Raw genomic sequence first — 43,320 nt, forward strand, 5'->3', positions numbered from 1 at the left:
CAATCGTCTCGAGCGAATTGTGGGGCGCGAGTCACCGTTCGTATCGAACGTTTCACGTGAAACGTTGTGGGTTCGCGCTCATCGCAAGCAACCCGTGGGGGCACTGGGGTTGCATCGCGCCCGCGCCCGATCGCACCCGGTGCAGCCGCGCCGCCGTCCCTCAGGCGTTGGCTGTGTGGCATGTTGCCTACTGGGTGGGGCGCCGGCAGAGCGCGAAGTTCGCGGATGCAGATACCGGCTGCCCGTGTGCGTCGCACGTCTGTGGCTTCCGCGGGATGACGCTGCACGTTGGCCACTTCTCCCCCACGCGGGAACGGTGTCTTCGTTGTGCATGACGCGTTGCACAGGGGCGCCCGGAAGATCGGTGGCCAGGTGCCGCTGCGCGGTGGCACGCGGACGGGTGCCGCACCCGCCCACGTGTTTCAGGGCTCTGCGCGATGCGAGAGGCGCCTCTGCGCGGGCGTGCTCCGGTGTGCTGTGGCCCGAGCGCCCGAGGAGGCTCGACACGGGCCGTGGCTGAGAACACGACTGGAGCGTAGATTCGCGTTTTGACTCGCGTCTGCGTCTTCACCGCGCGCTCGTACGGCTTGAGTGGATACTCTCATTTGTTTCACGTGAAACGCAGCCTTGAAGTCGCGGGTACATGACGGGGCGAGACCTGGCCGTCGCTGGGGATCCGACACTGGCCCCCGCTTGAATTGCGCGCGACGCCTCCGTGGGCGGGCGAGCCCCGGCTCTCAGGAGGCACAGATCTCGAACGCTCGCGGCAACTGCGTCCCGACCGCATCACCGATGAGTTCGCCCGCCACGGAGGTTGCTGCGGGAGTACATGATTGGTATCTGAGAGCGAGCGACGTGAGCAGATGTTTCACGTGAAACGAGCGTGGGTCCGGCGACGAGCGGGATGCGTGGGAGAGCTGCCCGCAGAGTCGGAGTCAGATTTCGGATTCGGTGCTGTGGAAAATTGACACAGTGTGCACTGTCGCTTTCCACCGTGCCGGGCGCGAGACCACCGATCGCCGGAGAGGGCCGTCGGAAGGTCTTCGCGCGACGTTTCACGTGAAACGTCGCCGCGGTGACGCGTGGCCGCTGTGCGCGGATGGGAGAGTTCGACCCCAAGACTGCCTTTGGTTGGTCAACGGAGGGGTTGAGGCGCTGGTGCGTGGAAGGCGGCATTGCGAGGAGTGGCGGGTCGTTCAGGAATGGCGTCGACGCAGCCGAGGAACTGTGTGTGGAGGCGTCACCGGTGCTGGGCGGCGCTGAACCCCGCGCTTGTTCGTCGCCTGGCCAGTTCAAGACCGAGGGGTGGGTGGAGCAGAGATCGGAGTTCTGCGGTCGGCCTACTCCCCGACCTCGAGTGAATGTAGCGAGGCGCGTCGATGGCGGGGGAAAGACAAACGAGGTACCGGAGCGGCAGCACGGGTAGCCCACCGGGTAGACGTCAATTGAGAGTGGGGCTGAGGTCCACTGAACGTCTGGCCCACTGGGAGGGCCACGCCAGTGAGGTCGGTTGCTGGGTGTCGTGCATTGTTGGACGGATCGCATGATCACCGGGTGGGCACTTCGACACGCTCAGTGATCGGCGGGTTCGGCGGGCGGGTGGGCCCGGGATGCGTAGCGGTTGGAGTACTTCGACAAGCCCAGTGGTCGGGGTGGCCTGGTTTCGTGGCGGAGTGCTTCGGCAGACATGGTGGGTGAGCGGGGCACCACGACAGGGGCGGTACGTCGGGTCCTTCGGCAAGGACGGTGACCGGGGGTGGATTTGTTGATGTGCGCTTCGGTGGGGCCGTGGGTTCTCGGGGTGCCGCGGTAGGGGCGGTGGGTGGGGCACTTCGACAAGCTCTGCGACCGAGGCTCGGCGTGAGTGGCGGGTCGGAAGGTGTGTGGGCGTGGGGCGCCTCGGTGGGTTGAACGAGTGAGATCGTTCGGTAGGGCGGAGCGCTGTGAAGTGGGGCGTGCCGACGCGCCGGGCAGGGCAGGGCTGGGCGGGGGGTAGGGCTGGGCGGGGTAGAGACGCGGGAGGCCGAGATGGGGCGTACGAGGTCGTCACCACGTCGATTCTCGATGCGCGCCGAGATGAAGCGCCTGGGGCAGGCACACCGACATCGTTCCAGGGAGAGCTCGGTGGAAGCTGCGGACTTGGACGATCCAGGGCGCTCCCCCACCAGGCGGAGTTCGGAAGGGGTATCGGGCGATGCGCTGCCGGCGAGTGCAGCGCATCGACGAGCGCTGGTGCTGGCGCCACGGCTAATAGGGCGATTCGAGCGCGGAGACGCCGTGACGGCGTCGCGCTCTGTCCCGCATTGCCGGAAGCGCTCGATCTGGACGGCGCACCTCGGGCGACTGGACTGCTCCGGGAGTCGCTCTGGTCCCACGCGAAAGCTCGGGTACATCGTGGTCCGAACGAGGTCGAAGTGACCGTGCAGAGCCGCCCCCTCTCGGCGTCGTCAAGAGCGCTTGAGAGGGGTGTGGAGTGCGATGTGGACAAGTGTCGGGTTGCTTGTGGATAACCCTGTGTAGAACATGTGGGGAGACAGCATTCATCCACAGGCTGTCGCCGCACGAAGGTGCACGAACAGATGGCCGCGTATGGAGCTCAGGCCGATGGTCGCCTGGCGATCATGGGTGTTCCTGAGTGCCTCAGCGCTCAGGTTCGAGATTGTGAGTCGTCTTACATCCCTGTCATTCCGCGAAAAATGGGGGACATTGTGTACTTTCGCTCACAGCTTCGCGCGTCGCGCGAATCGAGCGTCATCCCGGGCGCGTCGCACTGCTCGCCGGAACCCGCAGGGCGTTCTGGTCCGGAACTGAACTATCCACAGAGATGTGCACACGAACGCCTCCTGTGGATAACACTGTGGAAACTCGCTCGAATATCTGCTGAAAAGATCCCTCACGCCAGCCTCCTGGGAGGCTCCGGCGAGGTACTTGAGACACCTCGTTCTTCACTCGATCGCGGCGGCTGGGCTGTCTCGAACCGGCTCCTCGGAGAGTGTGGGTGGGAGCCCTTGCAGACGTCGCGGAGACAGAGACCGTCTGATCGATCAAGGCTGAGCTCGCACTCGGAGTGCCGCCGAAAGGCTCGCCGACTCGTACGACGCCGGCGCGCTCAACGCGCCGGACCATCGACCCAGTCAGATGACCGCAGGGCTCTCCGGCGACATCGCTCCATGGGCTCGGAGGTCGACCTCGCGCAGTCACAGGGAGCGTTGCGCGACGCGTGCTGAAGACGCATCGGTGCGGGAGCGATGGGGGCGAAGAGTGCCCTGGACCAGCGGGTGCACGGCGTCGATATATGCAAGCTGGCGATGAGTGATCGGGAGTACTGACGAAGAATGCTGCGGCTCAGGCGTTCCAAGAAACGGGAACCCAGAAACGCCGGCTCCGATACGGGCAGGAGCTCCAGGACTGACATCACTCGATCGCCATGCACGACGACGTCACGGCCGTGCGGGGAGATGCCATCCGGCAGGTGTGAATCGGCTCCGGATGAGGCTCCGCCACAGGCTGGAACTCGCAGAAATCCGCGCAGAGTCGGGGATCTCCCGCATCGTGATCAGGGGACGCGCTGGTACGGTGGAAAGATACGTTTCGATCGAGAAGGTTTCACGTGAAACAACCTGAACCAACGCACTCCGCCGCTCTGACGCGCGACTCAGTTGGTGGCGGATTCGATGCGTCTACCCCGCTCGCTCGCGAGCTCCACGATCTGACGGAAAGGCGGAAGGCACTGGCTCACACGACGCTTCCGCTCCCCCGACGCACCCGCGTCTTCACGGTGTCGAACCAGAAGGGCGGGGTCGGCAAGACGACGACCACCGTCAACATCGCGGCGGCACTGGCTCAGTCAGGCGCCCGCGTGCTGGTCATCGACCTCGACCCGCAGGGCAATGCGTCCACCGCCCTCGGTGTCGCGCACCACGCCGAGGTGCCCAGTGTGTACGACGTGCTGATCGACGACTTCCTGCTCGCGGACGTCGTGCAGCAGAGCCCCGAGTTCCCCACGCTGTTCTGCGCTCCTTCGACCATCCATTTGGCCGGCGCCGAGATCGAGCTCGTGTCACAGGTTGCGCGCGAGCACCGGTTGCGCACCGCTCTCGAACAGTTCATCGCGGATTCGCCGGAGCCGTTCCACTACGTGCTCATCGATTGCCCTCCCTCACTGGGCCTGTTGACCATCAATGCCTTCGTAGCCGCCCAAGAGGTATTGATCCCCATCCAGTGCGAGTACTACGCGCTGGAAGGCCTCAGCCAGCTCCTGAGCAGCATCCAGCTCATCCAGCGACACCTCAACCCCACGCTCGCCGTCAGCACGATCCTGTTGACGATGTACGACGGACGCACGAACCTCGCTCAGCAGGTCGCACAGGACGTCAGGGACCACTTCACCGACCAGGTCCTCGACTCGGTCATCCCCCGCGCCGTCCGCATCTCGGAGGCCCCCAGCTTCGGCCAGAGCGTGATCACCTACGATCCGACGTCTCTTGGAGCCGTGTCCTACTTCGAGGCCGCTGCAGAGATCGCGAAGCGCTGGCACGATGCAGAGACGTCCGGCTCACCGGACACCGAGAACCAGGAGTAGACGACAGATGGCAACCAAACGAACCGGACTCGGTCGGGGCATCGGCGCACTCATCCCCAACACGCAGGAAGGTCAGGCTGCACGTCCGGTCGACGTCTTCTTCCCCGACAGCCAGGCGAGCGCGCGTCAGGAAGCTCAGGCGGCGAAAGCCGCCGAGGAGGCACAGTCCGCGGCGGACGCGTCCGAACAGCTCGTCGCCGTGCCTGGTGCGCGTCTGGCGCACCTCGATCCCCATTCGATCGTGCCGAACGCCAGCCAGCCTCGCACCGTGTTCGACGAAGAACACCTCGCAGAGCTCGTGGTCAGCATTCGCGAGGTCGGCGTCCTGCAGCCCATCGTTGTCCGTCCTATCCCCGGCGAGACCGGCCGCTATGAACTCATCATGGGTGAGCGCCGCCTCCGCGCCTCGAAAGAGGTCGGCCTGGAGAGTATCCCGGCGATCATCAAGGACACCGCCGATGAAGCGATGCTCCGCGACGCGCTCCTCGAGAACCTCCACCGCTCCCAGCTCAACCCGCTGGAAGAAGCGTCCGCGTACCAACAGCTCCTGGCGGACTTCGGCATCACGCAGGACGAACTCGCGACCCGCATCGGCCGCTCGCGCCCACAGATCAGCAACACCATCCGCCTGCTGAAGCTCCCGGCCAACGTGCAGAAGCGCGTCGCGGCCGGCGTCCTGAGCGCGGGTCACGCTCGGGCGATCCTGTCCCTGACCGACGTCGACGCGCAGCAGCGCCTGGCCGACAAGATCGTCAACGAATATCTCTCCGTGCGCTCGGCTGAAGCAGCAGCGGGCAAGGTCGCTCCGGCCAAGAAGACCAAGCCTGCCGCTGGGTCGCGCCGCGGCCACCTCGATGAGATCGCAGAACGACTCGGCGATCGACTCAACACGCGCGTCAAGGTCACGCTCGGTGCAACAAAAGGCCAGGTCGTGGTGGAATTCGCCACCATCGCCGACCTCAATCGCATTCTCGGCGAGATCGGCGAACCCGGGTTCGGTCAGTAATCGATTCTGCCTGGCTGCATGAGGGGTGTTTCACGTGAAACGTCCGGGGTGCGGATGGTCGGCCGGATTGTAATTCGACTCTGATCTGGGATTGTTGAGTAGAGCGTCGATGTTTGTGCGCTTCGACAAGCTCAGCGACCGGGGTCTGTGAGCGAAGGGCACTTCGACAAGCTCAGTGACCGGGACTGCGAGAGTGGCCGCGGCAGGCACTTCAACAGGCTCAGTGACCGGGATCTGTGAGCGAAGGGCACTTCGACAAGCTCAGTGACCGGGACTGCGAGAGTGGCCGCGGCAGGTACTTCGAGAGGCTCAGCGACCGGGATCGGCAGACGCTTCGACAGGCTCAGCGACCGGCGGGACGAGCTCGACGACCAGCGGGCGCGCGACGCTCGATGGTCGGCGGGCGCTCAGCGGTCGGCGATCGCGGCTTCGACGAGCTCGCTGTAGACCTCTGAGAGTCCCAGCCCGGCGGCGGTGATGGCCAAGGGTACGAGCGACGTCTCCGTGAGGCCGGGGAGCACGTTCGCTTCGAGGAACCACGGGGTGCCCGCCTCGTCGACGATGAGGTCGATGCGCGACAGGTGGCGCAGTCCAAGCAGCTCGTGCACGGCGATCGCGATCTCCGCAGCCCGCTCCGCCACCTCGGCGCTGATGCGGGCCGGAGCGTAGAAGGTGGTCTCCCCCGCGTTGTACCGAGCCTCGAAGCTGTAGACGCCGGAGCGCGGGACGATCTCGACGGCGGGCAGGGCGCGGGGGCCGTCGCCGGTGTCGATGATCGAGATCGCGAGCTCCGTGCCGGTCACCTTGCGTTCGATGAATGCGACGTCGCTGTACGTGTACGCCTGCACCATTGCTCGCGGCAGTTCAGACGCCTCCGTGATGATCGTGACGCCCTGAGCCGACCCGCCCTTGGCGGGCTTCACGACCGCCGGCGTGCCGATGTCCTGCAGGACCTCCGTGAGGACGCTGCCGGCGCCGAGCTCGCGGAACGTCTCCGTGGGCAGGGTGATCCAGTCGGGCGTGTCGATGCCGGCTCGCCGGACGAGCACCTTGGCGGTGGGCTTGTACCAGGCGAGTCCGGCGCCCTCCGAGTGCGACCCGACGTAGGCGACGCCCTTCGTGCGCAGGAGCGCCTGCAGGGCGCCGTCCTCGCCGCTCGCGCCGTGGAGGGCGGGCCAGACGACGTCGACCGGGTGTTCCGTGAGTGAAGCGAGGAGCGTTGCATCGGGGTCGCGCTCCGTGACACGGTGTCCCGCGGCTTCGAGCTCTTCGGCGACGCGGAGACCCGAGCGCAACGAGACATCGCGCTCGTGTGAGATGCCGCCGGCCAACACGAGGACGTCTCGCTGAATCTTCTCATTCATGATCAGGCCTTTTCTCTCCATGGTGCCGTCGTGCCGTGCGGTGTTCTGCGTGGTGCGAAGTGATGTCGTCGTGTGAGGTGAGGTGCGTTGCCGAGCGATCCGGATGGATCATCCGCAGGCCGTTCAGGACATGTTGGGCGGCGGCGCGTTGTACTTGCTGGGGCCGTCGACGACATCGAGGCTCCCGGTGCCCGCGAAGGTGTTGAGGAGGTCGAGTTCGCCGTTGATGACGGTCGCCAAGCGCCGGATGCCGAGCTTGATCGCCTCCGGGGTCGGATAACAGAACGACAGTCGGATGTTCCGACGGCCGTCCCCGTTCGCGTAGAAGGCCGTACCGGGCGTGTAGGCGACCAGCTCCTTGACCGCGCGAGGCAGCATCGCCTTCGAGTCGAGCTGTTCCGGAAGTGTCAACCAGACGTAGAACCCGCCGTTCGGGTTCGTCCAGCTGAGCGACGGCAGGTACTCCTCCAACGCTGAGAGCATCGCGACCTTGCGTTCCCGATACACCCCGCGGAACGTGTTGATCTGTGCGCGCCAGTCGGCCTGCTCGAGGTACTGCGAGACGACCATCTGACTGAACGATGACGGACTGAGCACGGCCGCTTCGTTGGCGAGGATGAGCTTCTCGCGGATCGCGTGCGGGGCGAGCGCCCAACCGACCCGGAAACCGGGGGCGAGGGTCTTGGAGAAGGTGCCGAGGTACACGACGCCGTCCTGATCGACCGAACGCATCGCCTGCGGCGGCGGCCCGTCGAAGTAGAGGAGGCCGTACGGGTTGTCCTCCAGGACGAGGATGTTGTTCTGCTGGCAGATCTCGATGATCTCCAGTCGACGTTCCCAACTGAGGGTGACGCCGGCCGGATTGTGGAAGCTCGGGATCGTGTAGAGGAACTTGATGGTCTTGCCGGCCGCGCGGAGGCTCGCGATGTGCTCGCGGAGCGCCTCCGGGATGAGGCCGTGCTCGTCCATCGGGACGTGGTCGACTTCCGCCTGGTAGCTCTTGAAGATCACCATGGCGGTGACGTAGCTGGGGCCCTCGGAGATGACGACGTCGCCAGGGTCGAGGAAGAGCTTGCTGAAGAGTTCGAGGGCGTGCTGGCTGCCCGTGGTGACGACGACATCGCCCGCGCTGCCTTTGATGCCCTCGAGCGCCATCACGTCGAGGATCTGCTCGCGTAGGCGAGGGACGCCCTGGCCGGAACCGTACTGGAGCGCGGCGGCGCCCTGTTCGCGGATGACGCGATCAGTCGCATCGCGCACGAGCTCCTGCGGGAGGGCGGACACGAACGGCATCCCGCCGGCGAGTGAAACCACCTCGGGGCGGCTCGCCACGGCGAACAGCGCTCGGACCTCGCTGGCCGCGAGGCCGGCCGTGCGGGCGGCGTATGCGCCGTACCACGGGTCGAGACTGTTACCGCTGGTCGTGGGGATGCCCTGTTGTGACACGTTCCATCCGATCTGTGTGACTGCTCAATGCTAATGCGAAAGCTGGGGAGTTCTGGTGCGGGGAGCCCGATGATGGGCCAGGGGGTGGTGATTGGACCGAACCACGTGGCGTGAGGAGAGCGGCCTGAGGAGCCCTTCGACAGGCTCAGGGACCGGAGCTCAGGCGAGCTCAGGGACCGGGAGCGCTAGGGACCGGAGCTCAGGGAGCGGGCACCCGGGTACGAGAAAACCCGCCCGGCTCCAAGAGCCGGACGGGTTCGAAGTGCTCGAGGTGTCGGCTACGCCAGGTAGGCGGCCAGGTCGGCCTCGAGGGCAGGCTTCGGCTTCGCGCCGATGACGGTCTTGACGACCTCGCCGCCCTTGAACACCTTCATCGCGGGGATGGAGGTGATCTGGTACTGCATCGCGAGGTTCGGGTTGTCGTCGACGTTCAGCTTGAGAACGGTGATCTTGTCGCTGTTCTCCCTACCGATCGTGTCGAGGATGGGGCCGACGGCGCGACACGGGCCGCACCATTCAGCCCAGAAGTCGACGAGGACGGGCTTGTCGCTCTTGAGGACGAGTTCTTCGAACGTTGCCTCGGTGACAGCTGCTGACATTGGGTTTCTCCTTCGTGGTGCCCTGGTGGATGCTCCAGGGCGGTCGGTCAAGCGGTGGTGGTGGCGAGGGCGGGATCAGCCGCCCCGGCTTCCCCCGCGGCCTGCTCCAGGTCTGCGAGGAAGTGTTCGGCGTCGAGCGCCGCGACGGTCCCGCTGCCGGCGGCCGTGATGGCTTGACGGTAGGTGGGGTCGATGACGTCGCCTGCGGCGAAGACACCCGGGAGGTTGGTCTTCGACGAGCGACCCTTGACGGCGATGGTGCCCTCGGGAGCGAGGTCCAGCTGGCCGTGCACGAGGTGCGTGCGGGGGTCGTTGCCGATGGCGATGAAGAGGCCGCCGAGCGGGAGGTGCGACTCCGTGCCGTCGACCGTGGAACGCAACTGCACGCCATCGACCGCGTCGTCACCGGTGATGCCCGTGACTTCGCTGTTCCACACGAACTCGATCTTCTCGTTGGAGAACGCGCGCTCCTGCATGATCTTCGAGGCGCGCAGCGTGTCCTTGCGGTGGATGATGTAGACCTTCGACGCGAATCGCGTGAGGAACGTCGCCTCCTCCATCGCGCTGTCCCCGCCGCCGACGACTGCGATGGTCTTGTCCTTGAAGAAGAAGCCGTCGCACGTGGCGCACCAGGAGACGCCGTGGCCGGAGAGGCGCTCTTCGTCGTGGATGCCGAGCTTGCGGTACGCGGAACCCGTCGCGAAGATGACCGACTGGGCTTCGTGGACGTCGCCGCCGCCGAGCGTGACCTTCTTCACGTCGCCGGAGAGTTCGAGGGAGGTGACGTCGTCGTAGACGACCTCGGTGCCGAAGCGCTCCGCCTGCTCCTGGAACTTCATCATGAGTTCGGGGCCCTGGATGCCCTCGGGGAAACCGGGGTAGTTCTCGACCTCGGTCGTGTTCATGAGTTCGCCGCCGGCCTCGACCGACGATGCGATGAGCAACGGGGAGAGGTTGGCACGCGCGGCGTAGATGGCCGCCGTGTAACCGGCCGGCCCTGATCCGATGATGATGACCTGACGCACGCTGCTCCTTGGGGTGTTCGGTGAAGCCCGGGCCCAGGTTCCGCGGTGTTCTGCGGTTCCAGGACTGCCGTCACGCGGGTGCGTGACTGAAGCTTCCGGACGGTGTAACACATCCTAACCGCAGGCTATTCCGCGGCTCTGTGCGGGTGTACAGGGTGTTCGGAGCCGCGGCCCGAGCGGGTTGGTCAGCGGCCGAGACGGCTCAAGATAGGTGCAAGCGCGGGCTTCACTTCAGGGGAACGGAATGCCACGAGAAGCAACAAGTACACGATGGCCATCACCGCGCCGACGAGGCACATCGTGACGATCGCTCCCACGATGCTGGCAGTGGGGAATGCGCCTTCAGCGATGCCGCCGAGGAGCTGGAGGACGAGCAGTCCGAGGGCAGCTGCGGGGATCGCGGCGCCTGCGAACCGAAGCAGGCTCGGAATGACGTTGTGGAGATCGAGCCCTCCGAGTCGGTTCCGCAGCAGCCAGGCAGCCACCGCCATCTGAGCGATGCAGGCGACAGTGATCGCCGAGGCGATTCCAACAGCGATGAACTGGTCGGGGAGCACCAGTCGGACGACCAGTGCGAGCAGGACGAACAGCAAGGTCTGGAAGAGGGTGAAGAAGAACGGGGTCTTCGTATCGCCCAGTGCGTAGAACGCTCGCTGCACGATGAACAGGATGCAGAAGGGGACGAGGCCGATCACGAAGGCGATGATGATGGCGCCCATCGGGATCGCCTGCTCGAGGCCGTCCGCGAACACGCTCGCGAACGGCACCGCCACGACCATGATGACGGCGGCGGCGAGCACGATCAGGAGACTGACGACGCGAATGGCGGCCGAAACGTCGGAACGCAGGCTGAAGAGGTCCGGGGAACCGGTGTGCGTGCCCTGTGCATGTTCGCTCATCCGGGTGAAGAAGGCCGTCGCGATCGAGACGGTGATGATCGAGTGCGGGAGCATGAAGATCAGCCAGGCGTACTGCAGGATCGCGACGGAGGGAGCGTCATCAGACGACGCCGAGGACGCGATCTGCGTCTCGACGATCCCGCCGATGGTGGTTAGCAGCAGCATGCCGAAGGTCCAGCTCGCGACCTTCCCGGTCGCACGGAGTCCGACCCCCCTCCACTGGAAATCAGGACGGAAGCGCAGGCCGGCGCGTCGCCAGAAGAGCATCAGGAAAAGGGCTTGCGCGACGACGCCGAGGGTCGCCGACCCGGCGAGCACTGCAGTCATCGACGGCGTCCAGTCCTTGAACGCCGGGGTCTCGGTGCCGAACATGACGAGGAACACGGCGAGACCGGCGATCGCGATCACGTTGTTGAGCACTGGCGCCCACGTGAACGGACCGAACATCTTGCGTGCGTTCAGCACCTCACCGAGGACGGTGTACAGACCGTAGAAGAGGATCTGCGGCATGCACCAGTAGGCGAATGCCGTAGCGAGCGCGAACTGGTCGGGAGGAAGCGTGGCGGCGAAGAGCGTCACGAAAGCCGGCGAGAGGAGCGTGGCGATGACCGTGATGCCGCCGATGAACACAATGGCGATTGTCACGAGCTTGTTGATGTACGCGTTGCCCCGATCCGCGTGGATGCTCGCGCGGACGATCTGCGGCACGAGCACAGCGCTCAGGACGCCGCCGCCGATGATGACGTAGATCGTGTTCGGCAGCTGATTGGCGATCGCGAACGCGTTCCCGACGATGAGGACGCCGATGATGTTCGCCACCATCGCGGCTTTGACGAAGCCGAGGATCCTCGAGACCAGGGTCCCCGATGCCAGGAGCGCACTCGCCCTGCCGATGCCGTCAGCCATCCGTCTCCTTCGGTTCGGGGGACGACTCTACCTGGCCGGGCTCGGAGGCGTTCTCGGGGTCGTGGTCGGTGGGCACTTCGACAGGCTCAGTGACCGGGGTGGACGGCTCAGTGACCGGCACTTCGACAGGCTCAGTGACCGGGGTGGACGGCTCAGTGACCGGCGCTTCGACAGGCTCAGCGACCGGGGCGGCGGCCGCGGCGGCACGGGCCCGACGTGTGAGGACCATGCGCACGATGCCGGCGATGAACAGGAGACCGACGAAGGCGGCGAGCACGACCGCGCCGATGCCCTCCCAGTCGGCTCGCACATTGACGCCGACGAACGCTTCGTTGCCGATCTCCTGGCCCGTGGGGCTGTAGAGCTGCAGGCGCAGCGTGACGTCTCCGTTGCCGATCTGCGCCTGGACGGGCAGGAGGACGGTCGCGCGCGCGTTCGCCGCAATGTCCTGCGTCACCGATCCGGCCACGCTCAACCGCCCGTTGCTCGGCGCGGCCTGCATGACGACGGTCACGGGGTACGGGAGGTCGTTGCGCACCGCGAACGGCAGCGACACCTCTCCCCCGACCATGTTGATCCGGCTGCTGTCGGTCACCCGCACGGCGTTGAGGATGTCGATCGTGCGTTTGCGCTGATCGGCGACGGCGGAGGACCAGGCGGCGTCATCGGTCAGCCAGCCGGCCGAGAGGGTGGAGAGGAGCGTCGCGCGCTCCTCGCCCGTGAGGAGGTCCGGCTGGTCGAGGACGGTGGCGAACAGGCCGACGCGCTGCTCGTCCTCGAGGAGCAGCTTGGTGTCCTCGGCGCGTTCGCTCGTGCCGTCGCGGCCGTTCAGGGAGACCGCGGCAGGCGGTGAGGCGATGGCGGCCTCGAGCGTCGACGGCATCGCTGCGGGCAGGGCGCGGAGGGCGTCGACCGTGTCGGCGAGCCGAGGCAGGACGCCGTCCACACCCCGGGGCAGGACGGCGAGCACGGTCCGCCCGGCGACGCCCTCGGAAGCGATCGAGGAGACCCGCGCGTTGAGTTCGGAGATCGCCCCGTCGAAGGCGACGGCCGTGGTTGCCGATGCGGCGGCGGCGAGGTTGGTCGCGAGGCCCGTGTCCGCGAGGAGCACCCGGCTCGCGCCGACCGTCGCAGACGCACTCGGCGTCGTGTTGGTCGCAGGCACGTTCGAGGAGCCAAGGATCGTCACGGACCCGCCCGACGCGGCGAACACGCCGAGGTCCGCCTCCGTCGTCGATCCGCCCGCCCAGACGATGCCGGGGATCGTGTAGGTCCATGCGAGGAGTTCCTCGAGCGTGGGGACGGTCGGCTCGGCCGGTTCGGTCGTCGTGGGGCTCGGAGACGGCGTCGGCGTCGGTGAGCTGGTCTCCTCGACCTGAGCGGTGGCCGCGGACGCGGGATCGGCAGCGGGATCAGCAGTCGGCCCCGTGGCCGTCGAGCCGGGATCGGCGGTCGGCTCCGGCGTGGCGTGGCGCGAGCTGGTCTTGCCCACCTGCGGAGAGACGTCTGACGGCGTTTCGGACGGCGTCGGCTCCTCCGTGGGCTCCGGCGGTTCCACCGGGAAGTCCGCGACGTTGAGGGCGAAGTCGAACGAGGTCGGCTTGAGGAGCTCCGTCAGCCCGGCCTGCGCCTGGACGGACGGTTCCGCATCGCCGTACTGCAGCGCGAAGGTCTCGTTGGAAGCGGCGGCGAGGCGTTCCAGCCACGTCTGCGCCGATGCCGGGACACGGGTGCCGAGGGCGTGGATCGATGCGATGATCCGCGGATCGATACCGATCGCGATGGGCTCCCCGACGAGGGCGTTGAGCTGCGTCGTGAGGTCGCCCGTCTCGCTCGTGAGCTTCGTCAGCTCGTCGGAGTCGAGCAGACCGCCGTAGCTGAGCGGCACGGTGAGGGGCGCGACGACGGCGATGTTCGTGTTCGCCGGGCGGCCGTCGCTCGTCCAGACCAGCGCGTTCCTGCCGCCGGCGGAGACGTCTCCGGCGATGAAGGTCGCGGCGAGGCCGTAGGTGCCGGCCGGGTCTGCGGCGTCGAGCCCGAGATCGGTCGCGGTGAGGTCGATACCGCTCGCGATGTAGCGCTGGCCGGCGATGAGCGGCGGCACGTCGACGTTCCGGACCGCCGCCGCGCCGACGGGGATCTGCGGGGCGGAAGCGGCGTCCGGCGCGAGCCAGTCGTCCAGCTCGCCCGCCGAGGTGAGGGACTGTCCCGAGACCGCGAGCGTCGCGACACCGGCGGCAAGGTCCTCATCGGTGCCGTTGACGATCGTGACGGTCACCGAGGTCGGCGCGGTCTGCTGGACGAGACCGCCGCCGGAAGGACTGACATCGATCGCGATGGTCCCGTCGCCGTGCACCGCCGTGTGCGCGGAGGACGAGAGCGATGAGGCCGATGACAGCGATGCGGACGACAGGACGGCGGGCGCAGCGGATGCTGCCGCCGGGGAGGCGAAACCGAGCGCCGTCGCGAGGAGGGCACTGATGAGCGCTGTGCGTCGTCGTGTCATAGGAAAGAGGACGGACGGGTGCCGTGGAGACCCGCTCGTGCCGTCACGATTCTACGGCGCTGGGCATGCGGAGCCTGGGAACGGCTCAGCGCAGCCGGGACGCGGTCGACGGACGAACGGCTCAGCGCAGCTCAGTCCGCGGTCGGAGCGACGGTCCCCGACATCGACCACACGGCGCGTGTGAGCTCCGGATGCATCACGGCGATCTCGCGGAGCACCTCGTACTCGAGGGCGTCGGCGTTGCGGCGGTGCTCAGAGGCGTCGTCGAGCGAAGAGCGGCCGGCGAGGCGCGCCATCGCGTGCTGGGCGGCCAGGCCGCGGCCGTGGAGGACGTCGTCGCGCAGCATCGCCACCACGAGTTCGTCGACGCTCGGCATGTCCGGCAGGAAGTCCCAGGGGTCCTCGCCGTCGCGTGCGCGGGCCTCGATGACGGTGTCGAGTTCGAGTCTGGCGTCGCGGCGCAGCTTGGGGAGGTCGTGCGAGGTGATGTCCACGCGTCTCCTTCCCGTTCCTGCGGCGTCTGGTCGTGGTGCCGCGGCCGCAGTGTCACCTGTGCCGTCGGCCCCCGGAACGACGAGACATCCGCCGTTCCGCCATCAAGGGTACGCCCGCCTCCTGCGAACACCTGTCGGCACTCCTCCGATTCGGCGTGCTCCGAGAGGCGACGGCCTCATGCGGTCGTACGATGGGGCATGGCCGGATCAACGATGACGGAGGCCGCACTCGCGCGGTTCGAAGCGCAATTGCGCCGTGAACGAGACGAACTGCACGCGCAGCTGAGCCAGTTCGAACACTCCCTCTCCGAAGTTCGTGAGAGTCGCAGCGACGGCGTCTCCGACGACGAACACGACCCGGAGGGCCCGACGATGTCGACCGAGTGGTCGCGACTCTCCGGACTCGAACGGGAGGCGCACGAGCGGCTCGGCGCCATCGATCACGCGCTGTCACGGATCACGGGCGGCGGGTACGGTGTGTGCGTGGACTGCGGCGGGCCCATCGGCGCCGCACGGTTGCAGGCGAGGCCGGACACCGAGCGGTGCATCGATTGCGCACGGCTCGCGGAGGCACGCAGGTAGCAACGGGCCAGGCGCGGCGAAGTAGTACCTGGGTACTACGTCGTCTCGTCCCTCTGGCCGATGCACTTCTCCGGCGATATCAGCAACGCTGCTGATGTGTGTGCCCGTGCGGCGCGAATACCGTGGACCGGGGCCGAACAGCCCGACCACTTCGCACCACGAGAGGCGCGCGCACCGTATGTCATTCCTCACCAGGCTGAGCCTTGCCAATCGGATGATCGTGGGGCTGGTGACGGTCGCGATCCTCATCTTCGGCCTCTTCGCCGCCGGATCCCTCAAGCAGGAGCTCCTGCCGTCCGTGCAGCAGCCGGGCGCCGTCGTCGCCGTCGTCTACCCGGGCGCATCGCCCGCCTCCGTCGAACGCGAGGTCACGAAACCGGTCGAACAGGCCGTCAAGAGCGTCAAGGGCGTGACGAAGACCACGTCGAGCTCCGTCAACGGCAGCGCGAGCATCCAGGTGTCGTGGGACTTCGGTCAGGACGGCGAGAAGATCGTCTCCGACCTGCGCGGCGCCGTCGGCGGACTGAAGAGCACGCTGCCCGCCGACGTCCAGAGCGAGGTGTACGCGGGCAACTCGGACGACTTCCCCGTCCTCCAGCTCGCCGTGGCCTCCGAGCAGGACCCGGGCGAATTCGCCAAGCGCGTCGAAACCGTCGTCCTCCCCGCGCTCCGCGGCATCGACGGCGTCCGCCAGGTGAACCTCGCAGGTCAGCGCGAGACGCAGCTCGTCATCACGATGCGCCAGGCGGACCTCGTCGCGAAGAAGACCACGGCCGAAGAAGTCGGTGCGGCCATCAAGGCCAGCGGCGTCGTCGTCGCGGCCGGAACGAGCACCGACGGCGGCAAGTCGCTCGCCATCGAGGTCGGCGACTCGATCGACACGGTCGAAGCCCTGCAGACGCTCCCCATCCAGCACCAGGACGGTCCGTTCCCGCTCTCCGCGGTGGCCGACGTCGAACTCGTCCCCACCCCCATGACTTCGATCGCGCGCGCCGACGGCCTTGCATCGCTCAGCCTCTCCGTGCTCAAGAACCCTGACGCGAACGCCGTCCAGGTGGCCCACGCCGTCCACGACGCGCTCCCCGGCCTCGAGAAGGAACTCGGCTCCGGCGCCGCCTTCACGACCGTCTTCGACCAGTCCCCCATGGTCGAGCAGTCCATCCACGACCTCTCCGTCGAGGGCGGTCTGGGCCTCCTATTCGCCGTCATCGTCATCCTCGTGTTCCTGATGTCGCTGCGCGCCACGATCATCACGGCCGTCTCCATCCCGCTGTCGCTCCTCATCGCGCTCATCGGACTGCAGCTCGGCGACTATTCGCTCAACATCTTCACGCTCGCCGCACTGACGGTCGCCGTCGGGCGGGTGGTCGACGACTCCATCGTCGTCATCGAGAACATCAAACGACGGCATACGGGTGTGGCGATGACACCCGCGTCGATCGTCGACTCCGTGAAGGAGGTGGCGGGCGCCGTGACGGCTTCGACCATCACCACGGTCGCGGTCTTCCTGCCCGTCGCGTTCGTCGGTGGCACCGTCGGCGAGCTGTTCCGGCCCTTCGCCGTGACCGTGTCGATCGCGCTCCTCGCGTCGCTCGTCGTGTCGCTCACGATCGTCCCCGTGCTCGCCTACTGGTTCCGCAGCCGCAAGCCCATCGAGGCGCCCGCCGCAGCGGTGGCCGAGGGCGATGCGGATACTGAGGCCGTCGTGGCCGCCGATGCTGAGACCGTTCCGGTCCACGTCGGTGCACCAGTGCCCGCAGGCGCTCATGCCGCGGTCGCTGCAGCCGGCACCGCAGTAGCAGCCGGACCGAACGGTTCGACGAACGACCCCGCGAACGCGGCCACCGTCCCCACGACCGTTGTGAAGGACGAGGACCCCGACCGCTCCGAGGCCTACTCGAAGCTGCAGCGCGGCTACCTGCCCGTCCTGCGCTCCTCCCTCCGCCACCCCGCGATCACGCTCGTCATCGCTGCGGTCATCTTCATCGGCACGATCGCCTCGGTCGGCTTCCTGAAGATGGACTACCTCGGCAGCTTCGGCACCGACAAGAGCATCCAGATCAGCCAGGAGCTGCCCGTCGGCACGAGCCTCGACGTCACGAGTGACGCTGCGGCCCAGGTCGAGCAGGTCCTCGCGAAGACGGCCGGCGTCACCAACTACCTGACGACCGTCGGCGGCGACAAGAGCAATACGGCGAGCATCACCGTCACCGTCGGTGAGAGCAGCTCGAAGGACGGAGTGACGGCGTCCCTCAAGAAGGCCGTCGACGGGCTCGAGAACGTCGGCAAGGTCACGGTCGGCGGTGTCGACGTCGGCGGATTCGGCGGCGGCGGCGTCGAGGTCAAGGTGCAGGGCGAGGACGCCAAGTCCATCGCGGCAGGCGCCGACCAGATCCAGAAGATGCTCCAGGGCGTGAAGGGTCTGAGCGATGTCACGAGTGACCTGAGCGACGAGCAGGCCGTCCTCAAGGTGGACGTCGACCGCGACGCCGCAGCACGCTACGGCTTCACGCAGGCGCAGATCGGTTCCGCCATCTCCGACGCGCTCCGCGGCTCGCCGGTCGGCACGATCGTCCTCGAGGGCTCGAGCCGCGACATCGTCGTGCGCACCCAGCGCGTCGGCTCCACCCCCGCCGACCTCGCTGGGCTCCCGCTCCCCGTCAGCCCGCTCCAGCAGGCCGCAGCGCAGAAGGCCGCGAGCGACCAGCTGACCGCCGACCAGGAAGCGGCGACCGACCGCGCGAAGGACCAGGCCAACTCGGAGGCGCGGAAGCAGCAGAGCGATCTGCAGGACACGCGATCGAAGGCCCGCGACCAGATCGCCCAGCTGCAGACCTCGCTCGACGCGCTCACGAACGCTCCGATCGAGATCCCGCCCGTCGTTCCGAGCACGCCGGAGGAGATCGCTCTCCAGAAGGCGTACGAGGAGCGGGGTGCCCAGATCGCGAGCCTCACCGAGGCGATCGGCCAGATGAAGAGCTCGATCACCGGCATCGATGAGCAGCTCAAGGCGATGGACAAGGCCAAGGAGGACGCGGCGGCGCAGCAGAGCGAGGCCGACAAGTTCACCGAAGCGCAGAAGAACCTGGCGAACATCACAGCCGCGCCCATTCGGGTGCAGGACGTCGCCAAGGTCGCGGAGGTGCTGGCGCCCGCCGCCATCACTCGCGTCGACGGCGTCCGCACCGTGACGGTCTCCGGCCAGCCGCAGGGCGACGACCTGAGCGCCGTCACCCTCGACGTCCGCAAGGGCCTCGACGGACTCGACCTCCCCTCCGGAGTCACCGCGCAGATCGGTGGCGTCTCCCAGGACCAGGAGGAGTCGTTCGCGCAGCTCGGACTCGCGATGCTCATCGCCATCGCGCTCGTCTACATCGTGATGGTCGCGACCTTCCGCAGCCTCCTGCAGCCGCTCATCCTGCTCGTCTCGGTCCCGTTCGCGGCGACCGGCGCCATCGCAGCGCTCCTCGTCACGGGGACGCCGCTCGGCATCCCGGCGATGATCGGCCTGCTGATGCTCATCGGCATCGTGGTGACGAATGCGATCGTGCTCATCGACCTCGTGAACTCGTATCGAGCGAGAGGCGACAGTCTGGATGACGCGGTCGTCCACGGCTCCAGGCTGCGGCTGCGCCCGATCATCATGACGGCATGCGCGACGATCTTCGCCCTCGTGCCGATGTCGATCGGCCTCACGGGCGGCGGCGTGTTCATCTCGCAGTCCCTCGCGATCGTCGTGATCGGCGGCCTCGTCTCCTCGACGCTGCTGACCCTCATCCTCGTCCCCGTCCTCTACATGCTGTTCGAACGCAGCCGTGAGCGTCGCGGGACCCGCAAGGAGCGCAAGGCCGAAGCGCGTGCAGAACGCGATCGTGCCGCTGCGCAGAACCGCGAAGAGATCGAGTCGCTCGACACGATCCTCGCGGACGAGCGGTAGAGCCAGGCCGGGCGGCCAGCACCGCCCGGCTGCAAGACTCGTCGGCCCTCGGGCCTGTCGGAAGTGGAGGCATTCGATAGGTGCGGGGGCCGGCGTTCATCTCGGGACGGGTCGATTCCCGCTGATCGGCTTCGGGAGCGCAGCGTTCCGGCGGGCGACCGCTGCCGCTGATGGGAGGATTGACGCGTGGACCTGCACTCGATCGAACGCCTCCGGACCGACCTCACGAACGCCGGCTACACGGTCGAACGCGTGCGCGGCCTGTGGGGCGAGACCGCGGACGCCGCACTGCACCGGGGCAACCGGGTGCCCGCCGTCCGTGAGCTGGACTCGCGCCGGGCCGTGCTCGGCGCAGAACCGATCGCCACGCTCGCGACCCTCTTCATCCTCGGTCTCCCCGTCGCCGCCGATGACGTCGCGGACGCCCTCCCGTCGGTCGGCCTCGATGGCGCCATCGCGCTCGGCCTCATCGCGACGCCCGACGACGGTCCGGCCCTCCCGCTCCTCGACCTGCGCCCATACGCCTGGGTCGACGCGCTCGGCAGCGGCGCCTGGTGGATCGCCTCCGACCTCGGCGAACTCGCCCTCGGCCACGAACTGGGCGAGCAGCACGTGCTCGGCGTCGGCGGCGCATCGATGACGTTGAGCGGCATCATCCTTCCCGAGCGGATCGGGACGGCCCTCGACCTCGGCACCGGGTGCGGCATCCAGGCGCTGCATCTCGCGCGCATCGCGGACCGGGTCGTCGCGACCGACATCTCCGCCCGCGCCCTCGAACTCGCGGCCCTCAACGCGACGCTCAACGGTGTGGACACGATCGAGTTCCGCCTCGGCAGCCTCTTCGAACCGGTCGCAGGCGAACGCTTCGATCGCATCGTCTCGAACCCTCCCTTCGTCATCACGCCCCGCATCGACGGCGTGCCCAACTACGAATACCGCGACGGCGGCCTCGTGGGCGACGCGCTCGTCGAGTCGGTCCTCACCGATGCGCCGCAGCACCTCACCGAGGGTGGCATCGCCCAGTTCCTCGGCAACTGGGAGTACCGCGACGGCGAAGCAGGACTCGAGCGCGTGGAGCGGTGGATCCGTTCCGCCCGCGATCAGGCGCCCGTGGAGGCGTGGGTCATCGAACGCGACCAGCAGGACCCGGCGGAGTACGCGGAGACGTGGATTCGCGATGGCGGCACGCGGCAGGGCACGGAGCAGTTCGAGCGACTGTGCGCGGCGTGGCTCGACGACTTCGCGGCGCGAGACGTGACCGGCGTCGGGTTCGGATACGTGCTGCTGCGGTCGGCTGCCGACAGCGGGACGACCGAACCGCTGCTGCGCTTCGAACGGCAGCACAGCCAGGCCGGATCGAACGCCGCCGGTCTCGGCGCGCACCTCGCGACGTGCCTCGTGGCTCGCGACTGGGAAGCGGCACTCGCCGATGCCGAGTTCGCGGCCGAACGCCTGACCCTCGCCGGCGATGTGACCGAGGAGCGCCACTACTGGCCAGGCGACGAGCACCCGACGGCGATGCTGCTGCGCCAGGGCGGCGGGCTCGGCCGGACCGTGCAGCTCGACACGGCACTCGCCGGCTTCGTCGGCGCCTGCGACGGTGACCTCTCGACGATCGCGATCGTCGGCGCCATCGCCCAGCTCATGGAGGTCGACGAGGGCGAACTCCTCGCCGAGCTCCTCCCCCAGGTCCGTCGCCTCGTCGACGACGCGATCCTCCTCCCCGCGCCCTGACGGCCGCGCCCTGCTCAGCCGCCTCAGACGAGCGGCGCGGGCACCTCAGGGAACACGGACGGACACCCCGAGACGCCTGCCGGATATAGGGCAGGTGCCCGAGGTAGGCCGGCCACCTCAGCGAGCACGATGGATGACATCGAGGGGCCGGACCGGCTCCCGCATCTGAGGAGCAGACCATGTACATCTCGCCCGGGCTGGTATCGCCCGCATCGGTCGCCTACCAGGAGCGGCAGCAGCTGCGCGACCTGGAACGACGTCGGGTCGTGAGGGAATCGATCGCCGCACGGACGGCGGAGGACGTCGATCCGCGCATCGTCTGGCGGACAGGGCTCGTGGAGCGCATCATGCTCCGCGTGCGCTCCGCACGAGCCTCCGCCGTAGCCACGAAGACCGAGCAGCAGCGGGCCGGAACCTCCGGAGGGGCACCGCGCACCGCCGGCGCCCCCGGTTCGGCACGGCTCGCAGCGCACCGGTGAGCCTGGCTGGAACGGCAGGTTTCCCGACCGGAGAAGGCCTGGGCGATGTCGTCGGTGCGTGGCACCATGAAGGCATGTCCTTCCCCGCGACGAGCCCCACGATGATCGGCCGCGAAGCCGATCTCGCGGCCATCCGCGAGGTGTTCACGGCCGTTGAAGCCGGTGAGCCCCGCGGGCTCGTCGTGAGCGGCGAGGCGGGCATCGGCAAGACGCGTCTCGTCGATGAATTCATCCGATCTGTGCGCGGTTCGGCACTCGTCATCGCGGGTCAGAGCGTGGACCTGGGGCAGGTCGCGGCGCCGTACGCACCCATCACGAACGTCCTCCGCGACCTCGTCGCGCGCGTGGGCGCCGAGGCGGTGCTCGACGCCGCCGGACCCGGCCGGGAATCGCTCGCAGCGCTCCTGCCCTCGCTCGGCGAGTCGTCGGGAGAGATCCGCGAGGGCGGCGTCGGACGGCTGCACGAGACCATCACGGTCCTCCTGGAGACGTTGGCGAAGGACCGGCCCATCGTTCTCGTCGTCGAGGACCTGCACTGGGCGGACGGCGCCACGCTCCGGCTCCTGTCCTTCCTCGTGCGCGTCCTGCAGTGCGACCGCGTCATGATCCTCCTCACCTACCGCAGCGACGACGTCCCGCGCGGTCACCCCGTCCGCGGCTTCCTCACCGAACTCGATCGCACCAGGCGGGTGGCACGCCACGAGGTCGGTCGACTCACGCGCGCGCAGGTCCAGCGGCAGGCGGCCATGATCCTCGGAGCGACGCCATCGGAGGCGTCGCTCGAGAGCGTGTACACGCGCAGCGAAGGCGTGCCGTTCTTCGTGGAGGAACTCCTCGGCATCGACGAGAGCTGCAGCGGGGCCGAACTGCCAGACACCCTGCGCGAGCTGCTCCTCGCCCGCTACGAGCGGCTCGAACCGCAGACGCAGCAAGTGCTCCGGCTCATCTCGGCCGGCGGCGTCTGCGTCGAGCACGAGCTGATCGAACGCGTCTTCCCCGCCGATGCCGACGCGCTCGAACTCGCGGTCCGCGAAGCGGTCTCCGCGGGGGTGCTCGTCATCGACGATCGCGCCTACGCCTTCCGCCACGCGCTCGTCCGCGAGGCGATCCACGCGGACCTGCTGCCCGGTGAACGATCACGGTTCCACACGGCGTTCGCGCAGGCCATCGAATCCGCTCCTGCCGACGCACCCGTCGCGGCCGAGATCGCACACCATTGGATGGCCGCCGGCAACATCGCGAAGGCCTTCCCCGCCACGCTCACCGCCATGTCGGAAGCGCACACGGCGTTCGCGTACAGCACGGAGGCGCAACTGGGCGAGCGCCTGCTGGACCTCTGGGACCAGGTGCCGGAGGCCCGTGAGCTCGTGGGCGTCCCGCGGTCCGAGCTCATGCGGCGGGTGGCATCCGCTCTCCGCAACTCGGGCGACAGCGATCGCGCCATCTCGCTCGTCGACCTCGCGCTGGCAGAGGCGGACGACCGCTCCGACCTCACGCAGGCCAAACTGCTCCGGGACAAGTCCTCGTACCTCAGCAACGTCGGTCGTTCCGGGACGGTCGAGCTCCTCGAACAAGCCCTCGAACTCGTTCCCAGCGGGACCCCTGGCGATCTGCGTGCCGCGCTCCTCAACGCGCTCGGCGCGAGGCACATGATCGAGGGCAGCATCGATCAAGCGATCGCCTTCACCGATGAGGCGGCCGCGGAGGCGCTCCTTGCGGGCTCGCCCCGCCACGCGTCGATCGCAGCGAACCTCGGCGGGATCAGCCGGATGCACCGAGGAGAGATCGAGTACGGCAAGGCGATGCTCAACGCGGCCCAGAACATGGCGGAAGGCGACGCCAACGCCCTCCTCAGGCACGGCGTGAACGCGTCCGACATGGCCAACCTCCTCGGCAGCTACGAGGAATCCCTCGAACTCGCGCTCGACGGTGTCGCCCTCGCGAAGTCCCTCGGAGTCGAGCGCAGCTCCGGGGTCATCCTGTCCTCCAACGCCGTCGATCCCCTCATCGCACTCGGCCGCTGGGACGAAGCGGACGAGACCCTCGACCGCGTGCTCTCGCTCGAACCGCCGCTCGCCTTCTCCGTCTATCTCAGGCAGTCGAAGGTCCTCTCCACTCTGTGGCGGGGCGACCCCGAGGGCGCGTTGCGGCTCTACCGCGCGTGGAAGCCCGCCATGCAACGGCTCGCGCAGAACGAGGTGCAGACGAAGTTCGGCGTGGCGCACGCGGCGGCCGAAGTGGCGCTCGGGGTGGACGATCTCGATGAGGCGTGGACTGCCATCGGGGTGCTCGCCGAATCGGGGCATCAGCTCATGGCGTCCTATGACCTGTCCGTGCTGGGCATCGCCGCCCGGGTGCTCGCTCGTGTGCGGTCACGGCTGCTCGACGGTGCGGTCGTCGGCGATTCGCCGGACTCGCCGTTGGCGGGCGTCACACTCGAGGACCTCGAGGAGCACGAGACGTCCTTGCGAGAGATGCTCCAGTCCGAAGCGGCCTGGCCGACGGCGCCCGTGTGGACGGCGATGTTCCAGGCCGAGCTCGGCGGTTCCCGCAGAACGGGAGATGGCCCCGCGCTCTGGGAGCTGGCGGTGCAGGCGGCTCAGCTCTCGGTCGCTCCGGCACTCCTCCGGCCGTACAGCCGCTTCCGACTGGGCGAAGCACAGCTCGCTTGCGGCGACCGAGCTGCTGCGCAGGAAACGCTCGACGTCGCCATCGGTGAGGCGGAAGCGCTTGGCGCCGGCCTCGTGACCCAGTGGGCCCGGGCGGTCGCCGCGCGCGGCGGGCTCGGGACGGACGGCCGCGTGCGCGTCCGGAACCACGATGCCGCCGAGCTGACCGCGCGTGAGCGGCAGGTCCTCGATCTCGTGAGCGCCGGGCTCAGCAACCGCCAGATCGGCGAACGCCTCTTCATCAGCACCAAGACGGCGAGCGTGCACGTCTCCGCCATCCTGCGGAAGCTGGGCGCCACGAGTCGGACCGAGGCGGCGGTGCTGGCCGGTGCAGGCGGTCAGCGGGTCGCTGCGGTGAGCTCGGCGGCTGCGGTCGGCTCGGCGAGCTGAGCCGCCGGGGTTGCGCGCGCCCTGTGGACACAGCCTGAGTTCTCCACAGGATGGGACGATCTCGTTTCGGAGCGTCCGGACCGGCCAGCATCGAATGATGACAGCACACAACGCAGCAGCGCGGAACATCCCACCCATCCACACCGACGACGACATCCTCGAGCGGTTCTCGGACCTCATCGGACCGGCCAGCACGGAGCAAGTCTGGTTCTCGTTCCTCGACGAGGACGCCGTCCAGCTTCCCGTCCTCCTCCCCATTCCGGATCTCCCGGTACATATGCCGAAAATGGAATCCGATCAGTTCGCTCGGGCGATGACGCGAATCGCCATCAATGCTGGCGCGGACACCGTGATCATCGTGAGCGAGCGACGCGGCGATTCCTCGCTCTCGTCGGCCGAACGGTCGAAGCTCGGCACGTTGCGTTCGGCGATGGAACGACACGACGTGACCACCCGCGCCGTGCTCGTGAGTCACGACGCAGGGGTCCGTCTCATCGATACCGCGGAGCTGGAGTGAGTCGAGGCAGAGACAGGCCCGGACCGAGCGAGGCATCCTCGCCCTGAATCTGCCGTGCGTCAGGGCCTCCTGCCAGTTCGCCACGGTAGTCTCGTGAGCTGGATACCCGTCCGCAGTCACGAAAGCGATCAGTCACGATGCCGGAGAGCCCTCTCTCAGCCACCCCGTACGAGGTGCTGGGTGTGAGCGTGACGGCGAGTCAGGACGAACTGCGGCGGGCCTACCGCAAGCTCATGCGCGAGACGCACCCCGACCTGGGTGGCAACGCCCGGCAGTTCAACGCCGTGCAGCTCGCGTGGGAACGCGTCGGGACCGAAGCTGATCGCGCAGCGTACGACCGCGGACGCAATGCGCCCTCCGGTTCGGCGAGCAGTACAGACGAGCCGAGTATGTGGACGGCCTCATCGGGTGCTTCCGGTTCCTCGACGCAACGATCCGATTCGCGCCCCCGCGCCCGCACGTACGGGCATCCCGGCGGCGACTCCCGCGAGGTCTACCTGCGGCTCATCCGCGAATGGGTGGGCCGCGGGGCGGAGCTCGACGACCCGTACGATCCGGCCCTCGTCAGGTCTGCTCCCCGCGAGATCCGTCATGAACTCGCGAACGCTCTCGCTGAGGAGGAGACCGCTCGCACCGTCTCGACCCTCGGCATCGGCTACACGGTCTGGCATGATGTCCTCGCACCCGGTCACAACAAGGTCGACCACGTCGTCCTCGGCCCGACCGGTCTGTTCGCGATCAAGTCGGAGGACTGGGGTGGTCCCGTCCGGGTGCACCGCGGCGAGATCGTCGGCGAAACCCTGGCCACCGGCGAAGAACCCGTCAAATCACTCGTGCGGAGCGCCCGGACTGTGGCGAAGGCGGCACGCGTCAAGTTCACGGCGTACGTCATCGTGGTTCCGGACGACGCCTTGGAGGACTCGCTCGAAATCATCGGTCGCCGTCATCCCGTGACGGTCCTCGTGTCACGCTCACGGCTCGCGGATCTTCTGCGTTCCGGCCTGCCCGGCATCGATCGGATGGGCGGCAACGAACTCTTCGACACCCGCACGAAGCTGCAGACGACGATCCGCTTCGTCTAGACGCGTCAGTGCGATGCGCTCGCGCGAGCCAGATGCTGTGCCGCGACCGAGGGCTCGAGGCGGCCCGCGCTCTCGGCGTGGACCCGCGCTCTCGGCGTGGACTCGCGCTCGCGGCGTGGACCCGCGCTCGCGACCGCCCGCGTCGAGATCAGGTCCTCCGACTGCCGGACGTCGCGACGTCGCTCCGCTCGAAGTCGTCGCAGGTGACCGTTGGGGGCGGACCCGGAATGGGGGTTGAGCAACAGGACGCGGAGACGCCACAGTTGGTCGACGCGTGTTGGATTGCGAGCGCGGGCGACGAGGGGGACGCATGGCGAACACGGCAGCGGGCTGGTACCAGGATCCGTACGATCACACGCGCGTGCGCTGGTGGGACGGCCGCACGTGGACCGCGGCGACGAGCGCCATGCCGCCGATGCCTCAGACGATGCAGCCTGCGTCGTGGGCGTCCGCAGGATTCGCGAGTGCATCGCCATCGACACCGCCATCGACACCGCCACCCTCAACGTCCACACCGCCAACGTCCACACCGCCGAAGCGTCCGCTGACGCGGAGCGCGAAGACGACCATCTGGATCGTCGCAGTCGTTCTGTTCCTGATCGTCGTGCGCGGTGGTCTGGGCGGTCTGCTGATCATGGCGGGGATCGCGGCACTCGTCATCGGTGCGATCGCCGTCGCCAACGGCAAGCTCGACCGGCTGCGCATCCGGACCCGTGGCACGGCCGGAGTCGTTCTCGCGGCTGGCATGGCTCTGACGCTCGTGGGCGGCATCGCCGTCGGCGCAACAGCCGCGCCTGCTCCGCAACGACCGGTCAGCCTGGTCGCGGAGGCGGACACCTCAGGCGGTGGCGGGACAGGTCCGAGTGCCACTCCGACCCCACGCGCGAGTAGTGCGAGCACTGCGACGGTCGAGGTCGTGACCGAAGTCACCGCCATACCGTTCACCCGCACGACCGTCGAGGACCCGGCGATCGACGTCGGTACGACGGTGGTGTCCACCGCTGGTGTCGACGGGAAGCAGTCGACGAGCTATCGCGTGATGAAGCGAGACGGCGTCGAGACGGCGCGGGTCGTCGCGTCGAAAACGGTCATCCAGCAGCCGGTCGCCGAAGTCACCTCAGTCGGCACACGCCAGCCCCCACCTCCCCCGGAGCCGGTCGCCGAGCCGCAGCCCGCCCCCGTCGCGGGCGGTGGTGGCGCGGGCTGCGACCCGAACTACGACTGGGTGTGCGTGCCGATCGCCTCAGATGTCGACTGCGCGGGCGGCAGCGGCAATGGACCCGCGTATGTTCAGGGCCCGGTGCACGTCATCGGGCGGGACATCTACGACCTCGATCGGGACGGCGACGGCATCGGCTGCGACTGAAGGTCGGTCGTCTCGCCCGGCCCACGTTCGTCCCTCTCGTCCCTCCGCGTCCCACCTTCGTCTGAGGGCGCCTGAACGACGGAATGCCGGCCCCGAGGACGGGACCGGCATTCCGGATGGAGCTGCGAGCGGCGACTACGCCGTCTTGCGGCGTCCGACGATCAGGCCGTAGATGAGCAGCACGATGATCGAGCCACCGATCGCGAGCGCCCAGGTCGCGAGGGAGAAGAACTCCTGCAGGTTCACGCCGAACAGTGCGCCGCCGATCCAGCCGCCGAGGAGCGCGCCGACGACGCCGAGGAGCAGCGTGACGAACCAGCCGCCGCCCTGCTTGCCGGGAAGGATCGCCTTGGCGATGGCACCGGCGATGAGGCCGAGAAGAAGAAAACCGAGAAAGCTCATGTGGGACTCCAAATGGTGAGAGCCGCGATCGTGTCGCGGCGATGTGATGATCGAAAGGGTCGTGACATGCGGATGCCCCCGCGTCTCGGCGGGGGCAACACGCGATTCGACTAGTCCTTGAAAGCGTCCTTGACGTTTTCGCCGGCCTTCTTGACGTCGGCCTTCGCCTGCTGCGCCTTACCCTCGGCGACCTTGCTGTCGTCGCCGGTGGCCTTGCCGAATGCTTCCTTCGCCTTGCCGCCGAGGTCTTCGGCAGCGTTCTGGATCTTGTCCGATGCACTCATGTCGTGCCTCCTTCGTGTCCGGGATGTCCGGTCTACTGATGAGACGGAACGCGAGAGCGATTCGTCACGATGTGTTCCGAAATTCTTTTCCGGAGCCATCGGAAACGACGGTACTCGCCGCAGTGCCGCGGGTCACTTCGAGGGGTGGGGGTTGACATCCGGCCGATCAGGGCGATATTCGTATGGGGCGTGCCCGGGTGTGATGAGGGGTGCTGTCCCCGATGCCGGAACCTTCGGACAGGGCCAAGCTGAGTGCTGTTGGTGTACCGCCCGAAACACCGGGCGCGATCGCGAACCGCCCCATCACCCGACGAAGCACGGAACTCGCATCCCAGTTGCGGGCGTCCGGGCTTCGGATGCGGCGGCCACCCGCCGTGATCGCGCCCGAGTGTGCGGGCCTGTGAAGCGATTCGCCTGAGGGCGACTGAACGACTCGGTTCAGGGCAAGCGGTATGCGTCGCCGTCAGCGATGATGGGGCCCTGCGAGACGGCGGCCGTCAGTGCGAGCTCGAGCCAGCGGCGAGGCGATTCTCCGAGCCGGCCGTAGCCGAGGACATCGGCCGTCTCCCGGACGAGCGCGTCACGATCGCGGGGGCCGGACTGCAGGACGAGGCGCATCGCGTTCCCGATCTCGGCGGGGCTGATCTCGGTGACCTCACGGTCCTCACGGGACGCCGTTCGCCGCACCTCCGACCACGTCTCGGGTGTGACGCCAGACGGCCAGACGAAGCCGTCGACGACCGGGAAAGCGGCTGTGACCAGGGTCGTCAAGTCCTGACGACGGGTGTCGCCGATGCGGCTGTACCCGAGCCGTCGCGCAACCGTCGACACGAGACGGAGGAGCGGGATCGGGCCCTCCGTGGCGAGGACGGCCGTCGCGATGCGGGCCACGAGCGGGGCCGCAGAGGCCGGGTCGTCGAGCGTCGACTGCGCCGCCACGATGCCGTCATCGGCGACGATGAAGTCGGTCACGACGATGGTGGGTGCGGGTCCGGGTGCAGTTGCGGAGTCCGGCGTCGGCATCGGAGTCGGCGTGCGGTCCGTGGTCGACGGCTCGGCAGCATCCGACGGAACCGATTTCACATCGCTCGTCGCTGCGATCGATTTCTCAGCGACGAGCGGCGCGGCGGGCTCCACGGGAGCCGCTGGCGGAGTCGCCTCGACGGCCGTTGCTGTGGCCGGAACAGCCTCAGGATTCGCCTCGACGGCGGGCCCAGTCGCAACGGCCGGCCGTTTCCGCTGCAGCCATCGAGGCAGCCACCAGTGCCGTTTCGTGGTGCTGGGCATGCGACTCCTCAGTGTGCGTGGGACTCACACAGACTAGTCGTCTCCCGCTCCGATCAGCGGGCGGCGGAACGCGCGGCGAGGGCCTTCGCCTCGCGGCGGCGGTCGCGTTCGAGGTCGGCCGCAGCGGCCTCCTCCGGCGTCGGCGCCGTTCCGCCCAGGTGCCGCGGCTGCCACCACTTGCCGGTCCCATCGACCGGGTAGGAGGTCTGCAGCTCGTCGACCATCGTCTGCATCCGCGCCCGCAGCTCGAGCGTCTTCTCGGCGATGTCATCGTTCGCGGTGACCGTCATCGGCTCGCCGAATGCGAAGTGCACGGGGACGCCGAACCGCTCGCGGAAACCGACCTTGTGATTCTTCGTCATGAGCCGCTGGCCGCCCCACACGGCGACGGGGATGATCGGCACGTTGGCTTCCGACGCGAGGCGGACGGCGCCGGACTTGAGGTCACGGACGGTGAACGATGCGCTCACGCCGGCCTCGGGGAAGACGCCGATCAGTTCACCGCTGCGGAGAGCGGCGATGGCGTTCGCGTACGCGGCGGCTCCAGCTTTCATGTCGACCGAGATGTGGTGCATGCCTCGCAACAGCCAGCCGACGACGGGCTTGTCGAACGCCCCCTTCTTCGCCATGAAGCGGATGCGTCGCTTGTTGTGAAGGACGGTCGCCCACTCGACGAGGGCGAACTCCAGATAGCCGAAGTGCGTCATCGCGATGACCGCTCCACCCGTGTCCGGGATGTGCTCCAGGCCGGTCGCGTGGCGTTTGAGTCTCCACGCCCCGAACAGCGCACGTCCTGCGCCGACGGCCGTGCTGTAGATGGGTTCGATGGGGCGTCGCTTCATCACCCAACAGTAGGTGGGTTGCCTGTGCATCGACCGGGTGGTGGTGTTCACAACTCAGGAGCGTTCCGGCGTGTCGCGGCCGGCGCGCCGAGGCGCCGGCCGGACACGCCGAGGGCCTCCTGAGTTGTGAACAGAGCCCGCACGCCAGCGACGGGAGCGCGTCACCCGTTGTCGTCGCCCGTCGCATCTGTTCGCGCCTCGCCGACGACGAACGGCAGCCCGAGGACGCCAGACACGTCGGCCGGGTCCTCGCCGTGTTCACGGGTATATGCCCGATGGCGCATACGTTCGTCGTCCATGCGCTGCGAGAGCGCGCCGTACCGCGCTTCGAGACCGGGAACGCGATGGATGACATCCATCACGAGCCGGAACCGGTCGAGGTCATTGAGCATGAGCATGTCGAACGGGGTTGTCGTCGTACCGCGCTCCTTGAAACCGCGCACATGCAGGTTCGCGTGGCCGGCTCTGCGATACGTGAGCTGGTGGATGAGCGACGGGTAGCCGTGGAATGCGAACACCACCGGCTTGTCGCGCGTGAAGACGCCGTCGAACGCTTCGTGGGTGAGTCCGTGCGGGTGCTCGGTGCTGTCCTGCAGGCGCATGAGGTCGACGACGTTCACGAAACGCACCCGGAGGTCCGGAAGTTCGCGCTTCAGGATCTGGGCTGCCGCCATCGCCTCGATCGTCGGGATGTCGCCGGCGCAGGCGAGGACGACGTCCGGCTCCTCTCCTGCGACCTCGGTGCCGGCCCAGTCCCAGATCCCGAGCCCGCGGGCGCCATGCTCGCGTGCTTCCTCCAAGCTCAGGAGCGACGGTCCGGGCTGCTTCCCCGCCACGATGACGTTCACGTAGTCGCGCGTCCGCAGGCAGTGCTCGGCGGTGACGAGGAGGGTGTTCGCGTCCGGCGGCAGGTACACGCGGACAACACTCGACTGTTTGTTGACGACATGGTTCAGGAATCCGGGGTCCTGATGCGAGAAGCCGTTGTGATCCTGCCGCCACACGTGCGACGACAGGAGGTACGTGAACGATGCGATGGGCCTGCGCCAATCCACCTCCGCCGCCGATTCCAACCACTTCGCGTACTGGTTGAACATCGAATCGACGATGTGGATGAAGGCTTCGTAGGAGGTGAAGAGGCCGTGTCGGCCGGTCAGCAGGTAGCCCTCGAGGAGACCCTGCGCGAGGTTCTCGTTGAGGATTTCGATGACGCGGCCCTCGTGCGCGAGGTGCTCGTCGGTGGGGAGGACTTCGCCCTGCCAGGCCTTCGCGGTCACTTCGTAGACGTCGTCGAGGCGATTCGATGCGACCTCGTCCGGGCCGAACAGCCGGAAGCTCTCCGGGTTCGCGGCCATCACATCGCGCAACCACCCGCCGAGGAGCCGCGTCGGTTCCGCGATGGTTCCCCGCTGCAGCTCGACGTCGACGGCGTGAGGCGCCAGGCCCGGAAGTCGCAGGGCTCGCAGCAGCAGGCCGCCGTTCGCGTTCGGGTTGTCGCTCATCCGCCGAATGCCCGAGGGACGGTTCGCCGCGAGGAATTCGGCGGGTGCACCATCGGCGTCGAACAGCTCGCCGGGCCGATAGGACTCGAGCCACCCCTGCAGCTGTTCGAGGTGCTCGGGGTTGTCGCGGACGCCGGAAAGCGGCACCTGGTGGGCACGCCAGGTGTTCTCGACCGGAAGCCCGTCGACCTCCCGCGGACCGGTCCACCCCTTCGGCGTGCGGAGGATGAGCATGGGCCAGGCGGGGCGATCGAGGTTGCCCTCGTCGCGCGCCTGGCACTGCAGGAAGTCGAGGTCGTCGAGCGCGGTGTCGAGTGCTTCGGCGAACCGAGCGTGCACGAGCATCGGATCCTCGCCGTCGTACCCGCCCGCGACGATGCGCGGCGAGTAGCCGTAGCCGCGGAAGAGTTCGAGCAACTCCTCCTCGGGGATGCGGGCGAGGAGGGTCGGGTTGGCGATCTTGTACCCGTTGAGGTTCAGGATCGGCAGCACCGCGCCATCGGTCGCCGGATTCAGGAACTTGTTCAGGTGCCAGCTCGATGCGAGGGTGCCGGTCTCCGCTTCGCCGTCTCCGATGACGCACGCGACGAGGAGATCCGGGTTGTCGAGCGCGGCCCCGTACGCGTGCACGAGGGAGTAGCCGAGCTCTCCGCCCTCGTTGATGCTGCCTGGCGTCTCCGGCGCAGCGTGCGAGGGGATGCCGCCCGGGAACGAGAACTGGCGGAAGAGGCGCTGCATGCCGTCGCGGTCCGGGGTGATGTCGGAGAACAGCTCGGAGTAGGTGCCGTCGAGCCAGGCGTTGGCGACGACCCCCGGACCGCCGTGACCGGGGCCGGCGATGTAGATGGTGTCGAGGTCGCGCTCGATGATCGCGCGGTTGAGGTGCGCCCAGACGAGGTTGAGCGCGGGTGTGGTTCCCCAGTGGCCGAGTAGCCGCGGCTTGATGTCCGCAGGCGTCAGGCGGTGTTCGAGGAGCGGATCGTCGAGCAGGTAAATCTGACCGACAGAGAGGTAGTTGGCCGCCCGCCACCAGGCATCGACCACGGTGAGATCCGGTGGAGAACTCGATGCTGCGGCCGTGTCTGCGATGCGGCCTGGGGTCTGGTCTGCGGTTCGGTCTGCGGTTCGGTTGGTCGCGGTTGGAAGGGCACGTGCGTCTGCGTCTGCCATGGCGTCAGCCTACGGAGCGTTGACCGCTCTGGCCAGGGCCTTGCGCTCCTGTCGAGGTGTCGGGCAGGAGAAGGTTCGGTGGCTGTCGTGCGTGGCTGTGCTGCGTGGCCTTGCGGGAACGGACAGGTCGAGCGTCACCCGGCTCCGGCGCTAGAGTCGCAGGATGAGCGGCACGGGTAGGACGAGCACAGCGGGGTCGACCGCGGACGCAGGCGGCCCGATGGGCACGTCGGCAACGGGCGGTCCGGCAACGGGCGGTCCGGCCACGAGCACCCCGGCCGTGGGGAAGCCGCGCGGCAGCTACGCGAAGACAGCCGCCCGCCGACAGGACATCCTCGAGGCCGGCATCGACGTCTTCGCCGAGCACGGTTTCCGCAGCGGCTCGATCCGCGAGATCGCCGCGCGGGTCGGCATGAGCCAGGCGGGGCTGCTGCACCACTTCGCGAACAAGAACGAGCTCCTCGCCGCCGTCCTCGCCTTCCGCGATGAACGGGACCGCGTGAACGCCGGCGTGGAACTCGACGCCGGCATCGAGACGATCCGCGGACTCGTGCGTCTGGTGGAGTACAACGCCCGCGTACCCGGTCTCGTCGAGCTCCACTGCGTGCTGTCGGCCGAGGCGACATCGGTGGAACATCCCGCCCACGAGCATTTCGTGCAGCGCTACGAGTGGATGTTCAGCGGCATCTCGAACGCGTTCCGTGCGATGCGCGATGCCGGACAGCTCGCTGACGGCGTGGACCCCGACGGCAGCGCTCGTGCCGTCATCGCACTCATGGACGGCCTGCAGCTGCAGTGGTTGCTGCGTCGGGACGCGCTCGACATGGCCGCGGAGACGCGACGCTACCTGCGCCCGCTCCTCACCGTGGAGTTGTAGGGAAGTAGGAGGCGCGGGCCCGGATGTCCCGGTTCCGCACTCACGGTCCGCACAGGCGTCACCCGTTGCCGAGCGCCTGCCGGTCGCGGAGGGCGACGAGCAGTCCGGCCGCGGTGCGCGCATCGTTCGTCGACACCGCGAACAGGTTGCCGTTCGTCCGCGTCACGACGAGGCCCTCGCCACCGCGAACGATGACCGCGCTCCGACCCGGCATGAACCGGTAGCCCCAGCCGCCCCACTGCATCGGCACGAGCTGATCCGCCTCCACGGACTCGATCTCGTCGAGCGGAATGTGCTTGACACGCAGGCCGAGCGTGCCCGAGAGCACCCGCAGCCCACGACGGTCGACCGTGACCCGGACCCGGACGAACGCGAGTGCGAGCAGCGCGATGAGCAAGGTGAACGCGATGCCGGCGATCGCGCCGAACCCGTCCTGGGAGAGGAACAGTGGGACGAGCAGGACGCAGACGACCGCGACGAGGAGCAACAGCATCACCATGAACACTGCGCCGTTCGTCGCTCGGCTCCAAGCGCCGGTCTCGTCCGCTCCGAGGTGGAGGGGCGTCGCGGCTTCACGTGTCTGTCCGGACTTCGGCGCTCGCGGCTGCAGGAAGTACGGGATCAGGCCCCACAGCGAGGCTGCAAGCGGCAGGAAGAGCCACGGGCCGAGCGCGGCGGCGGTCGGATCGCCGTCCGCACCCAAGGTCAGCGCTGCGGCGAGCAACCAGCTGACGGCTCCGATGCCGGCGGCGAGACCCGTGAAGAAGAGCGTGCCTCGGCGGTAGATCGGTCGGACGACGGGCAGCACCGCGACGAGTGTGCCGACGAGTGCCGCGACCCCTGCGACGATGATCGAGCCGACGAACACCGCCGTCGTTCCGCCGAATCCGTCTGGGGCTCCGTCGCCGGACCAGTGCATCGGCAAGGTGTCCGGGAGGGCGTCTGACCAAGCCACCCAGCCGATCAGGAGTGCGATGGATGGCACCCAGAGAGCCACGAGGGCGAGGATGCGCCTCGGCAGCTGTGCCGACGTGGGAGTGCCTGGAGCCGCCGCGCTCTCGGCTCCATGCGCGTCGCTGTCGGAGCCGCCGTCCATCCGGCGGTCGTCGTTCTGGTCGGGTGTGCTCATGATGCTCCGATCAGGTGCAGGATCTCGGCTTTCGAGAGTCCGATCTTGTTCGCTTCGGCGACGAAGCGGTCGGCGAGTTCCGCGACGCGAAGGCGCGCCGCCGCGGCATCGGCATCGATCGCATCGGCACGGACCCAGGCCCCGCGCCCCTGCCGCATGTCGATGATGTGTGCGTCGCGCAGGGTGCCGTAGGCCCGCAGGACGGTGTGCATGTTGATGTCGAGCGCGGTCGCCAGGTCGCGCGCAGGGGGAAGCCGCTCCCCCGGTTGCAGGGTGCCGTCGGCGATCGCCGCGCGAACCTGCTCGACGATCTGGGTCGACAGCGAGACGGACGAGCCGTGATCGATGCGGAACAACATGTTCTATAAGTTACTAGAACAATCCAGAAGATGCCAGCTTGCCGGGCGCATCGGTCTGATTCGCATCGCGTGTGTGCGTCCGGTGTCCCACAACCGTCCATCAGTGATCCGTCGGCTCGGCAGCGCGACCCCCATCCGAGGGCCGGGTAGTTTGGATGGCGGAACGGCCGCGCCCCACCACGCGGCTCGCCAGGCAAGGAGCACACACATGCCCGATCACGGGTTCGCGGTCATCGATTTCGAGACCACGGGGTTCGCTCCGGAATACCATCACCGGGTGGTCGAAGTCGCCGTCGTGCACGTCGGGCCGACCGGCGAGATCGAGGGCCGGTGGGAGACCGTCGTCAACCCGGAACGTGACCTCGGCCCGGTCCACATCCACGGCATCCGTGGTCGTGATGCGATGCGTGCACCGCTCTTCCGCGACATCGCTCCCCAGCTCACCGCCCTTCTGGCCGGTCGTGTCGTCGTCGCGCACAACGCACAGTTCGAGGAGCGGTTCCTGCGCGCCGAGCTGCAGCGCATCGGCGTCGTCTCCCCCGTCGAGCAGGGCGGTGCGCTGTGCACGATGCAGCTCGCACGCGAATTCCTGCCGGGAGCAGGTCGATCCCTCGCCGACTGCTGCGCGGCCTACGACATCGAGCTCGAGAACGCGCACGAGGCAGTCGTCGACGCCGAAGCGACCGCACGACTGCTCGGCGCCTACCTCGCCGACAACCGCACGCACGAGACATGGGCGCGGTACGACCGCATCGCCTCCCTCCAGACGTGGCCGACGGTGCCTGTGGTGCCGGTGTCGCCGGTGGCGACGACGGTGACAGCGTCCTCGTCCGGGCTCGCTTCCGCGTCCGGCTCGACCTCTGCGGTGAGCCGGCCGGTCGAGTGGATGGCGCGGACCCGCGACGCCGAGGTCCAGCCGACGTTCCTCCAGCGCACGATGGCGGCGCTCCCCGAGGTGCCCGACGAATCCCCTCGCGCCCAGGCGCACGCCGTCTACCTCGGGCAACTCGACGACGCCCTCGTCGACGGACTGTTGACGATCGAGGAGGCGGACAGTCTGCACGCCCGTGCCGTCGGTCTCGGCATCGGGGAACGCGTCCGTCGTCGGTTGCACGAACGCTACTTCGGCGATCTCGCCGCGGTCGCCTGGGCCGATGGCGAACTGAGCGAGACGGAGATCGCAGAACTCGCTCACGTCGCGCTGGTCCTCGACCTCGACGACGCGAGCGTCACGTCCGCGTTGAGCGCTCCGCCCGAGGTCGTCGTCGAGGCGCCAGCGCCGCCGACGTTTGCCCTGAACCGTGGGGACCAGGTGGTCCTCACCGGTCAGCTGACGTACCCGCGTTCGCACTACGAGGATCTCCTGCTCTCGCGTGACGTGATCCCGTGGAACGGCATCACCAAGAAGGTTCGGCTGCTCGTGGCGGCAGACGTCGACAGCCTCTCCGGTAAAGCGCGGAAGGCCCGCCAGTACGGCATCCCGATCGTCGATGAGGACCAGCTGCTGCGTCTGATCGCGGGTATGCCGCGCACGTGAACCGGTGCGGCGACCGGCCTGGTGCGCGTGCTGTTGCTGCCACCTCCCGCCTCCTCTGTGTGTTCACAACTCAGGAGCGTCCCGGCGTGTCGGTGGCGTGCGCCGGCGTGTCGCGGGCGACACGCCGCAGCCCTCCTGAGTTGTGAACAGGCCTCAGCGCGGGGTGGCCGCGACGAGGGCGGCGGTGAGGGTGTCGATGTCGGATGGCACGAGTTCGAGCGATGCCGCGGCGGCGGTCGCGCGGACCGTCGACGGCCGCGTGGCACCGCTGACCGGCACGAGGCCGGGTCCACGTGCGAGCAGCCACGCCATCACGAGCTGCTGAGCAGTCGTATCGGTGCGCGTGAGAATCTCCGCGATGTCTGGACGAACCGAGAATGCGGCCCAGTCGGCGACGAGTCCGAGCGGCGAGTATCCCAGGTAGCCGATGCCGTTCGCCTGCGTGTGCGCGAGCATCGCATCCTCGTCGCCGCCGAGGAGGTACCGATTCTGGACTGCGCTGATGCGGGCGATGCCGGACGCGCGCTGTAGCTGGTCGATCGTGACGTTGGAGAGCCCGATGCGACGGACGAGTCCGGCCTCCTGCAGCTCGCGGAGCGCGCCAACGCTGTCCTCGATCGGGACCGCCGGATCAGGCCAGTGGAGCAGGTAGAGGTCGATGCGGTCGACACCGAGCGCGTCGAGGCTGCCGCGGCAGTGCTCGTGGATCGCTTCGGGGCGCCCGTCGATCGGGATCCCACCGTCTGCAGTGCGGAAGTGGCCGCCCTTGGTGACGAGCGTGACCTCATCGAGCACCCCGAGTCGACGAAGCGCGTCGGCGACGAAGCGCTCCCCCGAATGCGGTTCGCCGGCCCAGGAGTACGCGAGGGCCGTGTCGAACAGTGTGAATCCGGACTCGATGGCGGCACGCAAGGATGCTTCGCGACCTGCATCGTCCATGCCCTCGGTGAAGACGAGACCGGCTGTGCCGTAGGCGATCGGAGCGACGTCGAGATCGTCGATGCGGCGGACACCGGGGGCGCTGGCGGGGGACATCGCTGTCTGATCCATCCGATGAGCCTACCGAGCACGAAGCGTGACTGCCCGTGCGGGTGCGGAGAGGAGCGGAAGCATCGGGTTCGGTGCGGATCCGATGGATCGAGCAGCCGTTCAGATCACGAGGGCGTTGTGCTCGCGGAGGCCGGAATCGCTGCGAATCTCGGGAAGACACCACTCGACTGCGTTTCTGATGTTTCACGTGAAACGTGCACCGGTGAATCGCGGTGCTGGTGCTGGCGATGTTGGTGGCGCGGAGAGCGGATCGTGCGGAGAGGCGTGGTGAGGCCGGGCGTGCGGTGTAGCGGCAGTGCAGGTGAAGCAGGTGATGCTGTTAGAGCGGTACCCCGCGAGGTGTCGGGCCCGGCCCGACGTTCTCGCCCGGCCCGACACCCAACGTGGGTGTTAGCCGGCGACCTGCTTGGCGCGAGCGAAGGTGCGTTCGATCTCGTCGCGTCGGCCGGGCTGCTTGAGCGCGAGCGGGGACGGGTGCGGTGCGTTGAACGCGCTGTACGTGTTCCCGAGGAACGGCTCGACGTGCTTCCACCAGCCCTCTTGTGCGTGCGGTCCGCAGAGGACGACGACGCGGAGCTTGCGGAGGATCGGCAGCAGGCCCCGGAGTTCCATGGCGCCCTGGGCGAGCTCGGCCGCGTTGGGCTTCTTGCGTCCAGGGGCGAGGTACCACGGCACGATGTTCCACACGACGACGTGCTCGAGACCGAGGTCGTTGCGGAGGTTCCAGAGGTTCTCTGCGGTGGGGTCATCGTTGTCGACCGACGCGAAGCCGGAGCCGGGGCGCTCGGCGCTGTCCGGGACGAGCGTGCCGGGGGCGTCGAGGAGGATCATCGTCTTGGCTTCGACGGCTGCATCAGCCGGGTCGAAGTTGGGCAGGAGGAGGTCGGTCTGGCGTCCGATCCGACGGGCGATCATGCTGTCCGTCCACTCGCGGAGGGGCTGAGTTGCAGCCGATTCCTCGAGCATCGCTTGTCGTTCGGCCAGTGCCTCGGGGTTTCGCAGCCCGCGCGGGCCTTCCATGTACATATCTTGAGGGTATCGCGGCATGGGGCCGCGCTTGTCAATCCGGGCGTGTTGGCTCGTTTTCCGGCGGAATCGTGCGTGATGGGGGTGCGATCGACGCCTGATCCGCGCGTCATTCGGCTGGTGGCAGGCCCGCTCGTGCGCCCGTACCGATGACATCGCGATGGTGCAAGGCCTGTCTGCGTGACGAGGCCCAGGCATAGGCTGGCGGCGATGACTGACGAGATCGCATCCGCCAACCACTCGACCAGGTGGAGGACTTTCGCGGTGTGCGTCGCCGTCGCAGCCCTCACGATTCTTGATCTGTCGAAGGTCAACGTGGGTCTGCCGTCGATCGAGAAGGCTCTCGATGCGGGGCCGACGGCGTTGCAGCTGATCGTCGCCGGGTACGCCCTCGCGTTCGGACTCGTGCTCGTACCAGCCGGTCGATACGGCGACCTGCACTCGCGTCGTCGGATGTTCCTCATCGGCCTCAGCGTCTTCGGCGCGGCCAGTCTCGTGTGTGCGGTCGCGCCGAGCGTCGCGGTCCTCGTCGGCGGTCGCATCCTGCAGGGCATCGCCGCCGGCCTCCTCATGCCGCAGGTGCTCGGGCTGATCCAGCAACTGTTCGTCGGGCCGGAGCGGGGCCGTGCGTTCGGTCTCTTCGGTGCGATCATCGGTCTCTCCACGGCGTTCGGGCCGACCCTCGGCGGTCTCCTCATCGCGATCGGCGGCCCGGAGACCGGGTGGACGCTCCTCTTCTGGATGAACGTCCCGCTCGCCGCCATCCTGCTGCCGATCGCCGCGCGCCTGCTCCCGAAGCAGCAACCGCACAAGGGCGGCGGGTCGCTCGATCCCATCGGCATCGTCCTCCTCGGTCTCGCGGTCCTGTCCCTCATGGTGCCGTTCGTGCTGACGACGGGTTCGCCGAGCGACAATCCGGCGCGATGGTGGCTGCTCGTCCTCTTCGGCGTCTTCGCCGCCCTGTTCGCGATGTGGGAGGGGCGTTATCTGCGGAACGGCAGGACGCCGGTCGTCGACTTCTCGCTGTTCCAGACGAACAGCTATCGCAACGGCATCCTTATCAGTACGAGCTACTTCGCGGCGATGCCGGCGACGTTCCTGACGCTCACGCTCTTCGTGCAGCAGGGATTGGGTCTCGAGCCGGTGTTCGCGGGCATGATCACGATCCCGTTCGCGCTCGCTTCAGCGGTGAGCTCGTTCCTGAGCGGGCGCGTCGTGGATCGGATCGGGCGGCCGCTCGTGGTCGGCGGGTTGGTCCTCGTCGTCATCGGGTTCGCGACGAACTCGCTCCTCGCGTTCGTGACTCCGCCAGAGGTGACGCCGTTCGCGATGGCCGGGGCGATGCTCGTGGCCGGCATCGGCGGCGGTGCCGTGATCTCGCCGAACCAGACGTTGACGTTGGCCGATGTTCCGGTGGAGTCGGGAGGTGTCGCCGGTTCGATCGGGCAGCTGGGTCAGCGCATCGGAACGGCCGTCGGTCTCGCTGCGGCGACTGCCACGTTCTACGCGACCGTCTACTCGGAACGGACGTCCGCCTCGGGCTCCCCGGACCTCGCGGTCTATCACGACGCCTACCGCAACAGCACGTTCGTCACGATCGGCTTCGTAGCGTTGGCGCTCGTCTTCGCCCTCCTGGATGCGCGTGCCCGCAAGGTCGCTGCGCGCGTCTAGCTCCTTCGGTCCCTGAGCCTGTCGAAGGGCCCTCAACCGCGTCCGTGTCCCGGTCCCTGAGCCTGTCGAAGGGCACTTCCCACTTCCCACAGAGTTCTCCACACGCTTGTGGACAACCCTGTTGGCACAGTGTGTATAACCCTGTGGACAACTGTGGATAACTCTGTGAACAATGGGCCTGGATCCCAGTCCCCGCAACGATCTGAGCCTGTTAACATCCCTGTGGAGAGCGCATGCCGAAATCCCACAGGTCACGACGCTGCGGTGATGCATTGGTGCTTCTGGGATTCACCTCTTCTGCGGATCACCGGCCGGATCGTCCCGTGCCCGCGATGGCAATTCCTCCTTGAGGATGCGCATCGATTGTCCGATGCTGCGCGCGAGCGACGGGAGTTTTCGGGCGCCGAAGAGGAGCACGACGACGCCGACGATGATGAGGGCGTGCCAGCCGGTGAGGTTGCTGAGGAGTCCCATGATCGGTTCGTTCCTTTCGTTCGGTATGCGTGGGTGTGGGCCGTGCTACACGCCGATGGTGAGCGCCGCGGTGTACCCGGATGCGACCGACCCGGACATCGTGGCGATCTGGCGGATGCCGCCGTCGTCGCCGAAGACCATGTCCTTGGTGAGGCTCGTCTGGGCGAGGTTGCGGACGCTCTGTTCGTAGCCCGTCGTCGCGTAGACGAGGTCGCACGCTTCCTTCGGGAGGGCGATCTGCGACGTCTTGACGATGGGTCCGGAGGCGACGGCGGTCGCGACGTCGGAGTACACCTCGAAGTGGATGTGCGGCCAGCGGCCTGAGTAGGCGGCGGGGAAGATCGAGGTGAAGGTGACGAGGCCGTTGGCGTCGACCTGTTGGACGCCGCGGAGGTAGTTCTCGTTCTTCGCGGAGCCTTGGCCGTACAGCGAGTACTCGCCATCGCGGTCGCAGTGCCACAGGTAGACGGCGGCGCCGGCGAGGGCGTTGCCGGTGGATGCGTCGCGGACGCCGAGCTGAATGGTGAGCGGCACGCCCTCGGCCGTTGTGGTCGTCGATCCGAAGCTGGAGCGGATGTCGGTGCGGACGATGCCGGAGTCGTCGAGCACGTCGACTCCGTTCGATCCGTCGGCCGGGTACGGACCCGCGGTCTCGTCGGGGACCTCGGTGACGGGGCCGCTGGCGTCTGCGGTCGTGCTCGGGTTCGCGGACGGTGTTGCACTCGCCGTGCCCCCTGTGGTTGCTGTCGGGATGCTTGACGCCGTGGGGCTCGAGCAGGCGGCGAGCAGGGTCGCTCCAGCGATCCCGCCGAACAGCCCGAAGATGCGGCGGCGGTCGATGAGCGTCCGGATGTCGTAGACGAGACCGCGATCGTCCTCGTCGATGACGTTGCCGGCCTCGTCGCGCCAGCGTGCGTCAGTGAGGTCTGTGAGGTCAGCCGGGTCTGTCAGGCCTGCCGGGCCTGTCGAGTTCTCGGGGTTCGTCGCTGTGTTCGCTGCCGTTCCCGTTGGAGTCGTTGCGCCGTCGGCGGTGTGGGGCTTCGTGCCGATGTCAGTGCTGCCGTCGGTGGTGCGCGTGCGGTCGTTCATGGGGAGCTCCTTTCGCTGGTGTGCGTTGGAGCTAGTGCACCAGTGCCCCCTCGCCGGGGCCTTGGTGCTTCCTATGCCGTTCCTATGCGTCCTGTGGGCGTTCGCTGGGCGCGGTTCCTCTGTAGGGTCGTCCGGACGTGAGGCGCTTGACGAGCGGCAGGTCCGGGTTCGCCCAGTCGAGGGCAGGGAGCTCACCGGGTGCGAGCCAGCGCAGCTCGTCATGGTCGGTGCTTGTCGTCGGAGCCGGACCGACGAGTGTGGCCGAATAGCACGCGAGATCGATGGCCACATCACCCATGACGGTCGTCGAGCGGTCCAGGAGCTCTCCGACGCGAATGTCCACATCGAGCTCCTCGCGGATCTCGCGCACCAGCGCATCGGCCGGGCTCTCCCCTGGCTCGACCTTGCCGCCGGGGAACTCCCACTTGCCGCCGGAGGACCGATCCGGCGCACGACGGCAGGCGAGCACGGTATCGCCGACTGCGATCACGGCCGCGACGACTTCGAGTGTGCGCATCGGTAACGGCTCCCTGTTCTGATCGATCCAGCTCGATTTCCCAGTGTTCCATGAAGCATCGGACGTTGCCCGGGCGACATCCGCGCGATGCCGTGGCCGTCATGTCCCCAAGTCGGTCGACTCATCTGGTAGACATCAATCACACCGGAAGCCAGCGTGCGCTTCCGTGCCTCGCCGATCTGCCCGCCTGGAGCGCATCGACGAGGACGGTTTGTAGGGGACTACCGATCACGCCGTGTCGAGCACACCTCGCCCGCATTGAGCGCGCGGAATCCATGGAGTCACAATGTCGTCAGAGCAACCGCAAGCCGTGCCGGCCAATTGGTACCCGAATCCAGAGAACGTGGCCCAGCTGCGCTACTGGGACGGGAAGGCTTGGACCGCCCATACGGCACCCGCCCAGCCGCAGCAGCAGTCCCCGGTGGGGGCCGGCGATGCGCCGCAAGCGCCAGTCAGTGAACGCCGCGCGGCACGGGCAGCTGCGGAAGCGGCTGAGGCGGCCGCGGCAGCCCGCGCGGCGC

33 protein-coding genes are annotated in these 43,320 nt (G+C 67.9%); 14 read left to right on the plus strand and 19 right to left on the minus strand.

The features are described from left to right. Positions 1-3,643: 3,643 nt before the first annotated feature. Positions 3,644-4,582, plus strand: a complete 939-nt coding sequence (locus tag ACQ3HB_RS03280) for a ParA family protein (protein ID WP_430917767.1) — start codon at positions 3,644-3,646, stop codon at positions 4,580-4,582. A 7-nt stretch (positions 4,583-4,589) separates the two neighbouring features. Beyond that, positions 4,590-5,588 (plus strand): ParB/RepB/Spo0J family partition protein, encoded by a 999-nt coding sequence (locus tag ACQ3HB_RS03285; protein WP_430917679.1) that lies wholly within the window; start codon positions 4,590-4,592, stop codon positions 5,586-5,588. Positions 5,589-5,995: 407 nt separating this feature from the next. Here the strand turns inward: ACQ3HB_RS03285 and ACQ3HB_RS03290 are convergent, their stop codons facing one another. From ACQ3HB_RS03290 to ACQ3HB_RS03320, 7 genes are all read right to left on the minus strand, one after another. Then, positions 5,996-6,952, minus strand: a complete 957-nt coding sequence (locus ACQ3HB_RS03290) for a D-alanine--D-alanine ligase family protein (RefSeq protein WP_430917681.1) — start codon at positions 6,950-6,952, stop codon at positions 5,996-5,998. A gap of 123 nt (positions 6,953-7,075) precedes the next feature. Continuing rightward, positions 7,076-8,398, minus strand: coding sequence for an aminotransferase-like domain-containing protein (locus ACQ3HB_RS03295; RefSeq protein WP_430917683.1), 1,323 nt, complete (start codon positions 8,396-8,398; stop codon positions 7,076-7,078). A 278-nt stretch (positions 8,399-8,676) separates the two neighbouring features. Then, positions 8,677-8,997, minus strand: a complete 321-nt coding sequence (gene trxA, locus ACQ3HB_RS03300; protein WP_430917685.1) for a thioredoxin — start codon at positions 8,995-8,997, stop codon at positions 8,677-8,679. A gap of 47 nt (positions 8,998-9,044) precedes the next feature. Continuing rightward, positions 9,045-10,022, minus strand: coding sequence for a thioredoxin-disulfide reductase (gene trxB / locus ACQ3HB_RS03305; RefSeq protein ID WP_430917687.1), 978 nt, complete (start codon positions 10,020-10,022; stop codon positions 9,045-9,047). Positions 10,023-10,207: 185 nt separating this feature from the next. Further along, positions 10,208-11,827 (minus strand): murein biosynthesis integral membrane protein MurJ, encoded by a 1,620-nt coding sequence (gene murJ / locus ACQ3HB_RS03310; RefSeq protein WP_430917688.1) that lies wholly within the window; start codon positions 11,825-11,827, stop codon positions 10,208-10,210. Further along, positions 11,820-14,333, minus strand: coding sequence for a DUF6049 family protein (locus tag ACQ3HB_RS03315; protein ID WP_430917690.1), 2,514 nt, complete (start codon positions 14,331-14,333; stop codon positions 11,820-11,822). The genes murJ and ACQ3HB_RS03315 overlap by 8 nt, the downstream gene beginning before the upstream one ends. Positions 14,334-14,464: 131 nt before the next feature. Further along, entirely contained in the window at positions 14,465-14,827 is a 363-nt protein-coding gene (locus tag ACQ3HB_RS03320; RefSeq protein ID WP_430917692.1) for a hypothetical protein, read from the minus strand. A gap of 198 nt (positions 14,828-15,025) precedes the next feature. Between ACQ3HB_RS03320 and ACQ3HB_RS03325 the strand changes: the two genes are divergently transcribed. From ACQ3HB_RS03325 to ACQ3HB_RS03360, 8 genes are all read left to right on the plus strand, one after another. Then, the gene (locus tag ACQ3HB_RS03325; protein WP_430917694.1) at positions 15,026-15,409 is read left to right on the plus strand and encodes a TraR/DksA family transcriptional regulator; all 384 of its coding nucleotides are present in this window, start codon (positions 15,026-15,028) and stop codon (positions 15,407-15,409) included. Positions 15,410-15,587: 178 nt separating this feature from the next. Next, positions 15,588-19,346, plus strand: a complete 3,759-nt coding sequence (locus ACQ3HB_RS03330) for an efflux RND transporter permease subunit (RefSeq protein ID WP_430917696.1) — start codon at positions 15,588-15,590, stop codon at positions 19,344-19,346. Positions 19,347-19,532: 186 nt separating this feature from the next. After that, entirely contained in the window at positions 19,533-21,080 is a 1,548-nt protein-coding gene (locus tag ACQ3HB_RS03335; RefSeq protein WP_430917698.1) for a DUF7059 domain-containing protein, read from the plus strand. A 179-nt stretch (positions 21,081-21,259) separates the two neighbouring features. Continuing rightward, the gene (locus ACQ3HB_RS03340; RefSeq protein WP_430917700.1) at positions 21,260-21,559 is read left to right on the plus strand and encodes a hypothetical protein; all 300 of its coding nucleotides are present in this window, start codon (positions 21,260-21,262) and stop codon (positions 21,557-21,559) included. Between the two features lie 74 nt (positions 21,560-21,633). After that, entirely contained in the window at positions 21,634-24,618 is a 2,985-nt protein-coding gene (locus ACQ3HB_RS03345; RefSeq protein ID WP_430917703.1) for a helix-turn-helix transcriptional regulator, read from the plus strand. A 97-nt stretch (positions 24,619-24,715) separates the two neighbouring features. Then, the gene (locus tag ACQ3HB_RS03350; RefSeq protein ID WP_430917705.1) at positions 24,716-25,135 is read left to right on the plus strand and encodes a hypothetical protein; all 420 of its coding nucleotides are present in this window, start codon (positions 24,716-24,718) and stop codon (positions 25,133-25,135) included. 137 nt (positions 25,136-25,272) lie between these two features. After that, positions 25,273-26,217 (plus strand): J domain-containing protein, encoded by a 945-nt coding sequence (locus ACQ3HB_RS03355; protein WP_430917707.1) that lies wholly within the window; start codon positions 25,273-25,275, stop codon positions 26,215-26,217. A gap of 310 nt (positions 26,218-26,527) precedes the next feature. Beyond that, entirely contained in the window at positions 26,528-27,583 is a 1,056-nt protein-coding gene (locus ACQ3HB_RS03360) for a G5 domain-containing protein (protein WP_430917709.1), read from the plus strand. Positions 27,584-27,718: 135 nt separating this feature from the next. Here ACQ3HB_RS03360 and ACQ3HB_RS03365 read toward each other — a convergent pair whose 3' ends face one another. The 5 genes from ACQ3HB_RS03365 to ACQ3HB_RS03385 all read right to left on the minus strand — a co-directional run bounded on the left by ACQ3HB_RS03365 (position 27,719) and on the right by ACQ3HB_RS03385 (position 33,070). Beyond that, positions 27,719-27,985 carry a GlsB/YeaQ/YmgE family stress response membrane protein gene (locus tag ACQ3HB_RS03365; RefSeq protein WP_430917711.1) on the minus strand — a complete coding sequence of 89 codons (267 nt, stop codon included), beginning with the start codon at positions 27,983-27,985 and terminating at the stop codon, positions 27,719-27,721. 110 nt (positions 27,986-28,095) lie between these two features. Then, a complete protein-coding gene (locus tag ACQ3HB_RS03370; RefSeq protein ID WP_430917712.1) occupies positions 28,096-28,269 on the minus strand; it encodes a CsbD family protein in 174 nt (57 codons plus the stop codon). 438 nt (positions 28,270-28,707) lie between these two features. Next, a complete protein-coding gene (locus ACQ3HB_RS03375) occupies positions 28,708-29,556 on the minus strand; it encodes a hypothetical protein (RefSeq protein WP_430917714.1) in 849 nt (282 codons plus the stop codon). Between the two features lie 53 nt (positions 29,557-29,609). After that, on the minus strand, positions 29,610-30,398 hold the full coding sequence (locus ACQ3HB_RS03380) for a lysophospholipid acyltransferase family protein (RefSeq protein ID WP_430917715.1): 789 nt from the start codon (positions 30,396-30,398) through the stop codon (positions 29,610-29,612). A 161-nt stretch (positions 30,399-30,559) separates the two neighbouring features. Continuing rightward, positions 30,560-33,070, minus strand: a complete 2,511-nt coding sequence (locus ACQ3HB_RS03385) for a phosphoketolase family protein (RefSeq protein WP_430917717.1) — start codon at positions 33,068-33,070, stop codon at positions 30,560-30,562. Between the two features lie 163 nt (positions 33,071-33,233). On the opposite strand from ACQ3HB_RS03385, the gene ACQ3HB_RS03390 reads away from it, so the two are divergent. Then, complete coding sequence (locus ACQ3HB_RS03390; RefSeq protein WP_430917719.1) at positions 33,234-33,947, plus strand: TetR/AcrR family transcriptional regulator; 714 nt, start codon at positions 33,234-33,236, stop codon at positions 33,945-33,947. Positions 33,948-34,005: 58 nt separating this feature from the next. Here the strand turns inward: ACQ3HB_RS03390 and ACQ3HB_RS03395 are convergent, their stop codons facing one another. After that, positions 34,006-35,076, minus strand: a complete 1,071-nt coding sequence (locus ACQ3HB_RS03395) for a DUF1648 domain-containing protein (protein WP_430917721.1) — start codon at positions 35,074-35,076, stop codon at positions 34,006-34,008. Next, on the minus strand, positions 35,073-35,435 hold the full coding sequence (locus ACQ3HB_RS03400; RefSeq protein WP_430917723.1) for a GntR family transcriptional regulator: 363 nt from the start codon (positions 35,433-35,435) through the stop codon (positions 35,073-35,075). The genes ACQ3HB_RS03395 and ACQ3HB_RS03400 overlap by 4 nt, the downstream gene beginning before the upstream one ends. Before the next feature lie 208 nt (positions 35,436-35,643). On the opposite strand from ACQ3HB_RS03400, the gene ACQ3HB_RS03405 reads away from it, so the two are divergent. Next, the gene (locus ACQ3HB_RS03405) at positions 35,644-36,972 is read left to right on the plus strand and encodes a 3'-5' exonuclease (RefSeq protein ID WP_430917725.1); all 1,329 of its coding nucleotides are present in this window, start codon (positions 35,644-35,646) and stop codon (positions 36,970-36,972) included. A 153-nt stretch (positions 36,973-37,125) separates the two neighbouring features. Here ACQ3HB_RS03405 and ACQ3HB_RS03410 read toward each other — a convergent pair whose 3' ends face one another. Next, on the minus strand, positions 37,126-38,022 hold the full coding sequence (locus tag ACQ3HB_RS03410; RefSeq protein WP_430917727.1) for an aldo/keto reductase: 897 nt from the start codon (positions 38,020-38,022) through the stop codon (positions 37,126-37,128). Between the two features lie 390 nt (positions 38,023-38,412). Further along, complete coding sequence (locus tag ACQ3HB_RS03415; protein WP_430917729.1) at positions 38,413-39,048, minus strand: uracil-DNA glycosylase; 636 nt, start codon at positions 39,046-39,048, stop codon at positions 38,413-38,415. Positions 39,049-39,258: 210 nt separating this feature from the next. On the opposite strand from ACQ3HB_RS03415, the gene ACQ3HB_RS03420 reads away from it, so the two are divergent. Further along, on the plus strand, positions 39,259-40,719 hold the full coding sequence (locus ACQ3HB_RS03420; RefSeq protein ID WP_430917731.1) for an MFS transporter: 1,461 nt from the start codon (positions 39,259-39,261) through the stop codon (positions 40,717-40,719). Between the two features lie 288 nt (positions 40,720-41,007). Here the strand turns inward: ACQ3HB_RS03420 and ACQ3HB_RS03425 are convergent, their stop codons facing one another. From ACQ3HB_RS03425 to ACQ3HB_RS03435, 3 genes are all read right to left on the minus strand, one after another. Next, positions 41,008-41,193, minus strand: a complete 186-nt coding sequence (locus ACQ3HB_RS03425; RefSeq protein ID WP_430917732.1) for a twin-arginine translocase TatA/TatE family subunit — start codon at positions 41,191-41,193, stop codon at positions 41,008-41,010. Positions 41,194-41,238: 45 nt separating this feature from the next. Further along, the gene (locus ACQ3HB_RS03430; protein ID WP_430917734.1) at positions 41,239-42,282 is read right to left on the minus strand and encodes an intradiol ring-cleavage dioxygenase; all 1,044 of its coding nucleotides are present in this window, start codon (positions 42,280-42,282) and stop codon (positions 41,239-41,241) included. Positions 42,283-42,364: 82 nt separating this feature from the next. Continuing rightward, on the minus strand, positions 42,365-42,799 hold the full coding sequence (locus ACQ3HB_RS03435; protein WP_430917735.1) for a (deoxy)nucleoside triphosphate pyrophosphohydrolase: 435 nt from the start codon (positions 42,797-42,799) through the stop codon (positions 42,365-42,367). 286 nt (positions 42,800-43,085) lie between these two features. On the opposite strand from ACQ3HB_RS03435, the gene ACQ3HB_RS03440 reads away from it, so the two are divergent. Then, a partial coding sequence (locus ACQ3HB_RS03440; protein ID WP_430917737.1) for a DUF2510 domain-containing protein occupies positions 43,086-43,320 on the plus strand: 235 nt, incomplete at its 3' end.

Source organism: Plantibacter lichenum, from assembly GCF_050587525.1.
Lineage (GTDB): Bacteria > Actinomycetota > Actinomycetes > Actinomycetales > Microbacteriaceae > Plantibacter.

Excerpts from the sequence above, each read along its gene's own strand:
- ACQ3HB_RS03285 (WP_430917679.1), top strand. The coding sequence starts at position 4,590 with ATGGCAACCAAACGAACCGGACTCGGTCGGGGCATCGGCGCACTCATC.
- ACQ3HB_RS03290 (WP_430917681.1), bottom strand. The coding sequence starts at position 6,952 with ATGAATGAGAAGATTCAGCGAGACGTCCTCGTGTTGGCCGGCGGCATC.
- trxA (WP_430917685.1), bottom strand. The coding sequence starts at position 8,997 with ATGTCAGCAGCTGTCACCGAGGCAACGTTCGAAGAACTCGTCCTCAAG.
- murJ (WP_430917688.1), bottom strand. The coding sequence starts at position 11,827 with ATGGCTGACGGCATCGGCAGGGCGAGTGCGCTCCTGGCATCGGGGACC.
- ACQ3HB_RS03315 (WP_430917690.1), bottom strand. The coding sequence starts at position 14,333 with ATGACACGACGACGCACAGCGCTCATCAGTGCCCTCCTCGCGACGGCG.
- ACQ3HB_RS03325 (WP_430917694.1), top strand. The coding sequence starts at position 15,026 with ATGGCCGGATCAACGATGACGGAGGCCGCACTCGCGCGGTTCGAAGCG.
- ACQ3HB_RS03330 (WP_430917696.1), top strand. The coding sequence starts at position 15,588 with ATGTCATTCCTCACCAGGCTGAGCCTTGCCAATCGGATGATCGTGGGG.
- ACQ3HB_RS03340 (WP_430917700.1), top strand. The coding sequence starts at position 21,260 with ATGTACATCTCGCCCGGGCTGGTATCGCCCGCATCGGTCGCCTACCAG.
- ACQ3HB_RS03345 (WP_430917703.1), top strand. The coding sequence starts at position 21,634 with ATGTCCTTCCCCGCGACGAGCCCCACGATGATCGGCCGCGAAGCCGAT.
- ACQ3HB_RS03350 (WP_430917705.1), top strand. The coding sequence starts at position 24,716 with ATGACAGCACACAACGCAGCAGCGCGGAACATCCCACCCATCCACACC.
- ACQ3HB_RS03355 (WP_430917707.1), top strand. The coding sequence starts at position 25,273 with ATGCCGGAGAGCCCTCTCTCAGCCACCCCGTACGAGGTGCTGGGTGTG.
- ACQ3HB_RS03360 (WP_430917709.1), top strand. The coding sequence starts at position 26,528 with ATGGCGAACACGGCAGCGGGCTGGTACCAGGATCCGTACGATCACACG.
- ACQ3HB_RS03365 (WP_430917711.1), bottom strand. The coding sequence starts at position 27,985 with ATGAGCTTTCTCGGTTTTCTTCTTCTCGGCCTCATCGCCGGTGCCATC.
- ACQ3HB_RS03370 (WP_430917712.1), bottom strand. The coding sequence starts at position 28,269 with ATGAGTGCATCGGACAAGATCCAGAACGCTGCCGAAGACCTCGGCGGC.
- ACQ3HB_RS03375 (WP_430917714.1), bottom strand. The coding sequence starts at position 29,556 with ATGCCCAGCACCACGAAACGGCACTGGTGGCTGCCTCGATGGCTGCAG.
- ACQ3HB_RS03380 (WP_430917715.1), bottom strand. The coding sequence starts at position 30,398 with ATGAAGCGACGCCCCATCGAACCCATCTACAGCACGGCCGTCGGCGCA.
- ACQ3HB_RS03385 (WP_430917717.1), bottom strand. The coding sequence starts at position 33,070 with ATGGCAGACGCAGACGCACGTGCCCTTCCAACCGCGACCAACCGAACC.
- ACQ3HB_RS03390 (WP_430917719.1), top strand. The coding sequence starts at position 33,234 with ATGAGCGGCACGGGTAGGACGAGCACAGCGGGGTCGACCGCGGACGCA.
- ACQ3HB_RS03395 (WP_430917721.1), bottom strand. The coding sequence starts at position 35,076 with ATGAGCACACCCGACCAGAACGACGACCGCCGGATGGACGGCGGCTCC.
- ACQ3HB_RS03400 (WP_430917723.1), bottom strand. The coding sequence starts at position 35,435 with ATGTTGTTCCGCATCGATCACGGCTCGTCCGTCTCGCTGTCGACCCAG.
- ACQ3HB_RS03405 (WP_430917725.1), top strand. The coding sequence starts at position 35,644 with ATGCCCGATCACGGGTTCGCGGTCATCGATTTCGAGACCACGGGGTTC.
- ACQ3HB_RS03410 (WP_430917727.1), bottom strand. The coding sequence starts at position 38,022 with ATGGATCAGACAGCGATGTCCCCCGCCAGCGCCCCCGGTGTCCGCCGC.
- ACQ3HB_RS03415 (WP_430917729.1), bottom strand. The coding sequence starts at position 39,048 with ATGTACATGGAAGGCCCGCGCGGGCTGCGAAACCCCGAGGCACTGGCC.
- ACQ3HB_RS03420 (WP_430917731.1), top strand. The coding sequence starts at position 39,259 with ATGACTGACGAGATCGCATCCGCCAACCACTCGACCAGGTGGAGGACT.
- ACQ3HB_RS03425 (WP_430917732.1), bottom strand. The coding sequence starts at position 41,193 with ATGGGACTCCTCAGCAACCTCACCGGCTGGCACGCCCTCATCATCGTC.
- ACQ3HB_RS03430 (WP_430917734.1), bottom strand. The coding sequence starts at position 42,282 with ATGAACGACCGCACGCGCACCACCGACGGCAGCACTGACATCGGCACG.
- ACQ3HB_RS03435 (WP_430917735.1), bottom strand. The coding sequence starts at position 42,799 with ATGCGCACACTCGAAGTCGTCGCGGCCGTGATCGCAGTCGGCGATACC.